59 protein-coding genes, 1 other RNA gene, 6 pseudogenes and 1 other annotated feature (1 of these 67 only partly in view) are annotated in these 56847 nt (G+C 38.9%); of the genes and pseudogenes, 51 read left to right on the top strand and 15 right to left on the bottom strand.

Going from position 1 to position 56847, the window contains the following annotated elements:
* A protein-coding gene (locus ACFORE_RS03770) for an AAA family ATPase (protein WP_294427284.1) crosses the window boundary here: on the bottom strand, nt 1-1237 show its 5' portion. Its footprint begins 872 nt before the window's first position; the window shows 1237 of its 2109 coding nt (coding positions 1-1237); the start codon lies at nt 1235-1237; its stop codon lies beyond the left edge, outside the window.
* Nucleotides 1238-1595: 358 nt separating this feature from the next.
* Nucleotides 1596-1728, top strand: a sequence feature (ribosomal protein L10 leader region).
* Nucleotides 1729-1755: 27 nt separating this feature from the next.
* Here ACFORE_RS03770 and rplJ point away from each other — a divergent pair.
* The 8 genes and pseudogenes from rplJ (at nt 1756) to ACFORE_RS03730 (ending at nt 5886) form a co-directional block, all read left to right on the top strand.
* Nucleotides 1756-2256 carry a 50S ribosomal protein L10 gene (gene rplJ, locus ACFORE_RS03765; protein ID WP_154455229.1) on the top strand — a complete coding sequence of 167 codons (501 nt, stop codon included), beginning with the start codon at nt 1756-1758 and terminating at the stop codon, nt 2254-2256.
* Between the two features lie 68 nt (nt 2257-2324).
* Entirely contained in the window at nt 2325-2693 is a 369-nt protein-coding gene (gene rplL / locus ACFORE_RS03760) for a 50S ribosomal protein L7/L12 (RefSeq protein WP_003065188.1), read from the top strand.
* Between the two features lie 199 nt (nt 2694-2892).
* The gene (locus tag ACFORE_RS03755; RefSeq protein ID WP_032514088.1) at nt 2893-3066 is read left to right on the top strand and encodes a hypothetical protein; all 174 of its coding nucleotides are present in this window, start codon (nt 2893-2895) and stop codon (nt 3064-3066) included.
* A complete protein-coding gene (locus ACFORE_RS03750; RefSeq protein ID WP_044668667.1) occupies nt 3063-3881 on the top strand; it encodes a replication initiator protein A in 819 nt (272 codons plus the stop codon). Before ACFORE_RS03755 ends, ACFORE_RS03750 begins: the two co-directional genes overlap by 4 nt.
* A gap of 23 nt (nt 3882-3904) precedes the next feature.
* Nucleotides 3905-4873, top strand: a pseudogene (locus tag ACFORE_RS03745) (DUF3991 domain-containing protein); the annotation flags it as partial.
* A gap of 53 nt (nt 4874-4926) precedes the next feature.
* The gene (locus ACFORE_RS03740) at nt 4927-5154 is read left to right on the top strand and encodes a DUF5965 family protein (RefSeq protein WP_012775533.1); all 228 of its coding nucleotides are present in this window, start codon (nt 4927-4929) and stop codon (nt 5152-5154) included.
* On the top strand, nt 5151-5540 hold the full coding sequence (locus tag ACFORE_RS03735; protein WP_024408868.1) for a DUF5945 family protein: 390 nt from the start codon (nt 5151-5153) through the stop codon (nt 5538-5540). The genes ACFORE_RS03740 and ACFORE_RS03735 overlap by 4 nt, the downstream gene beginning before the upstream one ends.
* A 49-nt stretch (nt 5541-5589) precedes the next feature.
* Nucleotides 5590-5886 carry a hypothetical protein gene (locus ACFORE_RS03730; protein ID WP_044682494.1) on the top strand — a complete coding sequence of 99 codons (297 nt, stop codon included), beginning with the start codon at nt 5590-5592 and terminating at the stop codon, nt 5884-5886.
* 8 nt (nt 5887-5894) lie between these two features.
* On the opposite strand, the gene ACFORE_RS03725 is transcribed toward ACFORE_RS03730, so the two are convergent.
* Nucleotides 5895-6176 carry a DUF5960 family protein gene (locus ACFORE_RS03725; protein ID WP_374041728.1) on the bottom strand — a complete coding sequence of 94 codons (282 nt, stop codon included), beginning with the start codon at nt 6174-6176 and terminating at the stop codon, nt 5895-5897.
* Between ACFORE_RS03725 and ACFORE_RS03720 the strand changes: the two genes are divergently transcribed.
* The 10 genes and pseudogenes from ACFORE_RS03720 to ACFORE_RS03675 all read left to right on the top strand — a co-directional run bounded on the left by ACFORE_RS03720 (nt 6175) and on the right by ACFORE_RS03675 (nt 14098).
* Nucleotides 6175-6851, top strand: a protein-coding gene (locus ACFORE_RS03720; protein WP_001067797.1) for an IS6-like element IS1216 family transposase whose coding sequence is annotated in 2 segments (ribosomal slippage) — nt 6175-6361 and nt 6361-6851 — 678 coding nt in all. Because the reading frame shifts where the segments join, the coding sequence is not laid out codon by codon here. The two genes, ACFORE_RS03725 and ACFORE_RS03720, sit on opposite strands and share 2 nt — an antisense overlap.
* Nucleotides 6852-7059: 208 nt before the next feature.
* A complete protein-coding gene (locus ACFORE_RS03715) occupies nt 7060-7164 on the top strand; it encodes an ArsR family transcriptional regulator (protein ID WP_017648109.1) in 105 nt (34 codons plus the stop codon).
* A 59-nt stretch (nt 7165-7223) separates the two neighbouring features.
* Nucleotides 7224-7517: an ArsR/SmtB family transcription factor gene (locus ACFORE_RS03710; RefSeq protein WP_000385048.1), complete on the top strand. Its 294-nt coding sequence runs from the start codon at nt 7224-7226 to the stop codon at nt 7515-7517.
* Between the two features lies 1 nt (nt 7518).
* Nucleotides 7519-7890 (top strand): arsenite efflux transporter metallochaperone ArsD, encoded by a 372-nt coding sequence (arsD, locus tag ACFORE_RS03705; RefSeq protein ID WP_000049327.1) that lies wholly within the window; start codon nt 7519-7521, stop codon nt 7888-7890.
* Nucleotides 7891-8023: 133 nt separating this feature from the next.
* Nucleotides 8024-8371 (top strand): As(III)-sensing metalloregulatory transcriptional repressor ArsR, encoded by a 348-nt coding sequence (gene arsR / locus ACFORE_RS03700; protein WP_000384355.1) that lies wholly within the window; start codon nt 8024-8026, stop codon nt 8369-8371.
* Between the two features lie 35 nt (nt 8372-8406).
* Entirely contained in the window at nt 8407-10149 is a 1743-nt protein-coding gene (arsA, locus tag ACFORE_RS03695) for an arsenite efflux transporter ATPase subunit ArsA (RefSeq protein ID WP_380434995.1), read from the top strand.
* 36 nt (nt 10150-10185) lie between these two features.
* Nucleotides 10186-10416 (top strand): annotated as a pseudogene (locus ACFORE_RS03690) (arsenic resistance protein); the annotation flags it as partial.
* Nucleotides 10417-10436: 20 nt separating this feature from the next.
* Nucleotides 10437-12110 (top strand): FAD-dependent oxidoreductase, encoded by a 1674-nt coding sequence (locus tag ACFORE_RS03685; protein WP_000706535.1) that lies wholly within the window; start codon nt 10437-10439, stop codon nt 12108-12110.
* A gap of 289 nt (nt 12111-12399) precedes the next feature.
* On the top strand, nt 12400-13335 hold the full coding sequence (locus ACFORE_RS03680) for an ABC transporter ATP-binding protein (RefSeq protein WP_000119359.1): 936 nt from the start codon (nt 12400-12402) through the stop codon (nt 13333-13335).
* The gene (locus ACFORE_RS03675) at nt 13328-14098 is read left to right on the top strand and encodes an ABC transporter permease (RefSeq protein WP_000490874.1); all 771 of its coding nucleotides are present in this window, start codon (nt 13328-13330) and stop codon (nt 14096-14098) included. Before ACFORE_RS03680 ends, ACFORE_RS03675 begins: the two co-directional genes overlap by 8 nt.
* A gap of 112 nt (nt 14099-14210) precedes the next feature.
* Here the strand turns inward: ACFORE_RS03675 and ACFORE_RS03670 are convergent, their stop codons facing one another.
* Nucleotides 14211-14441: a CHAP domain-containing protein gene (locus tag ACFORE_RS03670; protein WP_001875682.1), complete on the bottom strand. Its 231-nt coding sequence runs from the start codon at nt 14439-14441 to the stop codon at nt 14211-14213.
* A 7-nt stretch (nt 14442-14448) separates the two neighbouring features.
* On the opposite strand from ACFORE_RS03670, the pseudogene ACFORE_RS03665 reads away from it, so the two are divergent.
* Nucleotides 14449-14559, top strand: a pseudogene (locus ACFORE_RS03665) (helix-turn-helix domain-containing protein); the annotation flags it as partial.
* A 584-nt stretch (nt 14560-15143) separates the two neighbouring features.
* Here the strand turns inward: ACFORE_RS03665 and ACFORE_RS03660 are convergent.
* Nucleotides 15144-16820 (bottom strand): annotated as a pseudogene (locus ACFORE_RS03660) (heavy metal translocating P-type ATPase); the annotation flags it as partial.
* Between the two features lie 2 nt (nt 16821-16822).
* On the opposite strand from ACFORE_RS03660, the gene ACFORE_RS03655 reads away from it, so the two are divergent.
* Complete coding sequence (locus ACFORE_RS03655) at nt 16823-18604, top strand: GmrSD restriction endonuclease domain-containing protein (RefSeq protein ID WP_380434994.1); 1782 nt, start codon at nt 16823-16825, stop codon at nt 18602-18604.
* A gap of 210 nt (nt 18605-18814) precedes the next feature.
* On the opposite strand, the gene ACFORE_RS03650 is transcribed toward ACFORE_RS03655, so the two are convergent.
* Complete coding sequence (locus tag ACFORE_RS03650; RefSeq protein WP_235281149.1) at nt 18815-19114, bottom strand: DUF5960 family protein; 300 nt, start codon at nt 19112-19114, stop codon at nt 18815-18817.
* A 374-nt stretch (nt 19115-19488) separates the two neighbouring features.
* Between ACFORE_RS03650 and ACFORE_RS03645 the strand changes: the two genes are divergently transcribed.
* Nucleotides 19489-19812 (top strand): hypothetical protein, encoded by a 324-nt coding sequence (locus tag ACFORE_RS03645; protein WP_366936421.1) that lies wholly within the window; start codon nt 19489-19491, stop codon nt 19810-19812.
* Between the two features lie 521 nt (nt 19813-20333).
* On the opposite strand, the gene ACFORE_RS03640 is transcribed toward ACFORE_RS03645, so the two are convergent.
* From ACFORE_RS03640 to ssrA, 3 genes are all read right to left on the bottom strand, one after another.
* Nucleotides 20334-21029, bottom strand: coding sequence for an LrgB family protein (locus ACFORE_RS03640; RefSeq protein ID WP_168260678.1), 696 nt, complete (start codon nt 21027-21029; stop codon nt 20334-20336).
* Nucleotides 21022-21402, bottom strand: coding sequence for a CidA/LrgA family protein (locus tag ACFORE_RS03635; RefSeq protein ID WP_154455278.1), 381 nt, complete (start codon nt 21400-21402; stop codon nt 21022-21024). The genes ACFORE_RS03640 and ACFORE_RS03635 overlap by 8 nt, the downstream gene beginning before the upstream one ends.
* Nucleotides 21403-21540: 138 nt before the next feature.
* Nucleotides 21541-21891, bottom strand: a transfer-messenger RNA (tmRNA) gene (ssrA, locus tag ACFORE_RS03630).
* A gap of 94 nt (nt 21892-21985) precedes the next feature.
* Here ssrA and ACFORE_RS03625 point away from each other — a divergent pair.
* Nucleotides 21986-22591, top strand: a complete 606-nt coding sequence (locus ACFORE_RS03625; protein WP_235300381.1) for a TVP38/TMEM64 family protein — start codon at nt 21986-21988, stop codon at nt 22589-22591.
* Between the two features lie 41 nt (nt 22592-22632).
* On the opposite strand, the gene ACFORE_RS03620 is transcribed toward ACFORE_RS03625, so the two are convergent.
* From ACFORE_RS03620 to ACFORE_RS03610, 3 genes are read right to left on the bottom strand one after another with little or no spacing between them, the layout of a single operon-like run.
* Nucleotides 22633-23397 (bottom strand): ABC transporter permease, encoded by a 765-nt coding sequence (locus ACFORE_RS03620; protein ID WP_235300386.1) that lies wholly within the window; start codon nt 23395-23397, stop codon nt 22633-22635.
* Between the two features lie 9 nt (nt 23398-23406).
* On the bottom strand, nt 23407-24108 hold the full coding sequence (locus tag ACFORE_RS03615) for an ABC transporter ATP-binding protein (RefSeq protein ID WP_380434993.1): 702 nt from the start codon (nt 24106-24108) through the stop codon (nt 23407-23409).
* Nucleotides 24108-24476 carry a GntR family transcriptional regulator gene (locus tag ACFORE_RS03610; protein WP_154455275.1) on the bottom strand — a complete coding sequence of 123 codons (369 nt, stop codon included), beginning with the start codon at nt 24474-24476 and terminating at the stop codon, nt 24108-24110. Before ACFORE_RS03610 ends, ACFORE_RS03615 begins: the two co-directional genes overlap by 1 nt.
* Before the next feature lie 161 nt (nt 24477-24637).
* Between ACFORE_RS03610 and ACFORE_RS03605 the strand changes: the two genes are divergently transcribed.
* The 3 genes from ACFORE_RS03605 (at nt 24638) to pyk (ending at nt 30434) form a co-directional block, all read left to right on the top strand.
* Nucleotides 24638-27745, top strand: a complete 3108-nt coding sequence (locus ACFORE_RS03605; RefSeq protein ID WP_235281049.1) for a DNA polymerase III subunit alpha — start codon at nt 24638-24640, stop codon at nt 27743-27745.
* A 91-nt stretch (nt 27746-27836) separates the two neighbouring features.
* Nucleotides 27837-28853 carry a 6-phosphofructokinase gene (gene pfkA, locus ACFORE_RS03600; protein ID WP_154455273.1) on the top strand — a complete coding sequence of 339 codons (1017 nt, stop codon included), beginning with the start codon at nt 27837-27839 and terminating at the stop codon, nt 28851-28853.
* 78 nt (nt 28854-28931) lie between these two features.
* Nucleotides 28932-30434 (top strand): pyruvate kinase, encoded by a 1503-nt coding sequence (gene pyk, locus ACFORE_RS03595; protein WP_154455272.1) that lies wholly within the window; start codon nt 28932-28934, stop codon nt 30432-30434.
* Between the two features lie 97 nt (nt 30435-30531).
* Here the strand turns inward: pyk and ACFORE_RS03590 are convergent, their stop codons facing one another.
* The 4 genes from ACFORE_RS03590 to ACFORE_RS03575 all read right to left on the bottom strand — a co-directional run bounded on the left by ACFORE_RS03590 (nt 30532) and on the right by ACFORE_RS03575 (nt 33258).
* Nucleotides 30532-31689, bottom strand: coding sequence for a tyrosine-type recombinase/integrase (locus ACFORE_RS03590; RefSeq protein ID WP_380434992.1), 1158 nt, complete (start codon nt 31687-31689; stop codon nt 30532-30534).
* A gap of 130 nt (nt 31690-31819) precedes the next feature.
* Nucleotides 31820-32443, bottom strand: a complete 624-nt coding sequence (locus tag ACFORE_RS03585) for a CD20-like domain-containing protein (protein ID WP_380434991.1) — start codon at nt 32441-32443, stop codon at nt 31820-31822.
* 53 nt (nt 32444-32496) lie between these two features.
* Nucleotides 32497-32877 carry an ImmA/IrrE family metallo-endopeptidase gene (locus tag ACFORE_RS03580; RefSeq protein WP_033152431.1) on the bottom strand — a complete coding sequence of 127 codons (381 nt, stop codon included), beginning with the start codon at nt 32875-32877 and terminating at the stop codon, nt 32497-32499.
* A 27-nt stretch (nt 32878-32904) separates the two neighbouring features.
* Entirely contained in the window at nt 32905-33258 is a 354-nt protein-coding gene (locus tag ACFORE_RS03575; RefSeq protein ID WP_235281250.1) for a helix-turn-helix domain-containing protein, read from the bottom strand.
* Nucleotides 33259-33544: 286 nt separating this feature from the next.
* Between ACFORE_RS03575 and ACFORE_RS03570 the strand changes: the two genes are divergently transcribed.
* From ACFORE_RS03570 to ACFORE_RS03445, 26 genes and pseudogenes are all read left to right on the top strand, one after another.
* Nucleotides 33545-33736 (top strand): hypothetical protein, encoded by a 192-nt coding sequence (locus ACFORE_RS03570; RefSeq protein ID WP_001112861.1) that lies wholly within the window; start codon nt 33545-33547, stop codon nt 33734-33736.
* Nucleotides 33737-34043: 307 nt separating this feature from the next.
* The gene (locus ACFORE_RS03565; protein ID WP_235281247.1) at nt 34044-34355 is read left to right on the top strand and encodes an excisionase; all 312 of its coding nucleotides are present in this window, start codon (nt 34044-34046) and stop codon (nt 34353-34355) included.
* A 1-nt stretch (nt 34356) separates the two neighbouring features.
* A complete protein-coding gene (locus ACFORE_RS03560) occupies nt 34357-34548 on the top strand; it encodes a hypothetical protein (RefSeq protein WP_235281245.1) in 192 nt (63 codons plus the stop codon).
* Between the two features lie 18 nt (nt 34549-34566).
* A complete protein-coding gene (locus ACFORE_RS03555; RefSeq protein ID WP_380434990.1) occupies nt 34567-34761 on the top strand; it encodes a helix-turn-helix domain-containing protein in 195 nt (64 codons plus the stop codon).
* A 109-nt stretch (nt 34762-34870) separates the two neighbouring features.
* The gene (lepB, locus tag ACFORE_RS03550; RefSeq protein WP_235281243.1) at nt 34871-35428 is read left to right on the top strand and encodes a signal peptidase I; all 558 of its coding nucleotides are present in this window, start codon (nt 34871-34873) and stop codon (nt 35426-35428) included.
* A 218-nt stretch (nt 35429-35646) separates the two neighbouring features.
* A complete protein-coding gene (glmS, locus tag ACFORE_RS03545) occupies nt 35647-37461 on the top strand; it encodes a glutamine--fructose-6-phosphate transaminase (isomerizing) (RefSeq protein WP_235280598.1) in 1815 nt (604 codons plus the stop codon).
* Nucleotides 37462-37602: 141 nt separating this feature from the next.
* Nucleotides 37603-39375: a PTS mannitol transporter subunit IIBC gene (locus ACFORE_RS03540; RefSeq protein ID WP_235300313.1), complete on the top strand. Its 1773-nt coding sequence runs from the start codon at nt 37603-37605 to the stop codon at nt 39373-39375.
* Nucleotides 39376-39394: 19 nt separating this feature from the next.
* The gene (locus tag ACFORE_RS03535; protein ID WP_264879351.1) at nt 39395-41356 is read left to right on the top strand and encodes a BglG family transcription antiterminator; all 1962 of its coding nucleotides are present in this window, start codon (nt 39395-39397) and stop codon (nt 41354-41356) included.
* 2 nt (nt 41357-41358) lie between these two features.
* The gene (locus ACFORE_RS03530) at nt 41359-41796 is read left to right on the top strand and encodes a PTS mannitol transporter subunit IIA (protein ID WP_168260730.1); all 438 of its coding nucleotides are present in this window, start codon (nt 41359-41361) and stop codon (nt 41794-41796) included.
* 16 nt (nt 41797-41812) lie between these two features.
* Entirely contained in the window at nt 41813-42976 is a 1164-nt protein-coding gene (locus ACFORE_RS03525; protein WP_294608129.1) for a mannitol-1-phosphate 5-dehydrogenase, read from the top strand.
* 106 nt (nt 42977-43082) lie between these two features.
* Nucleotides 43083-43418: a zinc ribbon domain-containing protein YjdM gene (locus ACFORE_RS03520; RefSeq protein WP_154455460.1), complete on the top strand. Its 336-nt coding sequence runs from the start codon at nt 43083-43085 to the stop codon at nt 43416-43418.
* A 177-nt stretch (nt 43419-43595) separates the two neighbouring features.
* Nucleotides 43596-44087 carry a thiol peroxidase gene (tpx, locus tag ACFORE_RS03515; protein ID WP_154455461.1) on the top strand — a complete coding sequence of 164 codons (492 nt, stop codon included), beginning with the start codon at nt 43596-43598 and terminating at the stop codon, nt 44085-44087.
* Nucleotides 44088-44363: 276 nt separating this feature from the next.
* Nucleotides 44364-45023, top strand: coding sequence for an ABC transporter ATP-binding protein (locus ACFORE_RS03510; RefSeq protein WP_380434989.1), 660 nt, complete (start codon nt 44364-44366; stop codon nt 45021-45023).
* Between the two features lie 73 nt (nt 45024-45096).
* On the top strand, nt 45097-45693 hold the full coding sequence (locus ACFORE_RS03505) for a restriction endonuclease subunit S domain-containing protein (RefSeq protein WP_380434988.1): 597 nt from the start codon (nt 45097-45099) through the stop codon (nt 45691-45693).
* Nucleotides 45694-45716: 23 nt separating this feature from the next.
* A complete protein-coding gene (locus tag ACFORE_RS03500; RefSeq protein ID WP_380434987.1) occupies nt 45717-47165 on the top strand; it encodes a DUF2130 domain-containing protein in 1449 nt (482 codons plus the stop codon).
* 212 nt (nt 47166-47377) lie between these two features.
* Nucleotides 47378-47647, top strand: coding sequence for a DNA methyltransferase (locus ACFORE_RS03495; protein WP_380434986.1), 270 nt, complete (start codon nt 47378-47380; stop codon nt 47645-47647).
* Nucleotides 47631-48320 (top strand): AP2/ERF family transcription factor, encoded by a 690-nt coding sequence (locus tag ACFORE_RS03490; protein WP_235280619.1) that lies wholly within the window; start codon nt 47631-47633, stop codon nt 48318-48320. The genes ACFORE_RS03495 and ACFORE_RS03490 overlap by 17 nt, the downstream gene beginning before the upstream one ends.
* Nucleotides 48313-48636, top strand: a pseudogene (locus ACFORE_RS03485) (DNA cytosine methyltransferase); the annotation flags it as partial. The gene ACFORE_RS03490 and the pseudogene ACFORE_RS03485, both read left to right, overlap by 8 nt.
* Nucleotides 48636-49628 carry a recombinase family protein gene (locus tag ACFORE_RS03480; RefSeq protein ID WP_380434985.1) on the top strand — a complete coding sequence of 331 codons (993 nt, stop codon included), beginning with the start codon at nt 48636-48638 and terminating at the stop codon, nt 49626-49628. The pseudogene ACFORE_RS03485 and the gene ACFORE_RS03480, both read left to right, overlap by 1 nt.
* 124 nt (nt 49629-49752) lie before the next feature.
* Nucleotides 49753-51795 (top strand): DUF4357 domain-containing protein, encoded by a 2043-nt coding sequence (locus ACFORE_RS03475; protein ID WP_264879345.1) that lies wholly within the window; start codon nt 49753-49755, stop codon nt 51793-51795.
* 20 nt (nt 51796-51815) lie between these two features.
* On the top strand, nt 51816-52100 hold the full coding sequence (locus ACFORE_RS03470) for a YjcQ family protein (protein ID WP_235280628.1): 285 nt from the start codon (nt 51816-51818) through the stop codon (nt 52098-52100).
* 145 nt (nt 52101-52245) lie between these two features.
* A pseudogene (locus ACFORE_RS03465) lies at nt 52246-53163 on the top strand (type I restriction-modification system subunit M); the annotation flags it as partial.
* Between the two features lie 108 nt (nt 53164-53271).
* On the top strand, nt 53272-53511 hold the full coding sequence (locus ACFORE_RS03460) for a DUF1858 domain-containing protein (RefSeq protein ID WP_154454709.1): 240 nt from the start codon (nt 53272-53274) through the stop codon (nt 53509-53511).
* Nucleotides 53504-54859, top strand: coding sequence for a DUF438 domain-containing protein (locus tag ACFORE_RS03455; protein WP_235280630.1), 1356 nt, complete (start codon nt 53504-53506; stop codon nt 54857-54859). Before ACFORE_RS03460 ends, ACFORE_RS03455 begins: the two co-directional genes overlap by 8 nt.
* Before the next feature lie 88 nt (nt 54860-54947).
* Nucleotides 54948-55829 carry a tRNA pseudouridine(55) synthase TruB gene (gene truB, locus ACFORE_RS03450; RefSeq protein WP_168260737.1) on the top strand — a complete coding sequence of 294 codons (882 nt, stop codon included), beginning with the start codon at nt 54948-54950 and terminating at the stop codon, nt 55827-55829.
* Between the two features lie 11 nt (nt 55830-55840).
* Nucleotides 55841-56752, top strand: coding sequence for a bifunctional riboflavin kinase/FAD synthetase (locus ACFORE_RS03445; protein ID WP_154454712.1), 912 nt, complete (start codon nt 55841-55843; stop codon nt 56750-56752).
* Nucleotides 56753-56847: the final 95 nt, after the last annotated feature.

Raw genomic sequence — 56847 nt, 5'->3', positions numbered from 1 at the left:
TAGCCAATTCTTTCAAACGTTCAATATCACTAGCACCCATATTAGATACAGGCACACCAGTCAAACGTTCAACAGATTCAGCCACATCGTTAACCGTAGCAGTTACTTTTTGACCTTCAGTGTGGTTGTCAATTTGTTTTTGAAGGGCTTCAATACGTGTCTTCGTATTAAGTGCTAATTCATAATCTTCATTAGCAACAGCTTGTTCTTGTTTATCTTTTTGTTCTGCAATTTCTTTTTCAAGTGTTTTGACATCTGTGACAGGATGTTGTGCAGCCAAGTGAGCAGCTGTCATATCAATCAAGTCAATAGCTTTATCAGGTAAGCTACGTTGTGGGATGTATTGGATAGAAAAATCAACGGCAGCTTTCAAAACATTGTCAGGAAGGACAACGTTGTGGTGCTTTTCATACAAATCACGAATACCCATCAAGATGTTAAAGCTATCTTCAGCAGAAGGAGCATTTACTTTAACTTCATTGAAACGACGAGCAAGAGCTGCGTTCTTCAAAATAGTGTTACGGTATTCGTCTTGAGTAGTAGCACCTATAACGGTCAATTCACCACGAGAAAGAGCGGGTTTCAAAATATCAGCCAAACCTTTAGAGCCAGAGTCACCGCCAGTAGAACCAGCACCTAAAATTTGATGGATTTCATCAAAGAATAAGATGATGTTTCCAGCGTCTTTGACTTCTTTAACGAGGTTTTGTACGTTTTCTTCAAAAGCACCACGGTATTGTGTACCAGCTTCAAGACCAGAGATATCAATTGAAATGATTTCTTTATTCTTAATAGCAGCAGGGACATCACCATTGACAATAGCTTGTGCTAAACCTTCAACAACGGCTGTCTTACCAACACCAGCATCACCGACTAAAACGGGATTGTTCTTTGTACGACGTGATAAGATTTCAGCTGTTTCTTGAATTTCTTTATTACGACCAATAACAGGGTCCAATTCGTTAGCGCGAGCACGTTCTGTCAAGTTAGTACCAAGTTTTGCAAGGATACCATCTTGTTTAGGAGTGTTAGCAGCAGCTTGTTCTTGGTATTCTTCGTTACCAGGAAGTTTACCTGTCTTACGATAAGCAGCAAATTCTTCAGGTGTTACTTCACGTCCATTGATAAGATAACGTTTATTTTCAGAATTATATCCGCCCATGTTTCCCATGAGTTGATTGAAAATATCGTCCATTCCTCCAAAAGGATCTCTTCCATAAAAATCACGACTTGCCATAATCTATTACCTCTCTTCATATAAATGATATTATAGTACGATTTTAAACAAAAGGTGATATGCGATACAAAATCTCTTTTTCGGACTAGATCAATAGCTTGATAAGGCTTGGTTGATTGTCTTTTCTCAATCACCTTTATAGTATCATCATATAGCATATTCTCTTAAAAGTCAACAAAAAATACTCAAAAAATGTAAAAAAAGTAATACTATAATATGATTAGGAGCTAAAAACCTATATTTTTATAGGAAAGAGACGGTGTTATTAAAAAGAGAAAGTTTCCTAAAATAGCAAAAAAGATAAAAAAGTGGGCGTAATGGGTTGACAAGTCATCAAAAAGACGATATACTGATTAAGGTTTTATGATAAAACTGACCTAAGACAGCAGGGGAGCCGTGCTCATAATATTCCTGCCGAGGCACAAAACGTAATGAGAATAACGTATTTGTACTTTCGTGTCTAGGTTTAGGTGCGTTTTTTTGTGCCTATCCCAAAAATAATAACGGAGGTAAAACTAATGAGTGAAGCAATTATCGCTAAAAAAGCTGAGCAAGTTGAAGCTGTTGCTGAAAAAATGAAAGCTGCTGCATCTATCGTTGTTGTAGATTCACGTGGTCTTACAGTTGAGCAAGATACAGTTCTTCGTCGCAATCTTCGCGAAAGCGGTGTTGAGTTCAAAGTTATCAAAAACTCAATTTTGACTCGTGCAGCTGAAAAAGCTGGTCTTGACGATATGAAAGATCTTTTCGTTGGACCATCAGCAGTAGCCTTCTCTAACGAAGATGTTGTTGCTCCCGCTAAAATTATCAATGATTTTGCGAAAGATGCTGAAGCACTTGAAATCAAAGGTGGTGCAATCGAAGGTTCTGTTTCTTCAAAAGAAGAAATCCTTGCCCTTGCTACATTGCCAAACCGCGAAGGACTTCTTTCTATGCTCCTTTCTGTACTTCAAGCGCCAGTTCGCAATGTTGCTCTTGCAGTCAAAGCAGTTGCAGACAGCAAAGAAGACGCAGCTTAATGCAAAAAGTAGCCTAGTGCTATATTAATTTATTAAAAAACATATACTATTTTTTGGAGGAATCTATAATGGCATTGAACATTGAAAACATTATTGCTGAAATTAAAGAAGCTTCAATCCTTGAATTGAACGACCTTGTAAAAGCTATCGAAGAAGAATTTGGTGTAACTGCAGCTGCTCCTGTTGCTGTAGCTGCTGGTGGTGCTGCTGATGCTGGTGCTGCTAAAGACTCATTTGACGTTGAATTGACTTCAGCTGGTGACAAGAAAGTTGCTGTTATCAAAGCTGTACGTGAAGTTACAGGTCTTGGTCTTAAAGAAGCTAAAGCTCTTGTTGATGGTGCACCTGCTAACGTTAAAGAAGGCGTTGCAACTGCAGAAGCTGAAGAAATCAAAGCTAAACTTGAAGAAGCTGGAGCTTCTATCACTCTTAAATAAGAGTCACATCATAATTAGATTGCGGAATCCCTATTTACCAGTCTTTGAGAGCGATAAGCGATTGATAGAAACTGATAAATTGATTTGGTTTCCTGCCAAAAATCCTGCCAAAATTTCTTTGGCAGGATTTTTGTTTTAATAAATTATCGGGGGGTAGACATTAAATTGTCTACCCCTTTTTTGCGTTTTGGAGGTAATTATGCAAAAGAAGGAACAATCATCACGCCAAATCGTGATGTGTCATCTCGCGTCTATCTTGGGAGTTGATATTGAGAAAGCAACTCAGCTAATTGATGAAATGGAACAAGTAGGTTTAATCCGATTTGATGAATTTGGAAATGTTGGAATATTAGTCTTGGAGGGACAATCATGAAACGTATTACCGCTAATCAGTATCAGACATCAGAGCGATATTATAAACTCCCTAAAGTTTTGTTTGAGAGTGAACGGTATAAGGATATGAAACTGGAGGTTAAGGTAGCCTACGCGGTTTTAAAAGATCGGTTGGAGTTGTCTTTGAGTAAAGGCTGGATTGATGAGGATGGGGCAATTTATTTGATTTATTCCAATTCAAATCTGATGGCACTTTTAGGCTGTTCAAAGTCAAAATTACTCTCTATCAAGAAAACCTTACGTGAATATGGCTTAATTGATGAAGTCCAACAGTCTTCTAGTGAAAAAGGTCGAATGGCAAATAAAATTTACTTGGGGGAATTAGAACATGAACCTACCCCAGTCTCCGATTCAAACGGGGCTAGTGTTAAAAAAACACCAGGGGGGTCTCAAAGAAAGACGGGGCCGGTCTTAAATTCAGCCCCTAGTGAGACTGAAGGAAGTGAGACTAAATATAGTGAAACTGAAGGGAGTGATTTCCTTATTGAGGACGAGGAGGAGATTCAGCTAGTAGATGACAAACAAGAAGAAAACTTTACTCAAAAAGTAGATGCTGTGACCAAGTACGATCGAGACTATATTTGGGGTTTGGTTCATGACCAGTTAAGACAGACAGGTCTATCTCAATCGGCTAGTGACTATGCCATGATTTATTTTAGTGACCGTTATCAGTATGCTTTGGAACATATGCGATTTGCTCGGTCAGCGGAAGTGATAGCTGAATACGTGTTTAATGGAGTGCTGTCAGAGTGGACCAAGCAATTGAGACGACAAGAAGTAAAGGGAGGTGATTAAGATGATTTGGTGGATACTAAGCGGAATCTATTCGGATTTTTGCGGATACCAATACTTTCAAATGGTTTTCAAGAGATATACAAGGGGATGTGATAGACTTTGTACAGTTAGTGGCAGGAGTGTCTTTCAAAAAAGCCTTGTCTTACCTTGAAACTGGAGGCTTTGAACAAGCTAAGGTGATTGAAGAAACTTATCAACCCTTCCAATATCATTTGCGTGAAGAACCCTTTCAGCAAGCACGTACTTACTTGAATGAAGTTCGTGGCCTAAGTGATGAGACTATAAATACCTTTGGTAGACAAGGATTGCTTGCTCAAGCTACTTATCATTCGGAGTCAGCATTAGTGTTTAAAAGCTATGACCATAATGGGACCTTACAGGCCGCAAGCCTTCAAGGTCTCGTTAAGAATGAAGAAAGACACAAACGTGGCTATTTGAAGAAAATCATGAAAGGCTCTCATGGCCATGTCGGTATTAGTTTCGATATTGGGAATCCTAAACGACTCATTTTTTGCGAATCAGTTATCGATATGATGAGTTATTATCAACTTCACCAAAAGCAGATATCAGATGTTCGCCTGGTGTCAATGGAAGGAATAAAACTTTCAGTGATTGCTTATCAGACCTTGCGTCTAGCAGCAGAGGAACAGGGGAAATTGGCATTTCTAGATACAGTAAAACCAAGCAGACTTAGCCATTATCTTCAGGCAATACAAGAGACGACAACCTTTTTTCAAACTCATTCAAACGTGCTAACATTGGCTGTTGATAACGATGAGGCAGGAAGAGAATTTTGTCAGAAACTGTCAGATAAAGGACTTCCAATCACCAAAGATTTACCACCATTGCAGGGACTGGAAACAAAGTCAGATTGGAATGATATTGTGAAGCAACAGAAGGAAATATCCTTAAGCAATCTTATTCAGTCAGCCCAGATACAAGCCATTAAGAATCATCCTCCACCAAAACGAGAGCGTGCTATGGAATTGTGATAACAAAATCAAGTCCGCTATCATAATCTAGAAAGGGACAAGGAGGACACCCTATGAGTGTGATTGAACGTCTGGCTGAAAAAGTAGCTAGGCAAGAAGAAAAGGTCTCACGTGAGACAGAGAAATTGGAACACTATCGTGACCAACTACAAACAGCTATGTACAGTACCTTTATCAAACGGCAACAATCTAGTCAGTTGTCATTTCATGAAGCACTAGAGCAAGCCTTTGGTAAAGAAACCACACTACACTCAAATTACAGAAATGAGGATACAGAATGAGTAAAACATGGAATTTTGATCAGCCACTAGACGATGTGAAACCAACATCGTCCCATGAAGAACGAGCTAAAATCGCAGCACTCTTCCATAAACAGGATGAAAAACCAATTGAAGAAGTAGACTATGTGGCTGCTTTTGAACAACAACAAAAGGAGTCAAAATATAAAGATGACCAAACGCTCGCATCAACCGTTAAACAAAGTCAGCCGAAGAAGGTAAATATCACAAGTGACTATAAACAACACTTGGCTGATACCATTGCACAAAATAACAAGGATATTTCAGCCTGTCAAAAGCAAATTGAAGAACTTCATCAATTGATTGATGAAAAGAAAATCCAAAATAAAAAGTTGCAGGCTATTTCAGTAGCCATTGATGATTTATAAGTCAGGTAGTCCTATGCGGGCTACCTTTTTACAATTGAAGGAGAAGATAATGAAATTTTTTCAAAAGAAAAAACAGAACCAGGATCAATTTAAACGACTGATTCATCGACTATCTGAGATGTCAGATACTGAATTAACCAAAGTAGAACAACTCCTAGATGTGGTTTTTGATACAAATTTTAAGCCTGATAGGAACGTTGAATTATCTCAAAGCGTTATAAACGATGAGGAACAAAGTCTTGATAAGTCGATCCAAGAAGCGAAAAATAAACTTAACATGGAACAATTCGAAAAAAACATTGAGAGATTTAGACAAGGTAGGCGAGAGAGCAATAATAACAAATAACAGACCAATTATTTTGGCCTGTTTTTTGAAATATGTGTCATCGTTGAATCGTAACAGTATAGCCTAACTAGATTATTATCTCGTGAAGGTTCAACATTGAACATAAAATAATGGTCCTGATAATCTTTAGCGTTTTCTTTGTTCAATTTGAAATAGGATTTTTGAGATTTGGCCATGGCAAGCATAATATCATCTGTTAAGAAAGTAAGTGGAGGGTTCTGTTGCAAAGTTTTAAATCTACTACCAAATAAGGTAGAATAATAGAAAAAGATAGCAGGAGGAATGACGATGAATCCTTTTAAAGGAAAGAAATTTCAGCAGGATGTGATTATTGTAGCCGTGGGCTACTATCTTCGTTATAACCTTAGCTATCGTGAAGTTCAAGAAATCTTATATGATCGTGGCATTAACGTTTCTCATACGACGATTTATCGTTGGGTGCAAGAATATGGCAAACTACTCTATCAAATTTGGAAAAAAATAAAAAATCCTTTTATTCATGGAAAATGGATGAAACGTACATCAAAATTAAAGGAAAATGGCATTATTTGTATCGAGCCATCGATGCAGATGGTTTAACCTTGGATATTTGGTTACGTAAAAAACGGGACACACAAGCAGCCTATGCTTTTCTTAAGCGGTTAGTGAAGCAGTTTGATGAACCGAAGGTTGTAGTCACAGATAAAGCCCCCTCTATTACAAGTGCCTTTAAGAAACTAAAAGAATACGGCTTTTATCAAGGGACAGAACATCGTACCATTAAATACCTGAATAATTTGATTGAACAAGACCATCGTCCAGTAAAGAGACGCAATAAATTCTATCGAAGTTTACGCACTGCCTCTACCACGATTAAAGGCATGGAAGCCATTCGAGGATTATATAAGAAAACCCGGAAAGAAGGCACTCTCTTCGAGTTTTCGGTCTGTACTGAAATCAAGGTATTATTGGGAATCCCAGCTTAAATCATAGATACCGTAAGGGATTTTATTCTTTATTTAAAACTTTGCAACTGAACCTTTCAGGAGATGCTTTAAGAGGTATTTTATAATTTACGATAGGATATAACTCATATTTTACTCATTGACAAAATATAGATAAAGTTCTATATTAAATATAGATGAATTTCTATGTGGAGGTGAGAATATAGATTATTTAGGATTATCAAAAATTATGAAGGCAATTGCAGAGCCTAATAGACTTCAAATATTAGATATGATTTCAACTGGTGAAAAGTGTGCATGTGATATTTTGGATAATTTTGATTTTACTCATTGACAAAATATAGATAAAGTTCTATATTAAATATAGATGAATTTCTATGTGGAGGTGAGAATATGGATTATTTAGGATTATCAAAAATTATGAAGGCAATTGCAGAGCCTAATAGACTTCAAATATTAGATATGATTTCAACTGGTGAAAAGTGTGCATGTGATATTTTGGATAATTTTGATTTTACTCAGCCGACACTATCACATCATATGAAGGTTTTAATTGAGGCGGGAGTAGTAACCGCACGTAAAGAAGGCAAATGGCAATATTATTCTCTGGTAACAGAGAACATTGAAGAATTTCAAGAATTAATACATCAGATATTGAATACAAAACAAAAAGAAGGAGTTATGTAAAATGAGTAAAGTATCGTTGTACGAACCAGCAATGTGTTGTGACACAGGAGTTTGTGGTCCCGGAGTAGATACAGAATTGCTTCGAGTTTCCTCTATTATTCAAACATTGGAAAAAGCCGATGGTGTAGAAGTAGAGCGTTTTAATTTAACAGGTAACCCTGCGGCATTCGTTGAAAATGAAAAAATTGGGGAGTTGTTACAGTCTAAAGGAGCCGACATACTACCAGTTGTTTTATTAGATGGTGAAATTGTGAAAATGGCTGGTTATCCGTCAAATGAGGAGTTTAGTGTCTATACTGGTGTTAATTTCTCAGAGGATAAGAAAGAAGAACAATCAAATAGTTGCTGCTCTCCATCATCTGGATGTTGCTAAAACTAAGAAACTAAAGCTTATGAGAAGAGATTCTCATAGGCTTTTTTATTAAGTGAGACAGAATCTATTGACAATAGATGGATGAACATCTATACTATATATAGAAGAACTTCTATGTATGGAGGGATGAAAGATGGATTATGAATTAACAGCAAAAGTTTTTAAAGCATTAGGAGACCCAAAAAGGGTTCAAATTGTGGATATGCTCTCTTGTGGTGAGCGTTGTGCATGTGATTTATTAGAGCATTTTGAATTTACACAACCAACGCTTTCCCATCACATGAAAGTGTTAATGAATGCAGGGATTGTTCAAGCCAGAAAATCAGGGACATGGCACAATTATTCATTGAATGCGGAGAATATGAAAGTATTATCTGGTGTCATTCAAACAATCATTCAAAACACAGATGACTGTATTTGTCATACGATTGATAATGCTGCATGTTCTTGTGAGGTTAAATGGAGAGTAACAACTGCTTAGAATGATGATGTTAAATTTAAAGGAGGAAACCAAACATGAAATTGTACCAACCAGATCAGCTACCATTAACAAAGTATCTATTTTTTACAGGAAAGGGAGGTGTTGGTAAAACAACGACTGCTTGTGGCACTGCTACTTATTTAGCAGATAGTGGGAAAAAAGTTATGTTAGTCAGTACCGATCCAGCAAGTAATTTACAAGATGTTTTTCAAACAGAATTAACAAATAAAGGGAAAGAAATTCCAGAAGTTCCGGGATTAACTGTAGCAAATTTTGATCCTGTAACAGCAGCTGATGACTATAAAGAAAGTGTTGTAGGACCATTTAGAGGGAAACTACCTGATTCTGCTTTAGCGAATATGGAGGAACAATTATCTGGTTCTTGTACAGTAGAGATTGCTGCCTTCAATGAATTTTCTGGTTTTTTAACTGATCCAGAAGCAGAGAAAAAGTATGATTATATTATTTTTGATACCGCACCAACAGGTCACACGTTAAGGATGTTACAGTTACCGTCTGCATGGAGTAATTTTATGGATGAAAATACAACAGGAGCTTCATGCTTAGGTCAATTATCTGGTTTAGGTGATAAAAAGGAAATTTATGAGCATGCTGTAGCTACATTAGCTGATGGAGCAAAAACAACTTTAATGCTTGTAACTAGAGCACAAAAGGCACCACTTTTAGAAGCAGATCGAGCTTCTAAAGAATTACAAGAGATAGGCATTGAAAATCAAGTTTTATTAGTGAATGGCGTCTTAGAGGAAGCAACAGATAGAGTATCTCAATTGATTTATGATGGACAACAAGAAGCGTTGGCACAAATGCCAGATAGTTTGAAAGCTTTTCCTGAGTACAGTATTCCTTTACGTTCTTACAATGTGACTGGTGTTGAAAATCTACGCCAATTGTTGAAATCCAATCAAGGTGAATTTTTAACTGAAATAGTCACACCAAGAGCATTTCCTAGATTGAAAGACATCGTGAATGAGTTGCATCAATCTGATAAAAAAGTGATTTTTACAATGGGTAAAGGTGGCGTTGGGAAAACGACTATTGCTGCGGCAATTGCCACTGGTTTAGCAGATAAAGGCAAGAAAGTTCATTTGGCTACAACCGATCCAGCTGCTCATTTACAATTTGTGATTTCTGAATCCGATCAAATCAAGGTGAGTCATATCGATGAGGACAAGGAATTAGCAGATTATACAGAAGAAGTATTAAGCAAGGCTCGTGAAACGATGTCACCAGATGATGTTGCTTATGTAGAAGAAGATTTACGTTCGCCTTGTACACAAGAAATCGCTGTATTCAGAGCTTTTGCAGAGATTGTGGATGATGCCGATTGTGATGTGGTAGTTATTGATACCGCACCAACAGGACATACATTACTATTACTTGATTCTACCCAAAGCTACCATAAAGAAGTAGAGCGGACATCTGGTGAAGTACCAGAATCAGTGAAACGTCTCTTACCTCGTTTGCAAGATGGAAAAGAAACCGAAGTGGTCATGGTCACTTTACCTGAAACAACACCTGTTTATGAATCTATGCGACTACAGGAAGACTTGGATCGAGCAGGCATTGCTCATACATGGTGGGTCGTGAATAACAGTATGTTAACAAGTGGTACAACAAATCCAATGTTACTAGTCCGAGCACAAAATGAAAATACATGGATTGATAAAGTAGCAGAATTATCTAATAATCATTATGGGGTTGTAGAATGGCATGCAGAAGAAATCTCTGGAGAAGCACTACACAATATATTGAATTAGAAGCATTTTATTTTTTTTATTGATAGATAGAAATTTTTCTATATTTCTAAACGTATGGGAACCAGTTATCCAATTGCAGCTTCATTATCGTTTACCGCAGCGAGCAATAATTTTGAATTAGCAATTGCGGTAGCAGTTGGCGTATTTGGTATTAATTCAGGGGAAGCCTTTGCAGCAGTAATTGGTCCACTAGTGGAAGTTCCGGTTTTGATTGGTTTAGTAAATGTAGCATTGAAATTTAAGCAAAAATATTTTAAGCAAACTTAAAAAAGGAATGAGGCATCTTTATGAAAATTGTGATTATTGGTTCAGTAGCAGCTGGGACAAGTGTGGCTGCAAAGGCTAGACGAAATACAGAGGAAGCAGAGATTGTTGTCTACGACCAAGACAAGGATATTTCCTATTCAATTTGCGGGATTCCTTATTATATAGGAGATGAAGTTGAAGAGTTAGATAAGTTGACCCCTAGAAATGCTGCATGGTTTAAAAAGCGTTATAATGTAGATATTTTTACAGAGCATCGAGTGACAGCTATTCATCCTGAAACTCAAACGCTTGAGGTTGAGAATCTTCAAACAAAGGAGAAGAAAACCGAATCCTATGATGAATTGGTTTTAGCAACAGGAGCCAAACCGATTGTGCCAGAGATTTTTAAAGCACAGCAAGCTAATAGAAATCTTTTTCATGTTCGTACTATTCAAGATGCTGCTGCCATTCACTCATTTATTGAAAAAGAAAAGCCACAACAAGCTACTATTATTGGTGCAGGCTTTATTGGATTAGAAATGGCAGAGCAATTGGTCCATAAAGGAATAGAGGTAACTATTATTCAACGTGGCAATCAAGTCATGAAACAAATGGATGCTGATATGGCTTATCGTGTCCAAAAGGAGCTTGAAAAGAATCATGTTAAGCTCCAACTGAATACAACAATCACAAAAGTAATAGAGAAGGATGGCTATATTACTGAATTAGCAACCAATCAAGAGCAAACAATCAAATCGGATTTAGTCATTCTTGCAGCTGGTGTTACTCCGAATACTTCACTTATTCAATCGACAACTATTCAATTGGGAAAATCTGGTGCGATTAAAGTGAATAAGAAAATGCAGACAACGGTACCACATATTTATGCGGTAGGAGATGTTTCTGAGAGCTATTCTGTCATTACAGATAAACCAATATATCGTCCACTTGGATCAACTGCTAATAAGATGGGTAGAATTGCTGGTGATATCATCACAGGAGGAACACTGGAACATCGTGGTATTTTAGGAACTGGTATTGTTCGAGTTTTTGATTTAGCGGTTGCATATACTGGTTTAACAGAAAAAGAAGCTAAATTAGAAGGATTAGAGACAGCTATTCTTTATAATATTAAGCCAGATCATGCGGACTACTTAGGTGGAAAAGAGCTGACAATCAAAGCTTTAGCAGATAAAAGTAGCGGGAGAATTCTTGGAGCTCAGATTATTGGAGAGCAAGGTGTAGATAAACGAATTGACGTAATTGCCACTGCAATTTCATTTGGTGCAGTAGCAGAAGATTTGTTCCATTTAGACCTTGCTTATGCACCACCATTTGCGACAACGAAAGACCCCGTTCTTTATACTGGAATGGCGTTAGATAATGCAATAAGCAATGGAACACCTTTAATGACCCCAACTGAATTGATTGAGCGACAAGCAAGTGGAGAACAACTGCAAATTATTGATACTCGTTCCAAAAAACAATATGAAATTTCTTGTGTTAAAGGGGCTATCCATATTCCATTAGCAGAAATACGTGATAGAGTGGCGGAGCTAGATAAAAATGTAACAACAATCACGTATTGTAATAAGGGCGTAACTGGAAATGCTGCTCAAAATATCCTGTTAAACGAAGGATTTAAAGAAGTCTATAATTTATCTGGAGGAAATAAAAATTACCAGATAATTGCCCAAATGCTCGCCTCTAACTGATTTAATGATGAAGGGATTAAATAGATGACAGAAGAAAAAAGAGCGTTGGCAAGACTTGCTGGTATCTTGGGAGCTTTCCTCGCTGCCAAACTATTAAACTATCAAATAAATGTTGGTATATTTGTATATTTGTAAATTTTGTTATAATTGTTGTGGTTCTATATGTTTTAGCTAAAAAAAGAGAATCTAAAGCTAAAGAAGACAAAAAATAGTTTGTCGCAAATGCAGTTGCACCTTGACTGCATTTGTTTTTTGACAAAAGAAATATAAGTAAGGAGGTAATGAGTAAATGAGCTATGCACTAGTTTTAAAAGGCTTAAAAAAAGTATATGCGACCGGTGTTGAGGCGCTGCGTGGTATTGATTTAACTGTAGAAGAAGGAGATTTTTACGCACTGCTAGGTCCAAACGGTGCTGGAAAATCAACAACAATTGGAATTATTACCTCACTTGTTAATAAGACTGCTGGTCAAGTGAAGGTTTTTGATTATGATATTGATAATGATTTAGAGCGAGCAAAGCAACAGATTGGTCTTGTGCCGCAGGAATTTAATTTTAATCCGTTTGAAACGGTACAACAAATTGTAGTAAATCAAGCAGGATATTATGGTGTCTCAAGAAAAGAGGCACTAAAACGTAGTGAAAAGTATTTGAAGCAGTCCAATTTATGGGATAAAAGAAACGTTCGTGCCCGTATGTTATCTGGAGGGATGAAACGAAGACTTATGATAGCTCGAGCATTAATGCACGAGCCACGTCTGCTAATTCTTGATGAACCAACTGCTGGAGTGGACATTGAGCTTAGAAGAGAAATGTGGGCATTTTTAAAAGAGTTAAATGAAAGTGGCACAACAATCATTCTTACAACTCATTATTTAGAAGAAGCAGAGATGCTTTGTCGTAACATTGGAATTATTCAATCAGGTGAGCTAATTGAGAATACAAGTATGAAAGCACTTCTATCAAAACTACAATATGAGACTTTCATTTTTGATTTAGATAGCTACGACAAAAAGCCTGTGATAAAAGGTTATAAGCACTTTTTTGAAGATGATCTAACACTTGCTATAGAAGTTGAACGAAATCAGGGAGTTAATAATATTTTTGAGCAGCTCAATCAGCAAAATATCAAGGTTCTTTCTATGCGCAATAAATCAAATAGATTGGAAGAGTTGTTCTTAAAAATTACCGAAGACAAACATCAAAAGGAGGAGAAAAATGTTTAGTTTCTACTTTACAGCACTTAAAAGCTTAGCAGTTAAGGAAACCAACCGTTACCTACGGATATGGGTACAAACTTTAGTGCCTCCTGTTATTACGACCTCATTATATTTTGTTATTTTTGGAAAAATGATTGGTGGTCGTATTGGTGATATGGGCGGCTTCTCCTATATGGAATTTATTGTACCAGGTTTAATTATGATGTCTGCAATCACAAGTTCTTACGCAAATGTTTCTTCATCTTTCTTTTCTCAAAAATTCCAAAAGAATATTGAAGAGCTATTAGTTGCACCTGTACCCACACATGTTATTATTTGGGGATTTGTTATTGGTGGACTGGGTAGGAGTATCTTAGTTGGGACATTGGTTACAGTCATTTCTCTATTTTTTGTTCCACTTCATGTTTATTCATGGTTTATTGTGGTGATTACATTATTGATGACTGCAATTTTATTTTCATTAGCAGGCTTAATTAATGGTGTTTTTGCACAATCTTATGATGATGTTTCAATTGTACCAACATTTGTTTTACAGCCATTAACTTATTTAGGTGGTGTATTTTACGCCATTTCAATGTTGCCGCCATTCTGGCAGTCAGTATCGAAAATTAATCCAATTGTTTATATGATTTCAGGATTTCGTTATGGATTTCTTGGAACGACAGATGTACCAATTATGGTTTCAATTACAATATTAATCCTTTTTATCATCGTTCTTTATGCAATTTGTTATTATTTAGTAGATAAAGGAAAGGGATTAAGAAGTTAATAATTAAAAGACAGTTATTAGAATTAGCTCTTACCTCTAACATATTTGTGGAGATAAGAGCTTTTTTATTTTATTTCATGAAGATTGTACTTTAATGTATCAAAGAATTTGATTATGGTGTCCCATATCCCATGATATAAGGACTGTTTTTTTCATAACTTAGTTTAGCAATTTTGTCTCCTGAATTACCTTCAATTGTGTAAACAATGTTATTTTCTACTTTCTCAACAATTCCTACATGGTCGCTAACAGAATCACCATCCCAGTCAAAAAAGATGATATTACCACTTTTAGGCAAATTACCTTTTCCCAACCACTGATTTTTAGCTTTAAAACTTTGCAACAGAACCGTTCAGGATCTTGAGAATAGGGTCGCTATCTCAAAGATTGCAACAGACTACAATGTGACTAGGCAAACAATTTACCGAATAAAAAAAGAAATCGACCAACTAATTGTATGATTTCTTTTTTGAATCACGTAAACCTGTTTTTAGGATGATATTTATTGTTTTAGTAGTCACATTTACCACTCTAATTATAAATATCATCCAAGGAGATCCTATACTTCAAAATATAGATTTTACTTTACTTTTAATAGGCATGTATGGATATATTTTTCTCCTCCAAAAATATATCCACCAGATATGGCTTCAATTTTTAATTAGCTTTATTGCAGCATTTTTACTCTTCAAATGTTTAGTGATGGTAGCTATGCTGATTATACTTCTTTTATTGTCGTTGGTGTAGTAGCTTTGTTTTTAGCTTTTATAATGGTGGTGCTCATAAAAGCTCTCTTTAAAAATTCAAAATAATAATTTTTAAAGAGATGAAATTTATAATTTGAAGATCTTATTTTATTTCTCTGGAGCTTTTTATTATCTAAGGAAATCAAAGTATTAATGGGAACACCTACTTAATAAGGTTAGACTGTCATTTTAATATTTAAATGACGCATAGTTTGCTTCATAACTAGCGTTCAAAAAAACTAAAAATGTATCATAAAAAGAAGGCACGCTTATAAACATGCCTTCTTTTATTTGTTGTGTTATTTAACTTTCATCAATCGTAATCCGTTTAATGTTACTAAAAGCGTTGCTCCCATATCTGCTACAATAGCAATCCATAGTGTTAGCCAACCTGGTATGACTAGTAGTAGAGCTAATAGTTTTATACATAATGAGAAGGTGATATTTTGCTTAATTACTTTTAGAGTTTGACGGCTAAGTCTAACAATGAATGGTAATTTTTGTAAATCGTCGCCCATTAGAGCAACATCAGCAGTTTCGAGAGCCGTATCTGTTCCTGCACCGCCCATTGCAATACCAACCGTCGATGCAGCTAATGCTGGTGCATCATTAATGCCGTCGCCCACCATTGCTACTTTATTATAAGTTGTCCGCAACGCTTTAATCGAATCTAATTTTTCTTGAGGCATTAGATCTCCTTTTATTTCAGTCACACCTAATTGCTTACCAATAGATTCAGCGGTTTTAGTATTATCACCAGTAAGCATAATAGTGTGTTCAATTGACAACTTGTGGAGTTCAGAAATAACGGCAGCACTTGAATCTCTTACTTCATCCGCGACAGCAATTACTCCTAAAATTTGTTCGTCAGTACCGAAATACATGGCGGTTTTCCCTTGTTCTTGAAATTGTCTGTATTGTACTTTGACCGCTGTTTCTTCGATTACTGATGCAGAAAACAGTTTAGGGCTTCCAATATAGTAACGTATGTTTTGATGTATACCTGTAAGTCCTTTACCTGTGATAGATTGGAAATCCTCGATTTGTATTGACTTGTAATCCACATTAGTTTTATCCGCTTCGTTTAAAATAGCAGAAGCTAATGGGTGTTGAGAAAGAGATTCCAACGATGAAATAATCGATAGATAATTTATATCAGTTTCAGAACTGGTTGCAATGAAATCCGTTACGACAGGCTTTCCTTTTGTTAAGGTTCCAGTCTTATCGAAAGCAATTGCTCTCAAATGACCAATTTCTTCCAGATAGACTCCGCCTTTTACTAAAACACCATTTTTTGCTGCATTACCAATAGCCGAAACAATTGAAACAGGTGTTGAGATCACTAATGAACAAGGACATCCGACAACTAAAATGGATAACCCTTGGTAAAGCCATTTATTCCAGTCACCACCAAAGAATAGCGGAGGAACAACCACTATCAAAAGGGCCATAATAATTATGAATGGCGTATAGTATTTTGCAAATTTATCTACAAAGGCTTGTGCAGGAGCTCGTTCTCCTTGCGCTTCTTCAACTAAGTGAATGATTTTGGCAATCGTTGTATCCGTTACTTTTTTTGTTACTTTGACTTCAAGAACACCTTCTTCATTTAGTGTTCCTGCAAACACTTCATCATCTAACTGTTTTTCAACAGGAACCGATTCTCCTGTTATTGCTGCTTGATTTACTGAAGAATGACCGTTGATAACAAGCCCATCCATGGCTATTTTTTGTCCGGGTTTAATGATCATAATATCGTCGATATCGATTTTATCGACACTGACTAATTGCTCTACATTGTTTCTCCTGATAAGAGCTTCTTTGGGAGCTATATCCATAAGAGAACGAATCGACTGTCTTGCTTTATCCATTGAAAATCGTTCCAAAGCTTCGCTAATAGCAAATAGTATTACTACAATAGAACCTTCGGCCCATTCTCCAATAAATGCGGCCCCAATAATTGCAATGGGTGGTAATCATGGACAATCATTTAATAATGATTCCAGTTTCAAGAATATTTTCTAATGTTCATTATGTGGTTCCGATTTATCAACGAAATTACGCATGGGGTTCTGACCAAATTGAACAGTTAATCGAAGATATTATGAGCACTGACAATGATTATTTTTTGGGCAATCTAATCGTTAATCAAAAGGATAATAATGTTTATGAAGTTATTGATGGACAACAGCGCTTGACAACATTATTTTTACTTGAAAGATATTTGGGTATTGCGATAGCTAATGATGCATTACGGTTTGAAGCAAGAGATAAGTCGAATCGAACACTAGCAGCAGTGCCCAATTCAAACCAATTAACTGATGAGTTGCTGTCTTCTGAAATTAAAGAGGGCTATAAAATTATTGAGAATTATTTTGAGAAGACAGATCTAAGCTCAGAAAAAGAAAAGTTCATCAAACGTTTGGATAAGGTGAATCTTATCCGTGTTCAAGTACCTGCAAAAATCGACTTGAACCATTATTTTGAAATTATGAATACTCGTGGTGAGCAACTCGAATTACATGAAATTGCTAAAGCAAATATTTTAGCAAAAATTTCATCGCCAGAAGCTAAGAAAATCGCAAGTGACATTTGGGAATATTGCTCCAACATGGACTCCTATATTCAAATGAATTATCCTAATGACAAACGTAATCAGATTTTCAGTAAAGATTGGAGTAGCTTGTCTGATAGGATTGTTGATTTTGATTCATTATCCTGTTGCTATCAAAATGAGACAGTAAACGAAGAAATTTTTACACTTGAAGAAATACTACAAGGTAAGGGAGAACTAAGTGGTGAATCAACATCAAGTGAAGAGTTAGAGAATGAACGTTTTGAGTCAATTATTTCTTTCCCGAACTTCTTATTACAAGTCAATGAAGCAATTACGAGATCAAATACGGACGACGACTCAAGTTTAGATGATAAGAATTTTTTAACAAATCTTCTGAATAATTGGGCAGATGAATCCTCGGCTAAGCACTTTTTATTTATGCTGCTAAAAGCACGCGTTATATTCGATAAATTTGTGTTAAAGCGTGAATTTGCGCGTGACTATAAAGAAACAGGAAAGTGGTCGCTACAAAGGCTTGAAAAATATCGTGATGCTAGAACAGATAAACCAAAATATATCGGAACGTTTGGTGGAGATGAAGATAATAAAAATAGACAGATTCGAACTTTACAATCTGCCTTACGTATAACATACACATCTCCAAAAACCATGCATTGGATTTCATTAGTTTTGTCAAGCTATTTGAACGATGAAAATGCTGATATTTTGAAGATTCTTGAAAGTTATGCACAGTCAAAAGTTGATGCAGCTGGGTATGAAATGGCTTCTGGATTTGGATTTGAACGGATCGTGTTTACTTATTTAGATTATTTGATTTACCGAGATGGCTATTCATTCAATGGTCATGAAATAATTCGTCCACTATCAAGTGACTGGCAATTTCAATTCAGAAGCTCAATTGAACATTTCTATCCGCAAAATCCAACAGAGTTGCTCCCTTGGGAAAATGAAGATCTGAATTGCTTTGGTAATTTAGCCTTGATTACGGTCTCCGGTAATTCAACGTTTAATAATGCAACGCCTGTTGGCAAAGCTAGTTCAAACCCAGGAATAATTGCGCAGAGTTTGAAGTTGAAAATCATGGCTGAAATGATGAGACAAAATAACAATATTTGGGATCAAAAATTGGCACACATTCATCAGGACGAGATGTTTAAAATTCTCGTCTCCCCAAAAGGGTAAATGAGAGTAGAGATACTCTTGCAAACCAATCTATTTTGATAAGCCAACAAAACCTAAACAATTCATTTAAAAGGAAGAAGTACCAGTACATTCGGCGCAATTAGATATCATAGAAAAAATAATTGGTAAGAATCTAGTTGCTTCAATAAAATGGTGATTTTAATTATATAATGAGATGATAGAAAATAGGAGTGGTCTTTTGCATCACTCCTATTTTTGTGTTAAGTAGGTCGTAGTTTTCTTGTAAGAATAGCGATAGATTAGTGGATTCTCATCTACGGTGCTTACGTCGAAAATGAAGAAGTGATCACGGTTATCTCTAGTCTTTTCCTTATTGAGGACAAAGTAATTCTTACGAGAAGTTGCCATTGTTTTGAGGATATCATCGGTCAGGAAGGTCAATGGAATATTCATGTTGGAGTATCGGTAGAAGTCACGTTCAAAATCTTGGTAACTCTCGCTGTAATAGTCCATTTGCAGGTGATTACGCTGAAACTCAAGCTGATTCATAAAGCACCTCCTCAACAAGTTCAATACTAATAATAAGTTCATTATAAAGTATTAAAGAGAGCATTTAGTTCTCTTTTTATTATGCTTTATTGAGTGATGTGATAACTTTTCCAAATCATCCTTGTTATCCTAATATCATTCCTAAGAAAATCAAGTCTTGATTTTTTGTTGGGGGGTTTGGGGGCGAAGCCACCAGGTTATCTTATCGTTGGCTGTCAAAACTGGAAGTTTTTTGTCGGCTGGCGATATGATTTTTTGGGTATTGTGACCACAATGCCTGAGCTCGCAAAGGCCCAACAAGGTCTTTAGAAAATTTCCCGTATGACATACGGGGCCGGGTTTCACCCGAGAGTAGATAAAAAGGAGAAATTAATATGACTGAACAATATAGAGATATTCGAAAAGAAATAAATTTATCAGCCAATGAGTTAAAACAAATTGAACAATTAATGAGGGATAATCATTATCAACACTTTTCACCATTTGTTAGAGATCAATTATTGAGACATAGTCATGATTCATTTATGATCAATGTTCTAGGAAAAGATGTTTTAGCAGTCTCTCAACGTTCAGGTAGAATTGATAAAGCTACAACTCTAAATACTTATTCTCATTTTTACAATGCTAGAAAGCAGACAGTAGGTAATGAGATAACAGAATTATTGAAAAAGAAGGGTGTTTCATCAACACCCCGATAAGGACCACTATCAATAATATTTGACTAAAAAAATGCATAATACTAAGGTTTAAAAGCGATTTGCTTATGTTACTCTTAAATAATAGAGTAACTACTCAAGTAGCCTAATAAAACGATAAAACCGCTATTCTTAGGATTGGCGGTTTTTTGTATATTCAACATTTAGAAAGATTGTTTAATGCGTCTATCTGTTTCTAAACGGTTATGTTAATGTGTTAGGACATGTATCTTTTGGTAGTTGCGTATTACTCCTCACATTACTGTTTGTCGTTTACTATGTGATTTTGTATCTTGTCTCTTGTCTCTTTATATTTGTATAATAGACTTGAGTATTAGCAAGTTGAGGTACTATTTTAGAGGTAAAAGAGTTCTTCAATACTATTTAAAAAATGTAAAAACGTTCCCCACCAAGATCATTCTTGGTGGGATTTTAACTATCACTCGTTGATTTTACTTGCCATAGAATTATAGAAATAAAAAAGCAGGACGACCGCGTGTCGTTCTGCTTTGGTGTTTGGTGCTTTATTTTAAAATGATTTGAGCGATGATTGGGCTGACGATAACATAGGCGATTCCTGTGACACCGATGGCTAGGCCCGCCATGGCCCCTTCGACATAACCGTATTTTAGAGCGGTACCAGTACCAATGGCGTGTCCTGTCCCGCCAAGACTTAGCCCGACTGCTACGGGATCGGTGATGTGCAGGTATTTCAATAAAACAGGACCAAGAACGCTAGTCAAAATCCCTGTGATAACGACTACAACAAGGGTTACAGTTGTGATACCTGCCATTTTATTAGTGATTCCGACAGCCATCGCAGTAGTGACAGATTTTGGAAAGAGGGAAATAGCGAGTAAATATTTGATACCAAAGGTTTTGGCGATAATAGCAGTAAAAGTGGTATTGACCACGCAGGCAATGGATATTCCTGCTAAAATACTGCGAATGTGGTGTTTCATGAGATGAAAAGAGCGGTAAAGGGGAATGCCCAAGGCAACCGTTGATGGCACGATGAGCATATTGAGGTAACTACCGCCAACATAATAATCATCATAAGAAATGTGGGTTAGCTTTAAAAAGAGAATGATGATAAAGGTAGCTAAAAGAAGTGGTGTGGTTATAGGATGTGGAAAGCGTCTAAAAATCAGCATACCAATCAGATAAGCCAAGATAGAAAGCATGATGCCAAAAATAGGATTTGATAAAACGTCAGTCATTAGAAGCTCCTTTTTCAACGTAATCGCCTTCATAGCGTGTCTTGACAAACTGGACGACTAGACCAATGACAGCCACATTTAGTAAAATAGCCCCTAAAATGATGATGGTAATAGGAAGCAAATAATCTTTGATATCGTTGAATTTTTCCATAATACCAACCGCTGCGGGTAAAAATAAAATTGTCATGTTGCCAAGCAAAAAATTACCAACGGTGTCAATATGTCTTAAACGAATGATTTTAAATTCAAGGGCGAGAAAAAGCAGAACCAAACCGATAATACTACCGGGGACAGGCAGATGAAAAAGCGTTGAAATGGCTTCTCCGATGAGTGAGAAAATCAAGATAATCATAAATTGAACGTATAGTTTCATCAGTAAAATCCTCCAGTATAAGTCTACTACTCTAAAGAAGAATTGCAAGACCTGGAAAACGCTTTTATGTAAGTTTTCAGAAAAGATAATAAAAAGAAAAAAGCGTTGATAACGCAACGCTTTAAACGGTATCTACAAGAATGGAGCCGGTGGGAGTCGAACCCACGTCCAAACACCTGCCAATATATTCGTCTACAACCATAGGTTATGTCTTTCATTTAACTTAAGCGCGATACATAACTCAAACCTCACTCAAGCGAGTCTAAAAAATCTCTTTTTGACTAGTTAGACAATAGCCAAACGTATCTTGATAACAATAAAACCTCTAGCAAAACTCAAGCAATCTTGTAGAGATCACGCGAGCTGGTTTTTAGGCAGCTACAGCGTAAGAATTTGTATTTTTTGCAGTTATATTTAACTGGCATTTTTACATCTGCCGATGAGTCGCAGAATATACCTCATAATGCCTGTCGAATCCGTAACGACCCCAGACAAAATGCTGATTTCATAACCAACATTACTAGTATAACAGATATGTTTAAAAATAGCAAAAAAACAGGAGTTATGATATGATAACAACATGATGAAAAAGACAAACCTTTACGCGTTTTTCCAGCGTTTGATTCAGTTATTAGGTATTTTAGCGATTATTGGAACAGTATTTTTAGTGATATGGTTCTACCGACTCGGCATTTTGAATGATAGCAATGTCTTAAAAGATTTTATCCATGCTCGTCCCTTGATTGGTCCCCTCATTTTTATCCTTGTGCAAATTTTCCAAGTGGTTTTCCCTGTGATTCCAGGTGGGGTGACAACGGTTGCGGGGTTCTTGATTTTTGACCCGCTAGCCGCCTTTATCTACAATTACATTGGGATTGTGATTGGAAGCGTGATTCTCTTTTTATTGGTTCGTGTTTTTGGGCAGCGCTTTATTCTCTTGTTTGTAAATGAAAAGACCTACGATAAATACACGGCTAGGTTGGAAACGCATGGCTATGAACTCTTTTTCATTTTATCAATGCTAGCGCCTATTTCGCCTGCTGATGTCATCGTGATGGTGACAGGTTTGTCACACATTTCTGTGAAACGATTTACTTGGATTATCTTACTCACCAAGCCTGTGTCAATTCTATCATATAGTTATTTGTGGATTTTCGGCGGTGATTTTATTAGACAATTTTTGAGTTAATAAAAGAATAGCCGTCCCTTCAAGGGACGGCTATTCTTTTATTACTGAATATCAACTTTATTTTCCAACAAATAGTATGTTATGAAGTAGAAAATGAGAATGTCAATGATTTCTCCGATAGTGGCATAACCAAAATAGGATATATCAACAATGTTTTTCAATAAATGGGAATCGATTATACTTGACAAGACTGTGCCGATAATGGCAATGGCAAAGTAAGCAACAAAGCTCATGAGAATACGGCGATTCGTAAAGAGTTGTCCAATAGTGATAGCGAGATAGAACATGAGAATCTCTGAAATAGTAGCTGCTATTAGGTAAACAAGCAGGATTTCCCATTTGCTTATGGTCAGCAAAGATACGATGTGAGGCAGAGCGATAAGAAATTGCCCAACGCCTGACATAGGCAAAATCAAGAGTCCTACGCCAATGATGAGGACAAGGGTATTGCACAAGGTCCAGATAAAAGCGGCTAGTAAGCGTGATAGAATTATTTGATGAGTGGTGACTGGCAAGGTGAGGGTCAAATAACCTTCCTTACCAAAAATACTTTGGTAGAAACGGCGAACGATAATAATTACCGTAGCCACCCAAGACCCTGCTACCAAGATGCCAAAAATCATTGCTAAAATCAGCGGAATGAGCTGCATCACATGATTTGGTGAGCTGCTTGTCGTTTGGGCAAAAGATTCAAAGGATCTAAGGCTAAGCCCTAAGGCAAAAGAACTGATTAAAATGCCTGCATTTAGGGCGATGTACCAGCGTCCAATTGATTTTAAGTCGTATTTTAATAATGTAGTGAACATAAATCCCCCTTAATGACGGTAAGTGTCGCGAAAGAGTGCGTCAATTGATTTGCCATGCTCAGCTCGTAAATCATCAGTAAAACCTTGCAAAATCACTTTTCCTTTATCAAGAAAAACAACCTCGTCTAAGATGGGCTCTACCTCTGAAATGAGATGGGTTGAGATAATCACAGAAGCGTCTTCGCAGTAGTTATTGATAATGGTGCGTAAAATCGTTTCTCTGGTTGATGGATCCACACCACCAATTGGTTCATCAAGTAAGTAAAGTTTGGCTTTACGGCTCATTACCAAGATAAGTTGCACTTTTTCCTTATTTCCCTTAGATAGATTTTTAAGGTATTCCTTAGGATCCAGCTGCAAATCAGCCAAGAGTTTTTTCGCCTTTTGTCGTGAGAAGTCTTCGTAAAAATCGTCAAAGAAGGTGATGGCTTCTTCAATTCTGATGTTATCTCTCAAGTAAGAAGTATCAGGCAGGTAGGAAATGATTTTTTTAGTGTCTTTGGACGGACGGTAACCGTCAATGACAATCTCCCCAGAATTAGGGTGCAACAAACCGTTGATCAGTTTCATCAAGGTGGTCTTACCGCTTCCGTTTGGTCCTAGTAAACCGATTATTTTACCAGAAGAAAACCGGATTGTGATGTCATCAATAGCCGGCTGCTTTTTGTATTGTTTGCTAACATGATGTAATTGAAGTAATGGTGTTGTCATCAGTGATTCTCCTTAACATAAGATTCTAGGACAGCAATGATGTCGCTTGTATCAAAGCCGATGTGATGCATATTTTGTACAAAAGACTGGAGTTCCTCGGTTGCTAATTCGTGGCGTTTTTGTTTGATGAGTTTTTCATCTTCTGTCACAAAACGCCCTGAGGTTCTTTTGGAAAAAACCATGCCCTCATGCTCTAATTCTGAAAAGGCACGTTGCATCGTGTTAGGATTGACCCCAGCTTCTTCGGCTAATTCACGAACGGTGGGGAGTTGGTCGCCACTTTTAATTTCTTGACTGATGATTTTCATTTTAATGTGTTTCGCAATTTGAATATAAATAGGTGATTTTTCATCAAAATTCCAGGACATACGATGCCCCTTTCTATTTTATGTCAGTAATATTTTGTACTAAAAGAATGGTACAAAAATAAGCCTAAAAAGTCAAGAAAACATAACTTAAGTTAGGTATTTTATCCTGCTCGCTGAATAGTGTATAATAGACATATTAAGGAAACAAGGGAGTTTTTGGCATGTTTGCACAGATAGATACAAAAACAGTCTATACTTTTATGGACAGTTTGATTGATTTGAAAACCTATATTCAAAAAGCGAAAGATTTGGGCTATCAAACGATCGGCATCATGGATAGGGATAATTTGTACGCGGCTTTTCATTTTATTCAAGAAGCTAAAAAGGAAGGGTTGCAGCCTGTTTTGGGATTGGAGTGTGCTTTTTCGATAAAAGAGTGGCAGACAGTGACGGTGCAATTGATTGCCTTAAACACCTTGGGTTATCAGAACCTCATGAAACTGTCCAGCAAACAGCTTTCTTCAGGACTTGAGCTAGAGGATCTGCCTTCTTATTTGCCTGGGATTGCTGTGATTATTCCTTATGTGGAAGGGATAGAAGAGGTAGCGTTTCCTTTTGACTATTATATCGGTGTTCATTTGCAGTCTCCTCAAAAAGAGTACCCTAAGCCTTTAGTACCCTTGCAAACGGTTCGTTATTTTGAAGCCAGCGAAAGACAGACGCTTCATGTTTTGCATGCTATTCGGGACAATCTTTCCTTAAAAGAAGCCGCTCCAGCTCCTGAAAGGCAAGCCTTTTATTCCTGCCAGCAAGTCACACAAACCTTTCAAGAACGTTTCCCCCAAGCCCTTGAGACCTTAGAAAAACTCGTTTCTACTATTGATTATACTTTTGATACCAATTTAAAATTACCACGGTTTAACCGTCACAAACCCGCTCAGGAAGAATTGGTCGAGCGTACGGTAGAAGGCTTGAAATCCAAGCAATTGTGGTTACCCGCATATCAAGAACGCTTGGAAAAGGAATTAGCTGTTATTCATCAGATGGGATTTGATGATTATTTCTTGATTGTTTGGGATTTGTTGCGTTTTGGTCGTAGTCGTGGTTATTATATGGGAATGGGGCGTGGTTCTGCGGCAGGGAGCTTGGTTGCTTTTGCCCTTGACATCACAGGAATAGATCCTGTTAAAAATAACCTACTATTCGAACGGTTTTTAAATGCGGAACGTTACAGTATGCCAGATATTGATATTGATTTGCCTGACGTTTACCGTAGCGAGTTTCTTCATTATGTGCGTGACCGTTACGGTAGTCAACATTCTGCCCAAATTGTGACTTTCTCGACCTTTGGAGCCAAGCAAGCCATTCGCGATGTCTTTAAACGCTTCGGTGTGCCTGAATACGAACTGAGCCGCCTCACCAAAAAAATCAGTTTTCGAGATACGTTGACCTCGGTTTATGAGAAAAATATTGGCTTTCGCCAGTTAATTCACGAAAAACCAGAGTATCAGAAGGCTTTTGCTATTGCTAAACGCATTGAAGGGAACCCACGTCAGACTTCTATCCATGCGGCTGGTGTAGTGATGAGTGACGATGATTTGACCAATCATATTCCACTAAAAGCTGGGGAAGACTTGATGGTTACTCAGTATGATGCCTCTGCTGTTGAAGCCAATGGGCTTTTGAAAATGGATTTCCTTGGCCTTCGCAATCTGACCTTTGTGCAACGTATGCAAGAAAAAGTGGCTAAGGATTATCATGTCGCTATTGATATTAAGGCCATTGATTTGGAGGACAAGGAAACTCTGGCTTTGTTTGCGGCAGGTCGAACAAAAGGCATTTTCCAATTTGAACAAGCTGGAGCTATCAATCTGCTTAAACGCATCCAGCCACGACAATTTGAAGACATCGTTGCCACAACCAGTTTGAACCGTCCTGGTGCCAGCGATTATACGGAGAATTTCATCAAACGTCGATTTGGAAAAGAAGCAGTAGATGTCATTGATCCTATATTAGCGCCTATTTTACAGCCAACATACGGTATTATGTTGTATCAAGAACAGGTGATGCAGATTGCCCAAGTGTATGCTGGTTTTACGCTTGGTAAAGCGGATTTGTTGCGACGTGCCATGTCAAAAAAAGATCTTACAGCCATGCAACAAATGGAAGCAGACTTCTTAGCAGGCGCTGAACGCCTAGGTCATCCGATTGAAACCGCTAAGAAATTGTTTAGCCGCATGGCCAAATTTGCAGGTTATGGCTTTAACCGCAGTCATGCCTTTGCCTATTCAGCCTTAGCATTTCAACTGGCTTACTTTAAAGCACATTATCCTGATGTTTTCTACGATGTCATGCTAAATAACGCCAGCGTAGATTATGTTAAAGATGCCTTAGAAGCCCATTTCACCTTGCAGCCGATTAACATCAACACCGTACCTTATCAAAATAAGATTTCTGGCCGTCAGATTTTCTTGGGATTAAAAGATTTAAAAGGGGTTCCGCGTGATTTGTGCTACTGGATTATTGAGAATCGTCCTTTTAAAACGATAGAAGATTTCCTGATTCGCCTACCTGAAAATTACCGCAAGAAGGACTTGTTGCTTCCTTTGGTGGAGGTTGGAGCCTTTGATGTCTTTGATAAAAATCGCCATAAAATTAGTGCTAACTTGGATTCGCTTTTCCTTTTTGTGACGGAGTTGGGGAGTTTATTTGCCGATAGTGCTTATAGTTGGACAGAAGTAGATGATTATTCAGATGCTGAAAAATACCGCCTGGAACAAGCAATATTAGGCGTAGGCATTAGCCCGCATCCACTTTTGAAAATTGCCAAGCAGTCCACCGTGCCATTTACCCCTTTAGAGGATTTGCGGGAAAATGGCGAAGCGACCATCTTGGTTGAATTAAAACAGATGCGCGTGATTAGGACTAAGACTAAGGGAGAACAAATGGCTTTTCTAACGGTCACAGACATGCATCGTTTATTTGATGTGACGGCTTTTCCTGAAAGATATGCCCAATTTAAAACAGATTTGCAAGAAGGCCGATTCTACTATCTTACAGGCAAGGTGCAAAAACGCAACGACCGTTTGCAAATGATTTTGAATCGCGTACAAGAAGCTAGTTCAGAACGCCTCTGGCTTTTGTTGCCAAATCACCTATATGACCAAGAAGTCTCAGACATTTTGTCGCAATACCCAGGCAATATTCCAGTGATGCTGCACTACCAAGATAGCAAGCAAACGCTAAAAAGCCAAAGACATCTTGTCCAAAAAAGCCCACAACTTCTAAAAGCCCTATCTCTTTACGCAGTGAAAACGATTTATCAATAAAAATTGGGTAAAAAAACAATAAAGTGAGACTTTTTACAAGATTATGTGCTATAATAATAACCGTTAGATTAATAAAAGGAGTATACGCAAAATGAAACGTATTGCTGTTTTAACTAGTGGCGGCGACGCCCCTGGTATGAATGCTGCCGTTCGTGCAGTTGTTCGTAAAGCAATTAAAGAAGGCATGGAAGTCTTCGGAATCAACCGCGGCTATGCTGGTATGGTTGAGGGAGACATCTTCCCACTTGATGATCAAAGTGTATCAAACATTTTGACAAACGGTGGTACTTTCCTTCAATCTGCTCGTTACCCTGAATTTGCCACTCTTGAAGGTCAATTGGCAGGAATTGAGCAACTTAAGAAAAAAGGTATCGAAGGTGTTGTTGTTATCGGTGGTGACGGATCTTACCACGGAGCTATGCGTTTGACAGAACATGGATTCCCAGCTATTGGTATTCCAGGTACAATCGATAACGATATTGCTGGTACAGACTACACTATCGGTTTTGATACAGCTGTCAATACAGCAACAGATGCCCTTGATAAAATTCGTGACACTTCTTACAGTCACCGTCGTACTTTCGTTGTTGAAGTAATGGGACGTAACGCTGGGGATATCGCTCTTTGGTCTGGTATCGCTGCAGGTGCTGATCAAATCATCATTCCTGAAGAACCATACGACATTAACGATGTTGTTGCAAAAGTAAAAGATGGTTACGAAAACAAAGGTAAAGAACGTCACTTGATCGTTCTTGCTGAAGGTGTGATGCATGCTGATAAATTTGCACAATTAATGAAGGAAGCTGGTGACACTAGCGACCTTCGTTCAACTAACCTTGGACACATCCTTCGTGGTGGTGCACCATCTCCACGTGACCGTGTTCTTGCTTCTTGGATGGGTGCTCATGCCGTTGACCTTCTTCTTGAAGGACGTGGTGGTCTTGCTGTTGGTATCCACAATGAAGAACTTGTTGAAAGCCCAATTCTTGGTACAAAAGAAGAAGGTGCCTTGTTCTCATTGGCAGAAGATGGCAGCATCATTGTTAATATGCCACACAAAGCACGTCTTGATTTCGCAGAATTGAATCGAGATATCGCTCATATTTAAGACTATTTACTTAATGTAAAGTTATTATTGTTACTAACGTCGTATATCGACGAAATATAAAGGGAGTTTTAGATTATTATGAATAAACGCGTGAAAATCGTTGCTACACTTGGTCCTGCGGTAGAACTCCGCGGTGGTAAAAAATTTGGTGAAGATGGTTATTGGGGTGAAAGCCTTGATGTTGAAGCATCAGCACAAAAAATTGCAGAATTGATCAAAGAAGGTGCAAACGTATTCCGTTTCAACTTCTCACATGGTGACCACGCAGAACAAGGTGAACGCATGAAAACTGTTCGCCGTGCCGAAGAAATTGCAGGTCAAAAAGTTGGTTTCCTTCTTGATACTAAAGGTCCAGAAATCCGTACTGAACTTTTTGAAGGCGATGCTAAAGAATATTCATATAAAACTGGTGAAAAAATCCGCGTTGCAACTAAACAAGGTATCAAATCAACTCGTGAAGTCATTGCTTTGAACGTAGCTGGTGCTCTTGATATCTTTGATGACGTTGAAGTTGGTAAACAAGTCCTTGTTGACGATGGTAAACTTGGTCTTCGTGTTATCGCTAAAGACGAAGCAACTCGCGAATTTGAAGTTGAAGTTGAAAACGACGGTATCATCGCTAAACAAAAAGGTGTAAACATTCCTTACACTAAAATCCCATTCCCAGCTCTTGCTGAACGTGACAACGCTGATATTCGATTTGGTCTTGAACAAGGTCTTAACTTTATCGCTATCTCATTCGTACGTACTGCAAAAGATGTTAACGAAGTTCGCGCTATCTGTGAAGAAACTGGTAACGGACATGTGAAATTGTTGGCTAAAATCGAAAACCAACAAGGTATCGACAACATCGATGAAATCATCGAAGCTGCTGATGGTATTATGATCGCTCGTGGTGACATGGGTATCGAAGTTCCATTTGAAATGGTTCCAGTATATCAAAAAATGATCATCACTAAAGTTAACGCTGCAGGTAAAATCGTTGTTACAGCAACAAATATGCTTGAATCAATGACTGAAAAACCTCGTGCAACTCGTTCAGAAGTATCTGACGTATTTAATGCTGTTATCGATGGTACTGATGCTACAATGCTTTCAGGTGAATCAGCAAACGGTAAATACCCTGTTGAAGCTGTTCGTGCAATGGCAACTATCGATAAAAACGCTCAAACACTTCTTAATGAATACGGACGTCTTGATTCATCAGCATTTGATCGTACATCTAAGACAGAAGTTGTTGCATCTGCTGTTAAAGACGCAACTCGTTCAATGGACATCAAGTTGGTTGTTGCTCTTACTGAATCAGGTGACACAGCTCGTTTGATTTCAAAATACCGTCCAGATGCAGATATCTTGGCTGTTACATTTGATGAACTCACTCAAAAATCACTTATGCTTAACTGGGGTGTATTCCCAATCGTAACTGAAAAACCAGCTTCAACAGACGACATGTTTGAAGTGGCTGAAAAAGTTGCTCTTGAATCAGGATTGGTTCAATCAGGTGACAATATCGTTATCGTCGCTGGTGTTCCAGTTGGTTCAGGTGGTACAAACACCATGCGTATCCGCACTGTAAAATAATTAATTAATAAAAAAGCCTATCATATCAAGCTTTCTAGCCTGTGTGATAGGGCTTTTTTTATACCAAAATGGTAGCGAGGGGCACAGAAGGGGCAAACTAAAGTGGTAATTCGTTAATCATGTCAACAACTTTGTCTTTCATCTTGTTTGTGACATGTGTATAAATTTTCATTGTGGTCTCACTGTCCTCGTGGCCGACTCTATCCATAATTGCTTTTAAAGGAACACCTTTTTCAGCCAAATAACTAACAAGCGTGTGCCTAAAGATATGTGAGCTGATAGGTTTATTAATTGGATGTTCTAGTCGCTGATTAGCGGCCTTGATAGATTCATTAAATGAATTACGTTGGATAGGTACTCCACGATTAGTTACAAATATGTAACTGCGGTCCATAGTAATCCAATTAGGATTTAAACTTTTGTTTAAATCTCGAATCTTAATAGCTTCATCTAATATTTCTGATTCCCGTTTTGATAACTTATTGCTACGATAGCCAGCAGGTGTTTTGGGTGGTTCTTTTTTTGCTTTCTTGTATCCTTGGACACTGTCTAAAGTGCCAAAAATATCTACAAAATTATCGTCTTTACGGTAATTAATATCTTCTAAAGCAACGACTTCACCAATACGTGCACCATCTAAAAATAGAAATTCGGCAATCAGTGAATTCAAGTAAGTTCGTTTCGTGCGTCGTAATTCTTGAATCAATGGTATTAACTCTGTTTCAATTTCCAGATATTTGTTCTTGATTTTTTCGTAATCTTCAAGGGTTAGAACTTTTTTAGGAAGTTTTGCTTGTCTAGCAGGGTTCATCTTGAGATGCCCAATAGTTACAGCGTAATCAAAAGATAGGTTTAATATTGATTTAACGCGCTCTAATTTTGGGCGTGAAATATCAAGTTTGTTTATATAGTCTTGAACATAAAGAGTATCAATCTTCGTAATTTTTGTTTTTAAACCAAAAGTTTCACGTACTAGTCTAACATTACTTGTGAGAGCACTAATAGAAGTACGCCTGATTTCTTTTTTGTGAAATTCCCACCATGAATCTAAAACGTCAGTGAAGTAAGCATCAGAAGTTTTTAAGTTTCTTAAAGCTGTTTTGATTTTTTCTTCAAGAATTTTTTGAGCTTCCTTTTTCGCTCGATTAGAACCACTTTCAAGCGTTACAGATACTTTTCGCCATTTTTCGGTATATGGGTCTTTGTAGCGCTCGAAATACTTATATTTGCCGTTGGATAATTCTTCAATCCACATTTGTTTTTACCTCACTTTTTTGATAAAATGGGTATAGTAAAGAGCCCCACGCATGCAGGTTCTTACTATACTACCAATTATCCCTTACACTCAAATTTTGGCGAAGGAGAGTGTGAGGGATTTTTTTATTTTATTTAAGACCAGTTCCAGTTTTGCCATCAACTACATAAGTTCCGTTTTTTTGAACAAAGTGAATTGAAACACTAGCATAGTATGAACCATCTTCTAAGTCCCAATCGCAATCCATAGATGGAACTTCTGAATCGCTATCAAAATCATAATCTGTATCAGTGCTAGTAGTAGTTGGTTCACCGACAGTTGCTACAATTTCATCATAAGTAGTAGTGCCATCTACAATGCTATCAAAATAAGCGTCAGTCCACTTGAATGCGTCATCAGCTGCTTTTTCAGCAGCGATAGACGAGCTTTCCTCTGCTATAGATGATTCGCTATATTCTTTATCGATTGATTTTGAAGTCTCATCATAAGCCTTGCTCGCTTCGTCGAGAGCATTGCTATATATTGATTGCGTAGCCAAAACAATTACTAATGAAGCCAATGCTAATAAAGTTCCAATCAAAGCAAACACCTTCTTGTTTTTGCGATTGACAATCAAAGCTATTACACCTAAAACCAGCGCGAACAGCCCGACTACAAAAGAGCCATTATTTAGAAACGGCACCCAAGAACCAACTAGAGCAATCGCTCCAAATACAATTGACAAAATACCCAAGACTTTCTTTTCGTCTTTCATAATATGAATCCCCCTATTCAGCTTTTAACGTGGTTCAGTTTTTGCACGTAGTTTTAAACAATATCCATTAAATTATAATATTCATCAATAACCATACATTCGTCAGCTACGGTGTTCAATTGGTGCCTTTGCATGAAATTGACATAGTTGAATTCATAATCTGATTCTCTTAATTCCTCTTCAAGTAAAAGACGAATCATATTGCGATTGGCTTGTAGCTCGAATTGCTCATGCCGTCTTTTGTATTGGTTAGAGTCATGTTCAAGATGTCCTAACTCGTGGTAAACAACTTTTTTCATAGCATCTTCAGAAAGAGATTTATTAACGAAGATAATTTTAATGTCATCAATGTAAATTCCAGGACGTGGCCATAACTCGTTATCAAAGTAAGCTAATGTCACGCCATACGATTCAACAAGTTCTTCAATAGTCATAGACTATCTTCCTTTGCTCAATTATTTTTAGCTTCTACCTTTTAGATAGATTTCAATGATATTCGTAATTGCTTCAACATCTTCATCGGTAAGTGGTTTACCGTCGAAGGTCTTGGCATTTCTTGCCATTTTACGTAAATCTTCAGTAGTATAACCTGCAACTTCATCAGATGCAATTTTTGGATTGTCAGTGCGTCCCAATAGATAATCTGTAGACACATTAAAGTAGTCAGCTATTTCTTGTAACCTTTCAGCAGATGGTTGGTTTCTTTTAAGAGCATAGATAGAATTTTTGCCCAATCCTAGAGTTTCCTCTAATTTACTTAGGGAAATTCCTCGCTTTTGGGATAATTCCTTAACTCTATCAAAAGTCGTATACATTGATTTTATCAACCTTTCTAGGGTATGACAAAAAATATTTAGAGAATTTTGTAGAAAACTGCTGACAAACAGTAGAGAATACTCTAAAATAGTTTTTGTAAATAAGATTTAACTAGAAAAACAACTAAACAAATAAATCAAAAAAGTGTTTTGGCGAACGGTATACATTGATTTGTTAGCGTTTTTTTCTACGCTTTCATTTTAGAATATTCTCTAAAATATGTCAATAAAAAGCGCAAAAAAATAGTTATTTCTTATTTACAATTTTTGAAAAGGAGGAAGAAAGATGCCTGATATTGCAAACGGACGCAAAAAAATTTGTGACTTCTTAAAAGAAAACAATATCAAAAAAGCAGCTTTAGCAGCTGCATATGGCATGAGTCGACAAGAAGTTACTAATATTTTAAGTGGCTCAACTCGTGGCTTGAAAGCTAATCAATTTATCTTACGAGTTATTGAAGATTACAAAATTGATTAAAATTTAAAACTATCTCTCAGCTAGTAGTTATAGCTCTAGCAAGTTAATATCCTTATTATATTATTTTTACGCAGTTTAATTTATTCATGGCCTCCTATAATATCTATCAAATATGTATTTCCTCCAAAAAATACATGACATTATCACAGAGACTTGCTAGGGCTATAACTGCTAGTTGAGGGCAGTAGACAATAGAAAGGAGTAGAAGATGAAACCATTTTTTTGACACAAAAAAAGCAACTGACGGCAATCAGTCGCTAACAAAATTAACTTATCTAAATTATATCACATTTAAGAGGAACACGCTATGCCAAAAGTTGAAATAACTTACAGAGCTGTTGGTAATGACGAAAAAGCGGAATGGGGCGATTATGACCACTTAATGCAACGTTGGGAAGGTCTTAGCAAATCCGTCGCTAAGCAATGGGCAGCTGAAATGCGTGAACATCCAGATTTCAACAGGTACATTGACAATCCAACACATAAAATTGTTTTCATCAATTACGAAGGTTTTGCACTGTTCGTAAAGTGGAAATCACGTAACAGATATTTATCAAAAAAAGAAACGTTAGCTGAAATGCTGAAAAACATCAAACTAGAAGAGAGAGTAGGAATATAACATGACATATTTAATTATCGCAGTCGCAGTTTTAGCGTTCGTTGAAGTAATTACATTGCCATTTATCGGCAAGCGAGGTAAACGAGCACACACAGAAGAAGTGCCAACACGCACGTATTCGAAACATTTTCCATGGGAAGAGGATCGCATCGCGTACAATCGCATGCACGGTTTACCAGATGATGCAATTTAAGAAGGGGATTTTTTTAAAATGGGTGTACGTTTAAAAGAACTTAGACAAGAAAAAGGGATATCCCTAAGTAAGCTTAGTGAAATATTGAAAGAGAAATATGATATTTCAGTCTCAACCAGTCAATTAATGTATTATGAAAAAGGGGAAAGCGAACCACGAAACAAGCAAGTATGGGAAAAGTTAGCTGATTATTTTGGAGTATCCGAGGCGTAAGTGACATTTTGTTAGATGATTACGATATAAAAACATACTTTTTTAGTCTCATGCCTACTTTTTTTATACCTTTAAACATGGTATAATAATTAGAAGAATAGGAGTAGGTATGGTAAAGCGTGATTTTATTCGAAATATTATTATAGCGCTCATTGCTATTTTTGTCCTTGTTTTATTAAGGATTTTTGTTTTTTCAACATTTAGAGTTCATGACGATGCGGTCAATTCCTATTTGTCAAATGGGGATGTCGTAGTGGTTAATCGCAATAGGCAGCCGCAGTACAAGGATTTTGTGGTATATGAAGAAGATGGCACTTTCTACATCAGCCGTGTGATTGCGACACCTGGTCAGACTGCGACGGTGATGGATGATATTTTGTATATCGATAATGTCGCCAAGGAAGAACCTTATATCAGCCAGATGAAATCAAAATACACGGCCTCATCTGATAGCCAAATGCCTTTTACGTCAGATTTTTCGATTGAAACATTGACAGATAACAAAGAAACTAAAATTCCAAAGGGTAGTTATTTGGTGCTAAACGATGACCGTCAAAACACTAATGACAGCCGTAAATTTGGCTTGATTAAGGCAAAACAAATTCGAGGAGTTGTGACCTTCAAATTATGGCCGCTAAGTCAATTTGGTTTTCTGACAACAGAGTAGTTTAGCTACTCTGTTTTTTTGTATTTTCAAAAGGAATAATCATAGGAAAAATAAAGCGTTTGCTATTGGTCTAAATAAACTATACCAATTTTATTGTTGACATTAATAATATAAAGTTATATACTGATTTTGTTAGTTTTTATTGATGACTATAGGATTATACCAATTAAAAAATAAGAAAGAAATAGCAAGGGTGTCTTGCTAATAGGTGACATGTTATGTGTGGTATTGTTGGTGTTGTTGGAAACAAAAATGCAACAGATATTTTGATGCAAGGTCTTGAAAAGTTGGAATATCGTGGTTACGATTCTGCTGGGATTTTTGTGACAAACGGTGTAAATCAAGGACGCTTAATCAAATCAGTTGGTCGTATTGCAGACCTTCGTGCTAAAATCGGGATGGATGTGGCTGGCTACACTGGTATCGGTCATACGCGCTGGGCAACACACGGTCATGCGACTGAAGAAAATGCTCACCCTCACACATCAGAAACAGGGCGTTTTGTTTTGGTTCACAATGGTGTGATTGAAAATTACTTGCAAATCAAAGAAGAATACCTTTCCGGACATCATTTGAAAGGTGAAACCGATACAGAAATTGCTGTTCATTTGATTGGACAATTTGTTACAGATGGTTTGTCTGTTTTAGAAGCCTTTAAAAAAGCATTGCACATCATCGAAGGGTCATACGCTTTTGCTTTGATTGATGCTGAAGATCCAGATACTATCTACGTTGCTAAAAACAAATCACCACTTTTGATTGGTTTGGGTGATGGTTACAACATGGTCTGCTCAGATGCGATGGCAATGATTCGTGAAACTAGTGAATTCATGGAAATTCACGATAAAGAATTGGTTGTTTTGACAAAAGATTCTGTAACTGTAACAGATTATGACGGCAACCTTATCGAACGCGAATCTTACACAGCTGAGTTGGACTTGTCTGACATTGGTAAAGGAACTTACCCTTACTACATGCTTAAAGAAATCGATGAACAACCAACTGTTATGCGTAAATTAATCAATACCTATGCCGACAGCGAAGGCAATATGTTGGTTGGCCCTGAGATTGTTAAAACCGTGCAAGAATGTGACCGTATTTATATCTTGGCAGCAGGAACATCTTACAACGCTGGTTTTGCTTCAAAAGCTATGCTTGAAAAATTGACGGATACACCAGTTGAATTGGGAATTGCGTCAGAATGGGGCTATAATATGCCATTGTTGAGCAAAAAACCAATGTTTATCCTACTTAGCCAATCTGGTGAAACAGCAGATAGCCGTCAGGTTTTAGTGAAAGCAAACCAAATGGGTATCCCAAGTTTGACCGTGACAAACGTTCCTGGTTCAACCTTGTCACGTGAAGCCACTTATACCATGTTGTTGCATGCTGGTCCTGAAATTGCAGTTGCTTCTACAAAAGCATACACTGCACAAATTGCGGCACTTGCCTTCCTTGCTAAAGCAGTCGGAGAAGCAAATGGTAAGAAAGAAGCCCTTGAATTTGACTTGGTACATGAATTGTCTATCGTGGCACAATCAATCGAGGCAACTCTTTCAGAAAAAGACAGCATTTCAGAAAAAGTAGAAGCTTTGTTAAAAGATACTCGCAACGCCTTTTACATTGGCCGTGGCAATGATTACTACGTTGCTATGGAAGCTAGCTTGAAATTGAAAGAAATCTCATACATTCAATGTGAAGGATTTGCGGCTGGTGAATTGAAACACGGTACCATTTCTCTGATTGAAGATGGCACACCTGTTCTTGGTTTGATTTCATCAAGTGAAGCAGTAGCAAGCCATACGCGTGGTAATATCCAAGAAGTGTCTGCCCGCGGTGCTAATGTCTTGACTATCGTTGAAGAAGGGTTGTCAAAACCAGGAGATGATATAGTGGTTAACCGCGTCCACCCTTACTTGACGAGCATTTCAATGGTTATCCCAACTCAATTGATTGCCTACTTTGCGTCATTACAACGTGGTCTTGACGTTGATAAACCACGTAACTTGGCTAAAGCGGTAACGGTTGAATAATAGTTTTTAAATAATAGAACCCTAAAAAGTCTGGATTTGTCGTCCAGGCTTTTTTTGTCACAAAAATTTTGCCAAAACTTTAGTTTAAAACGCTAACAAAACATATTATAATATAGTTAAGAAAAAAGGAGGAAACGGCTAATGGAAAACAAAAGTGCATTAAAAGTAAGAGTCCAAAAATTAGGGACAACCTTATCCAACATGGTTATGCCTAATATTGGCGCTTTTATCGCATGGGGGATATTGGCAACGCTATTCATCGAAACAGGCTGGTTCCCAAATCCCACGCTAAGTGTAATGGTATCACCAATCTTGACCTATCTCTTGCCTTTGTTAATTGGTTATACGGCAGGGTTTAATGTTTATGGACAACGTGGTGCAGTTGTAGGTGCTATGGCAACCTTCGGTGCTATTGTTGGGTCATCAGTAACCATGTTTATCGGTGCCATGATTATGGGACCTTTGGGAGCATGGTGTATCAAGAAATTTGACGAGAAATTCCAAGAAAAAATTCGTCCTGGATTTGAAATGTTATTAAATAACTTCTCAGCTGGGATTATCGGATTTATTTTGATTATTCTTGCTTTTCTAGCAGTTGGTCCAGTTGTTTCTAGTTTGACAGCTGCTATCGGTGTCGGGGTTCAAGCTATTATCAACGCGAAAATGTTACCACTGGCAAATATCTTGATTGAGCCAGCCAAGGTTCTCTTCTTAAATAACGCGCTTAACCACGGTATCTTTACACCGCTTGGAACAGAACAAGTCGCAGAAGCAGGGAAATCAATTCTCTTCTTGCTAGAATCTAACCCTGGTCCTGGTCTTGGTATCTTGCTTGCTTACTCATTCTTTGGTAAAGGCTCAGCTAAATCATCAGCACCAGGAGCAGTTATTATTGAATTCTTGGGTGGGATTCATGAAATCTATTTCCCATACGTTATGATGAAACCGCTTTTATTCCTAGCGGCCATTGCTGGGGGTGTTGTGGGAACCTTTACTTTCCAACTTCTAGGAGCTGGTCTATCAGCAGCAGCTTCACCTGGTTCTATTATCGCTATCTTAGCCATGACACCAAGAGGCGGTTACTTACCTGTTATTGCTGGTGTGGCAGCGGCAGCTGTGGCATCTTTCCTAGTGGCATCTGTGATTTTGAAAGCAGACAGATCAGAAAGCGATTCGCTTGAGTCAGCTCAGGCAGCTAGCCAAGCAGCTAAAGCAGCTTCAAAAGGTCAAGAAGTTGCACCATCACAAGAAGAACTCATGATTAGCACTGACGCTGTGCAACAAATCATCTTTGCCTGTGATGCAGGTATGGGAAGTTCAGCTATGGGTGCTTCAATCTTGAGAGAAAAAGTGAAAAAAGCTGGTTTGGATATTCCTGTAACAAATAAAGCGATTTCAAACCTAACTGATACGCCAAATACTTTGATTGTAACCCAAGAAGAATTGGCAGAACGTGCGGCTCAGAAAACACCAAGCGCGATTCACGTCAGCGTTGACAATTTCCTTGCAACACCAAAATACGATGAGATTGTGACTCGTTTGAGTGGAGCAAGCGAAGCACCAGCTGAAGAAACAGTCCCTGTTAATCAACAAGTGAGTGAAAAAGCTCCCGTACAGATTGACTTGAATCAAATTGATGAAGTAGTCTTTGCTTACGGAAAAGCAAGAGGGTCTGTCACTATGGGTGAAGCAACCTTGAAAGCTATCTTCAAGAACAAGGGCATTGCTATCCCTGTTTCAAAAGTGGCCAATGAAGACCTACCAGCCTTTAACGCGAATAATATTCTCATTGTTTCTAATATTGCAAATCAAACAGATGTGCAAAAATACGCTCGTGATGCGCAACTCTTGGTTGTTGATAGTTTAGTCACAACACCTGAGTACGACAAAATGATTGCTCGTATCTCTCATTAAAACGGAAAGTAGTCCTAGGATGCTATTAACAAAACGAGAAGAACAACTATTGAAAGCTTTCTTAAAGTTTGGAAAGCTTTCAATGGATAATATGTCTGAAATGCTAGGCGTGTCTAAACGAACGGTTTATCGAACCTTGTCGGATTTGACCAATAGCCTAGCCACGTTGGGCATTGCTATTATCAAAGAAAACAATAAATATTATTTATCAGGTGATTTTGAAAACATTTCTGAATTGAGCGCACAAGCGACTTACACGCGCAATGAACGCCTCAATCTCATCACCTACAACTTGCTTATCAGCCGTGAGAATATCACCAATGAAAGCTTACAAGACCAGTTTGGTGTCAGCAACGTTACTGTCATTCAAGATATTGCTGATATTGAAAAACGTTTGAAAGATTTTAACTTGGTCTTAAAAAGGCGTAAAGGCTATGGTTTAGCCGTTGGTCATAGCCAAATGAAACGCCGTCTGTTAGCCATTTTGCTAACGCAGAATATTCCTTTACCTCAATTTTGGCAGCAAGACTGTGGTATCTTTGATTGCATTTCTGCTGAGCGTCTGCAACAAGCTACGCAAGCTTTCCAGAAATACCAAGAGGAATTACCAGAATTTGATGCTAAATTAAATCAATTTTTCATTATTTTATTATCCTTGTCTAATTGGGATACTTTTGAAGTGAATCCCACTCCTGTTAGCAAAGTATCATTGGAATTTTCACAGAAGGTCTTTGCTCACTTGTCGCACTTAAGTCAAGAATTTTACAGCTTAAAAGAGATTTTATACTATGCTTCCTTGATGGATGAATTGGTCATCAAGCGTCAAAATACCCCCTTGTTTAATGAAAATTTCGATAGTGAGTTTTTCTATAACGTATCTAATCTGATTGATAAGGTGGGGCGCTACACTAAAATCAATTTTGCCAAGGACCAGCTACTCTTTAAGTTTTTGTTCAATCATATTCGCTTAAACTTAGCCATTCCAGTGATTTTTGAGGATTCGGCGACCAATACTATTGCTCATCATGTTATCAAAAGCAATGATTACCTGTATCGCGTGGTGAGTTTGTTGGTCAAAGAAATCTTTCCAGCTTATTTTCAAAATGACCGTGAGTATGAGTTGATTACCTTGCATTTTGCCTCAAGTTTGCGGCGTAGTCCTGACATTTACCCTGTTCATCTGCTGTTGTTGACTGATGAACGCCCGCTGGCAACGGAGTTGCTGGTCACACGGATTAAGACCATTGCCCCATTTGTTGGGACAATCGCGGTGAAAACCTTGTCACAATACACGGTGGATGACAAACGTTCTTATGACTGTTTGTTGTCAACCAGTGTTTTACAAGACCAAGACATTAAGCTGGTGTCGGTCTATCCAGACACCAAGGAATTGCTAGCGCTGCAAGAATTTCTGCAAGACGTGCAGGCCCACCGCGAAGTGAAGGTTCGTGAGGAGGTTGAGCTGATTGAAAAGCCTGTCTATGATTTTCAACAGTATTTGCAGGCAAGCGAAACCTTGCTCCAACACTTCAAACATGTGTCTATCAACAATGCGCCTTCTTTTGATGAAACGGTGCCTCAGTTGGTTGCCCACATCGAAGGCATCACGGACAGTGATTATTTGTCAGAAAAACTCTTGAAACGTTTTCAAATAAGCCCTATGGCCATTCCAGACACGCACCTTGCTTTGTTGCACACGCATTCAAGTAAGGTAGAACAAACGTGTTTTGTGGTCTTTGACTTGGCAACACCCGTCACGGCCTTGTCGATGAACCATCAAGAAGAAAGCATTTCACGGATTTTGGTCATGCTGACGAGGTTGGACGAATGCGAAGAGGTACGCCACCTCATGACCGCCATTAGCCAGTCTATCATTGAAAACCACCTCTACACCGAAATCTATAAGACAGGTAACAAAGACATTATTTACCAACTCTTGAAACAAATTTTCACAGAAAAAATCAAAAAATTGGAGGATTAGAAATGGACTTTCAAAAAGATTTAATTCAATTAGATCAGTCTTTTCAAACGAAAGAAGAAGCCATTCGTTTTTGCGGCAATTTGCTAGCAGACGGTGGTTACGTTGAAAACGATTACGTTGAGGCCATGATTCAGCGTAACAAAGAACTCTCAGTTTATATGGGAAATTTCATTGCTATTCCTCACGGCACTGACGAAGCTAAGGAAAAAGTGCTGAAATCAGGCATTACCGTGGTGCAAGTGCCAGATGGTGTGAATTTTGGCAGTGATGAAAATCCGCAAATCGCCACTGTTTTGTTTGGCATTGCAGGTATCGGCAATGAGCATTTGGAAATCATTCAGAAAATTTCAATTTTCTGTGCGGATGTCGATAATGTTGTGAAATTGGCAGATACCCAATCAAAAGATGAAATCATTCGTTTATTGAATAATGTAGAATAGAAGGGAAATAAGAATCATGAAACAAGCCGTACATTTTGGAGCAGGAAATATTGGACGTGGGTTTATCGGGGAAATTTTATCTAAAAATCATGTCGCGATTACCTTTGTAGATGTCAATGACCGTGTCATTGATGCCTTGAACCAACGCCATTTATATGAGATTGAGATTGCCCAAGAAGGTCAGCCTCATATCACTGTGGACCATGTCAGAGGAATTAACAATCAAAAATACCCTCAAGCAGTTGTCGATGCTATTGCAAACGCTGATATTATCACAACAGCGATCGGGCCAAACATTTTGCCTTTGATTGCAGAATTGATTGCCAAAGGTATCGCAGCTCGCATGACAGCAGGTAATACGCAAGCCATCGACGTCCTAGCCTGTGAAAACATGATTGGCGGTTCACAATTCCTTCTTGAAGAAGTTAAAAAATACCTCTCAGAAGAAGGCCTTGCTTATCTAGATACTTACGTTGGTTTCCCAAATGCTGCTGTGGATCGCATCGTACCAGCGCAAAGCCACGAAGATCCCTTGTTTGTTGTCGTGGAACCTTTTAACGAGTGGGTGGTGGAAACAAGCCGCATGAAAAATCCAGATTTCAAACTAGAAGGCGTGCATTACGAAGAGAATTTGGAACCTTTCATCGAACGCAAACTCTTCTCAGTTAACTCAGGCCATGCAACGTCAGCTTACACAGGGGCTTTTTATGGGGCAGAAACTATTTTGGAAGCACTCAAAGACGAGCGTGTGAAAGAACAAGTTGAAGGCGTTTTGGCAGAGATTCGTCAGTTGTTAATTGCTAAATGGGGCTTTGATGAAGCAACTTTGGAAGATTACCACAAGGTCATTATTTCACGTTTTGAAAATCCGTTTATCGTGGATGACGTGAGCCGTGTGGCCCGCACACCAATCCGTAAACTTGGTTACGATGAACGTTTCATCAGACCTATCCGCGAATTGAAAGAACGTGATTTGCCATATGACCATTTGCTGAAAACAGCTGCTTTTGTTTTCTATTACCAAGATGAAAACGATGACCAAAGCGTGCAATTGCAAGAATTATTGACAAGTAAGCCTTTGCCTGAAGTGGTGACTGAAATCACTCAACTAACAGACGCTGAGTTGATTGCTGATGCTGTGAACATGATTGAAAACGTCAACAAACAGCCACAACTTTAAGGCCTAACCGCTCTACCTTGCCAAAACAGGATTTTTCCGCTACAATAAAGAGAGTCGGTTGACATCAACCGCACATGGTTATTGTAATTTTTGATAAGGAGAAAAGATGTCTTTACCAAATTGTCCAAAATGTCATTCTGAGTATGTTTACGAAGATGGTTTATTATTAGTTTGCCCAGAGTGTGCTTACGAATGGAATCCAAAAGACACTGCCGAAGCAGAAGATGGTCTGGTTGTTTTAGATAGCAACGGAACACGCTTGGCAGATGGTGATAGCGTAACAATCGTTAAAAACCTGAAAGTTAAAGGAGCGCCAAAAGACCTTAAACAAGGAACACGAGTGAAAAACATTCGTCTTGTTGAAGGGGATCACAATATCGATTGCAAAATCGATGGTTTTGGTGCCATGAAATTAAAATCAGAATTTGTTAAAAAATTGTAAGGCAAGTGTTTCCCCACTTGTCTTTTTTTGCGGTTTTTAGATTTGCAATCAAATTGTTCGTGAAAACGCTCGAAATTCGTTACAATAGGAGTGTGAGTAAGGGTTCTCAAAAACCTATTTGAATGGAAAGCATTTCTGAAAGCATCTATTTCAGAATAAGCATAAAGGAGGTATCTCATGACAACATTTCGTGGCGAAAAGGTAACATTAGTCGGTAAAAGAGTACAAGTTGGGGAGGTTGTGCCAGATTTTTCTTTGATGACGCGTGAATTGACGCATCAAGGCTTGGCGGATTTTGCAGGCAAGAAAAAAGTGATTAGTGTGGTGCCGTCTATTGATACGGGTATTTGTTCGGTGCAAACGCGGACCTTTAACAAGGCCTTGTCTGACCGTGATGACACGGTGGTGATTACCATTTCTGAGGACTTGCCTTTTGCACAAGCACGTTGGTGCGGGGTAGAGGGCTTGGAACATGCGGTCATGTTGTCTGATTATTACGACCATTCTTTTGGTAAGGCTTATGGGCTTTTAATGGAAGAGTGGCACCTGTTGGCGCGCGCGGTTTTGGTCCTAGACAGCGATAACCGCTTGACTTATGCTGAGTATTTGGAGAATGTCAATTCTGAACCCAATTACCAAGCGGCACTTGATGCCCTTAATCAATTATAAAAAAGAGGCCTAACAAGATAAGCTGACGTATGTTGGCTTAGCTTGCAGGGCTTTTTTTCTGCCTTTTATCAAGTGCCACGAGGGATTTCTTTAGTGTAAAATGAAAATAATTGACAACGGTTACAAAGCAGATACGATAAAATTGTAAGGGATTTCATTTTATAAAAAAACCTTGTCCCAAAAAACTTAAAGGTCAAAGGTAACATCAAGTGCTGTGAAAGGTATAAGATGCACTTGGTCAATTATATCAATCAGAAATAAAACGAGGTGAGGCAGATGGCTTATATTGAAATCAAACATTTGTACAAGCGCTACCAAACGGGCGATACCGAAATCATTGCCAATAATGACATCAATTTTACGATTGAAAAGGGCGAATTGGTCATTATTTTGGGGGCGTCTGGTGCGGGCAAGTCCACTATTTTGAATATTTTAGGAGGTATGGATAGTGGCAATGAAGGTCAGGTCTTGATTGATGGGACTGATATCGCTAAGTACAGTCCAAAAGAATTGACAACCTACCGTCGCAATGATGTGGGCTTTGTTTTTCAATTTTACAACCTAGTGCCAAATCTCACTGCCAAGGAAAATGTGGAATTGGCTTCTGAAATTGTCGCAGATGCCCAAGACGCTGAGCAGGCCTTGATTGACGTGGGTTTGGAAAAGTGGCTCAATAATTTTCCTGCTCAGTTATCAGGAGGCGAGCAGCAACGGGTGTCCATCGCGCGTGCGGTTGCTAAAAATCCTAAATTATTGCTGTGTGATGAGCCGACCAGTGGCCTAGACTACGCCCACATGGTTGAGGTGTCAAAACTGTTTAAAGCACTCAAAAAGGCTGGCAAGACTGTCTTGGTGATTAGCCATGACCAAGCCTTCAATGCCCTAACCTGTGATTACAAAATGGATTTCGCCAAATACTTACATAGAGTGGAATAGGATGTGCCTATTCCACTTTTAACTTGCCAAAAATCAGTTTTGGTATTACAATACTAAGAAGAAGGAGAATAATATGACTGAAACGATTGCAGACTATATGACTAGTTCGACAGCCAAGGTGGCTATCAAGGATGTGACCGAGCATTTCAAGGGCAAGGCCGTGTCTAGACTCGGTGATGAGGGAAATGTCGCCGTTATCAATCTCAGTGATATGACCAGCATGGGCATTGATTACGCGGCTTTGAAACGCATTGAGATGGATAAACGTGCGGTTTTGCGTTACCTTTTACAAGATGGCGACGTCTTGATTGCCTCAAAAGGGACGGTTAAAAAGATTGCTGTTTTTAGCGAGCAAAACCAGCCTGTCATCGCGTCAGCCAATATCACTGTCTTGCGTCCCACTGGCGGCGTCTTGGGTGGCTATATCAAATTATTTTTGGAATCACCGCTAGGGCAAGCCTTGCTAGATGAAGCCAATACAAGTAAGGCCGTGATGAATGTCAGCACGCAAAAACTGATTAGTATTGAAATACCAAAAATTCCGCTTGTCAAACAAACCTATTTGGTGCAACGTTATGAGCAGGGGTTGAATGATTACAAGCGAAAAATTGTCAGAGCCCAGCAAGAGTGGCAACGGGTGCGTGACGATGTTGAAAAGAATTTATTTTAAGAAATGAGTGGGGAGAAATAGAGATGAACAGTATCAAATGCCCACATTGTGGCACGGTTTTTACCATCAATGAAACAGAGTACAGCCAACTGTTGGCGCAGGTTCGCAGTCAGGAATTTGACAAGGAAATCCATGACCGTCTGGAAAAAGAAAAAGCCTTGTTGGAGGAAAAATCCAAAAATGATTTGCAGACGCAGGTGAGCGCTAAGGATAAGGAAATCGCAGAACTCAATACGCAGTTGGAGCAAGCCAAGCAAGCCCTAGCCTTGGAAAACCAACGCCAACTCAGTGAAAAAGAGCAAGAAATCGCAGCCTTAAAAGCCCAATTGGACAATGTCGCCTCAGTCAAAGACCTCGAGTTGAAACAATCTTTGAGCGAGAAAGACAAGGAAGTTGCAGATCTGAAGGCACAATTAGAAAATGTTACTTCGGTCAAGGATTTGGAATTAACCCAAGCCCTAAATGAAAAAGACAAAGAAGTGCTGGACTTGAAAAACCAGTTGGAACGTTTGGCTTTGGAAAACAAGACCAGTTTGGTGGAGGCGGTGGCGTCTGTCGAAAAAGAACGTGACGAAGCCCAGTCCCAATTAGCCTTACAAGAAAAAGAAGCGGAGTTGTCGCTTGCCTCAGTCAAAAGTGACTACGAAGCCCAACTCAAGGCAGCCAATGAGCAGGTCGAATCTTACAAGAATTTCAAAGCGCAACAATCCACCAAGGCTATCGGAGAAAGCTTGGAAGTCTATGCCGAAACAGAATTCAACAAGGTGCGCGCTATTGCCTTTCCAAATGCTACCTTTGGCAAGGACAATGAGGTATCATCAGACAGCCGTTCCAAAGGGGATTTCATTTACCGCGAAACAGACGAGAATGGTATTGAAATACTATCTATCATGTTCGAGATGAAAAACGAAGCGGATGAAACCAAGACCAAGCACAAGAACAAGGATTTCTACAAGGAATTGGACAAGGACCGCAGAGAGAAAAAATGCGAGTATGCCGTTTTGGTCAGCATGCTGGAAGTGGACAATGATTATTTCAACACGGGGATTGTGGATGTCAGCCACGAGTACGAAAAAATGTATGTCGTTCGTCCGCAATTCTTTATTCAGTTGATTGGGATTTTGCGTAATGCGGCGCTTAATTCGCTCAAGTACAAGCAAGAGTTGGCCTTGGTTCGTGAGCAACACATCGACATCACGCATTTTGAAGATGACCTTGAAACTTTCAAGCAAGCCTTTGCCAAAAATTACAATTCCGCCAGCACCAATTTCCAAAAGGCTATTGACGAAATCGACAAGTCTATTCGCCGTATGGAGGAGGTCAAACGCTTCTTGACGACCAGTGAAAATCAGCTCCGCCTTGCCAATAACAAACTAGATGATGTTTCCGTCAAAAAATTAACCCGCAAGAATCCTACCATGCGTGCTAAATTTGAGTCTCTAAAAGAGCAAAAGCCCGTTGAAGAGGACTAGTGATGTGATTTGAAAATGGTTGAAAATATGATAAAATAAAATCATTACACTAGGTTCAAGGAGAATATGAAAAATGGCTCAAAATCCCAGCCAATTAGTAAATAAAGAACTTGTCAGAAATGGCAGGTTTTTTGGTTTCATGCAAGAAGGAGGGCTCTATGTTTAGCAAAAGCGATCCTCGTTTGGTCCTGATACAAGAATACGCCCCACACATGCTAGGGACTTATCAAGACATCAAAAACTCTACTCAAGCAAATGCGATTGTATATGAACCTTTTTCAGGTAGCTTCTCGACCGGGATTGCTTGCGAGCAGCTGGGTCGTATTTGTTATGCCATGGAGCTAGATGAGAAGTTTGCCAGTGCCTCCATTCGCAGGTATGCAAAAGACTACGGTGCTGAAAATATTACGGTGGAACGTGAGGGCAAAGTTTATAAATACTCGGAAATAGTGAACGAGGTGAGTGATGATGGGGATGATTGATATTACAAATCAACAGTTCGGACGGCTTACTGCAATTGAGGTAGTGGGGCGTGGAATTGACGGCAGTGCCTTATGGCGTTGTGAATGTACTTGTGGTAAAGAAACCGTAGTTGCCGGGTATCGACTACGCAATGGACATACGAGTTCGTGTGGGAGTTGCTTAAATTATGAGCTGAAAGATGACATTGTTGTCGCAACGGATTCTTGTGGACGTCAGTTCATTTTTGACGTGGGTGACTATGAACGTGTATCTAGCTATTATTGGCATGTTGCACCTCAAGATTACGTGATGACTAATTCTAAGACCCCGTATGGTAACAGTCTGCATCGTTTTATTGCAAAGGCAAGAAAAGGTCAGTACGTGGATCACATCAATGGCAGTCCATTAGATAATCGGAAGTGTAACCTTCGAATTTGTACCAATGCTCAAAATGCATATAATCAAAAAGTCCGGAGTAACAATACGATAGGATTCAAGGGCGTAAACAAAACGCACTCTGGCAGATTTCGAAGTTACATCAATCAAAATTACCGCCAGATTAATCTTGGCGTATACGATACTGCTGAAGAAGCCGCTCTCGCATATGATGAGGCGGCTATTTTGTTGCACGGAAAATTTGCGAGAACCAATGCCATGCTAGGTTTGTTTGGTGAGGTGGCTGCCCATGAGTAATTTAACTTTAGGCAGTCTTTTTGATGGTTCGGGAGGTTTTCCACTTGGAGGATTACTTTCAGGTATCGAATCAAGGTGGGCGAGTGAAATTGAAATTTTTCCGATACGAGTTACCACGAAACGATTGCCGGGGGTAAAACACTTAGGGGACATCTCTAAAATCAATGGAGCTGAAATCAAACCTGTGGACATTATCACCTTTGGTAGCCCGTGTACTGACTTATCTATTGCAGGAAAGCGTGCGGGACTTGATGGCAGTAAGTCCTCGCTATTTTATGAGGCAATACGAATTGTTAGAGAAATGAGGATCGAAACTTGGTAGTCAACCCTGAGCAAGCCAAACTCGTCAAACGTATTTACGGGATGTTCCTTCAAGGTAAAGCTCCTCATACGATAGCGAGGATTTTGACGGAGGAGGCAGAAACCTTGACACCCGTAGGCAAGCAGAAGTGGAATCCATCCACGATTAAATCCATTCTTACCAACGAGAAATACAAGGGTGATGCCTTACTGCAAAAGTCCTACACCGTTGATTTCCTGACTAAAGAAAAGAAAGCAAACGAAGGTGAAATTCCGCAGTATTACGTCAAGGGCAACCACGAGGCCATTATCCAACCTGAGATATTTGACATGGTGCAAAAACAGATGGCTTTACGCACCAAGGGAAATAACCGTAGGCGTTCAACCAGTATCTTCTCAAGCAAACTTATCTGCGGAGACTGTGGCAACTTTTACGGATCTAAGGTTTGGCATAGCAATACCAAATATCGCAGAACCGTTTGGCGTTGTAACCACAAATATGGAAATGATGAAAAGTGTCAAACGCCACATCTGACTGAGAACGAAATCAAGGAAATCTTCATCAAGGCAACTAATCAGTTGGTTGATATTAAAGATGAGGTCATCAGCAACTATGAAGAAATGAAGGAGATGCTGTTCGGAACAGTTGAGCTTGAAAGCGAGCAAAGGCAACTTGAAGATGAGTTGAATGAAGTAGCCGGCTTAATTGAGGACTGCATCAAAGAGAATGCCCGAGTCGCACTGGACCAAGCGGAATATGAAAAACGATATAACGGCTTGGTTGAAAGGTTCGACAAAGCTAACGAACGGCTAGAGGAAATCAAGGCGCAAATCGCTGAACGCCAGGCACGAGGGCAACAAATCGAGATGTTCTTGAAAGACCTAGAGAAGGTTGGTGTAGTCAAGGAGTTTGATGATGACTTATTCCTTTCCTTGGTTGAAAGAATTGAGGTTGGAAGGGAGAAAGTGGTGGTGCGGTTCAAGGATGGTACTAAGGTGGAAGGATAAGTTAAATTTGGTTGAGGCACTTTTGTTTGAAGGCGGGAGTGCTGTTTTTGTGTTATTCAAGAAAGCGTTTATGTGATATAATATATCGGATAAGGTACTAGAGAAGGGTTAAGGAGTAGAAGAAATGGAATCAAATCCACGAAAACTATTAGATGAGTTTATTCCTGAAGCAATGGGAAAACAATTTGTTATCCCGGTATATCAAAGAAAATATACCTGGACGGTAAAAAAGCAGCTGGTTCAACTGATGAAGGATTTGGTTGGGCTTATTGAAGATGAGACGAATCAAAAACAGCATTTTTTAGGTACAATTGTTTACCTTGAAAATGTTGTGGATTATAAAACTGAGCGATCCATTGTTGATGGACAACAGCGGTTAGTGACTATGTTTTTGATTGCTCATGCGATGAAATCAATCTCTGAAAACGAGTACCGTGCAAGGGAAATCGATGAAACATATCTTCAAAATTATGCTGAGCAAGTTGGAAGTAGATACCGACAACGGCTATATCCTTCTGTGGCAGATGGGAACGATTATCTGATTATTGCAGAGGGCAGATATGATGAGATAAATAAAGACAGCGCCAGTAATATCGTTCAGAATTTTCTGTACTTGCGAACAGAGTTAAAGGATCTGGTCGAAGAATATACGTTTGATAGAGTACTATATGCACTGAAACGATTTTCTATTGTTTATATTAAATTAGATGACCGTGATAATGCACAGCAAATTTTTGAAAGTATCAATTCTACCGGTGAAAGATTGACTGCCTCGGATTTGATTCGAAACTTCATCATGATGGATAAATCTAATGAAGAGCAGACTACGCTTTATACTAAATATTGGCGTAGGTTGGAAGAAGTCTTTGATAATTCTAAAGGAATGGAAGACTTTTTCAGATACTACCTTGCTGCAATAACTGGGGAGTATTCAGCAAAGCATATTCTTTATCAAGCATTCAAAGACTATTGGCATAAAGAGCGCGAGGTATCAAGTGATGCCGAATTGCTCCAAAAATTAGTGCGATATGCTGGTTATTTTGCGAGACTTTACTATAACAAACCTGAAGGAAAATACTCAGAAGTATTGAGCGATTTCCAAAGTATGGAAAGTATGATGCCAGCACCTTTTGTTTTGGGATTATCTGAATGGTACTATCATGACCAATTTATCACTGAAGACCAATATATTGATGCGATTAAGGTAGTGAATGATTATCAGATTAGGAGATATTTTAATGGGGATGATACAAGCAGAGTGTCAAAAGCATTTCCTTCATATTTGAAAAATGTTAGGAAGTACGCTAAAGCTAATGGATATGAAAATATCGTTGATATTGTAATTTATGTTCTTGTTACTAGAAATCAATCAAATAATATGGCACTTCCATCTGACAAGGCATTGAAATCTAATCTATTGAATACCAATGCTTATGCGATGAGATTGGCCCGTTGGTTACTTGAAAAAATAGAGAATCGAGAAAATTCAGCAACACTTGATATGAGTAACTTGTCCATTGAACACATCATGCCACAGACTAGTACTTCATATTGGGAAGAGAAGGCTGGTACATCGGGGGAAGAATACACAGGATTAGTAAATACCATTGGTAATTTAACACTCGTTACAAAGCCTGATAATTCGGCCGCGGGAAATAAAGACTTTGAGACCAAAAAGAAAATCTTTGAAGATACCCTTCATATTCGTATGAATAAAGATTTGTACGAATTGACTGAGTGGACATCATCGGATATTTCTGCCAGAAGTGAAGCTCTAATCAATGAACTGATTACTATGTATCCCTATTTGAGATCGTCGGGCGACTATGAACACGATGGGAATAGGGAAATTTTCTTAGAGGCGCAAGGAATAAAGGCAACTGGGTATTTGAACGAAGACGAGACCGTGATTATACATTCAGGTTCAGAAATTTATTCTAAGATTAAAGATATTGCATCTGATTCGCTAGGTGAAACTCGCCAAGAGCTGTTGGATAATGGAATCATTGAAGAAACAATTGGGGGACTACAATTTGTTCAAGATTACACTGCCTCATCTGTTTCGAATGCAGCAGCTCTGCTATTAGGGGGTAGCCGGAATGGTTGGGACTACTGGAAAGATGATAACGGAATAAGTATTAATGATTCGCTAAGAAATAAGAAATAGAGCATAGAGGTGGTGTTAGGTTGGATAAGAACAAACTAAGATATGCAATTCTTAAATTGCGTGATGAAAAAAAGAATCCTTTTATTGAGCTTAAAGGGAAAGTTCCAGAAGAAGATATTTTAGAACAAACTAAATTTCTTTCGCGCATTGGCTTACTAGAATCCATGGTTTGGTCGGATAACACTGTTCATATCTGGGGGAGTGTTTCTCTGGAAGGGGAAAAATATTTAGTTGAAAACTCAGGTCTTGCTAAGGCGTATGCATTGGCAAAAGAAGTTAAAAATTGGATTCCATTTTGGGGCTAAGATAAGTTTTTAAACGGAGAAGGTAGCAAATCATAATTGGTTTGTTGCCTTTTTTGATTGTCCAAAAAGAAAAATGACAAAGTATAGAGATAAATGACATAGTACACGGGAAAAATGACATTGTATCACCGACAACGTCTAAATAGACCCAACTATGGGATCAGACTCACTCTTACTAAATGCTAAACGTTACAGTAAGGAAGCCTCAACCGTTCGTTACTTTGGGCAAGAGATTAACGCCTCAACCTTCAACCTCGCTCGCATGAATATGATGCTGCACGGTGTTCCAATTGAAAACCAAAAACTCCACATCGGTGACACCTTGGATAAAGATTGACCAAGCGATGAGCCGACAGACTTTGATGGTGTCTTGATGAACCCACCTTATTCTCAAAAATGGTCCGGGGACGCTGGTTTCCTCCAAGATCCCCGCTTTTCAAGCTACGGAGTTCTAGCACCAAAATCAAAAGCAGACTTTGCCTTCCTCCTACACGGTTTTTACCACCTAAAACACACAGGTATCATGGCCATCGTCTTGCCACACGGGGTGCTCTTTAGAGGAAATGCTGAGCAAAAAATCCGCAAACACCTCCTCGAAGAAGGAGCTATTGATACCATCATCGGACTACCAGCCAATATCTTCTACAACACGTCTATTCCAACGACAGTTATCATTCTCAAGAAAAACCGCACCACAAAAGATGTCTTCTTCATCGACGCTTCAAAAGAATTTGACAAGGGTAAAAACCAAAACGTCATGACTGACGAGCACATCGCCAAAATCTTGGCTGCCTATCAAGACCGCCAAGACATCGATAAATTTGCGCATTTGGCAAACTTTGATGAAATTGTTGAAAATGACTATAACCTAAACATCCCACGTTACGTGGATACCTTTGAAGAAGAGCCTGTGATCCCACTACCTGATTTGGCAGACCAATTGGCAGATACCGACAAACAAATCGCTGAAACCACAGCAAAATTAGAAAGCATGCTCACGCAATTAGTAGGGACAAACTCTGATGCCCAAAACGAATTGGCTGACTTTTTAGCAAAATGGTAACAAATAAATACTAGGTTTTTGACCTAGTATTTTTTGGCTTTCGGGATTTGGGGTTTCCTTTGGCCTATCTTGTGCTATAATAGGATGTTATAAAGGAGAGGATTTTTTATGACAAATACCATTGATTTGGCGAAACCTGTCGCCGAAATCATACAAGAACACCCTGAAGTCAAGGAGATTTTGGTGGGTTTGGGGCTCAAACCCTTGGCCAATCCAGCCATGCTGCACACGGTAGGCAAGGTTACATCCTTGAAAGCAGGAGCAAAACTAACAGGCATTTCCCTAGAAGATATTGAGCGAACGCTCATATTTCACGGCTATGATGTAATCGGAGGTGACCATGACTGACAAGCGAATCGACGTGTTAAAAGACATTCTCTTGCGTTTGCATGACGGTGCGGATGCGACTTCGGTGCAAGAGGACTTCAACCAGCATTTTACAGGCGTTTCGGCCCTTGAAATTTCCATGATGGAGCATGAGCTCATGGGGTCTGATACAGGCATTACTTTTGAGGATGTCATGGGGCTTTGCAATGTCCATGCCAATCTCTTTAAGGGAGCTATTTCAGATGTGGAGGCGCCTGACGCTGAGCAAGAAGGCCACCCTGTTTATCTCTTTAAGCAGGAAAACCTCGCCTTGCGAGCTGCCATGTTGCGCATTCGCCGCATCATTGAAAACTATGAAAAGCCTGAAAATGAGCCTTACCGTTTGGATTTGTTGAACGGTTTGCGCCATCAGATGAGCCTTCTTGGGCAATTTGATCGCCATTATACTCGCAAGGAAAAACTCTTCTTTCCAGTTATGGAGCGCTATGGGCATGACGCCCCACCAAAAGTCATGTGGGGTGTTGACGATGACATTCGTGATTTGTTCAAAACCACCCAAGCCAAACTCGACCAATTACCAAACATCAGCATTGACCAAGTTTCTGCAGCTTTTGAAGCCTTCGCCAAAGAATTTGAGGAAATGATTTTCAAAGAAGAGGCGATTTTACTGATGATTTTGTTGGAAACCTTGACGCAGGATGACTGGCTGGCCATTGCTAAGGAAAGTGATGCTTATGGCTATGCCATCATCAAGCCAACTGCAGTGTGGCAACCATACCGTGAAGCCTTTGACACACCAAAAGATCTTCAAGAAGAAACTGACAACAAAGAATCTCTTGTGGCAGAGGACCTTTCAGACACTGAACAAGTGACGCGTGTGATTGATACGCCTGAGGGACAATTGACCATTCAATTCACTCCTAAAAAGGACAAGGCAGCTGTGGACCGCACCACGACACAAGCCTTTGGCAATGGTTATTTGTCTGTTGAACAAGCCGATTTGATTCTCAATCATTTGCCGATGGAGATTACTTTTGTCAATAAGGACGATATTTTCCAGTATTACAATGACAACACTGAGCCTGAAAACATGATTTTCAAGCGCACGCCAAGCCAAATTGGTCGTCATGTGGAACTGTGTCACCCACCTCGTGTGCTGGAAAAGGTCAAAAAGATTTTCAGTCTCTTGCGCTCAGGTGAGCGTAACAAGGTGACTATGTGGTACAAGTCTGAGCGTTCAGGAAAATTTATCTATGTGACCTATGCTGCTGTCCGTGATCGAAAAGGCGATTTTCAAGGGGTGCTAGAATATGTCCAAGACATTCAAGTCTTTCGTGACCTAGATGGTGATGCTAGTCGTAACATTTAGTTTATAACACCCAAAAGGCAAGATCGACAGCTGTCCTGCTGAGTCGCGGACTTGTCTTTTCTATGTAAAAAACGGTATAATAGAAGTTATGGTTAATGGAATTATCAATTTGAAGAAAGAGGCTGGCATGACCAGTCACGATGCCGTTTTTAAGTTACGGAAATTATTACACGAGAAAAAAATTGGGCATGGTGGCACGCTTGACCCTGATGTGGTCGGTGTTTTGCCTATTGCCGTTGGCAAGGCCACGCGTGTTATTGAATACATGACCGAGGCTGGTAAGGTCTATCGTGGGCAAATTTGTCTTGGTTTTTCGACCACGACAGAGGACGCCAGTGGCGAGGTGGTGGAGAGAACACCTGTGTCGGCTGATTTAAGTCCTGAGCAGGTGGATGAGGCTATGGCAGGCATGGTGGGGGATATCAATCAGACACCGCCCATGTATTCTGCCGTTAAGGTCAACGGACGTCGTTTGTACGAATACGCGCGTGCGGGCGAAGAAGTGGAGCGCCCACACCGTCAGGTCAGCATTTACGATTTCAGGCGCACCAGCTCCTTGACCTTCAAGGATGATTGTTGTTATTTTGATTTTGAAGTGGCATGTAGCAAAGGTACCTATATCCGCACTTTGTCCGTGGATTTAGGGAAATCGCTGGGCTACGCCAGTCACATGTCCTTCTTGGAACGTCAAGCTTCAGCAGGATTGCAGTTGGATGACGCCTTGACTTTAGCAGAAATTGCGGAGAAATGTCAGGTAGACGATTGGTCTTTCTTGTTGCCGATTGAGTATGGTGTCATGGATTTGCCACGTGTGGATTTGACAGACGAGGAGGCCAAAGAGCTATCATTTGGCCGTAAAATTCCGCTAGAGCGCACGGATTCTCGATTGGCAGGCTTTTACCAAGACAAGCTAATTGCGATTCTTGAGCCTCGTGAGGACCTATACAAACCACGCAAAGTGTTTATGTGAGATAAAGACAAATGAACATCTATGAATTAAACGATTATAAAGACATCACAACAAGCCAAGATGCGGTGTTGGTTTTGGGCTATTTTGATGGGCTTCATCTTGGTCACAAAGCCCTTTTTGACCGTGCTAAAATCATTGCTAAGGAAGATAATCTAGACGTCACAGTCTTGACCTTCAATGCGTCGCCACGATTGGCCTTGAGCCGATACAGTCCGGATTTACTCTGTCAATTGACCTCTCCTGAGCTTCGTTATGACAAATTTGCGGCTTACGGTGTGGATAATTTGTACTTGACAGACTTCACGTCCTCATTTGCCAAATTGTCGTCGGATGCTTTTTTGAACTTGTTTGTCAAACCCTTGCGAGCAAAGGCCATTGTCGTTGGTTTTGATTACCGTTTTGGACATGACCGCAAAAGTGCCAGCGATTTAGCGCAGCAGTTTGACGGAGAAGTGGTGATTGTGCCAGAAGTGACGGACAAGGGCGAAAAAATCAGTTCCACTCGTATTCGTCATTTGCTGGAAACTGGGCAAGTCAAGGAAGCTAATCGTTTGTTAGGGTATGACTTTCAAACTAGCGGTTTAGTTGTTCATGGCGATGCGCGTGGGCGTACCATCGGTTTCCCAACGGCAAATCTGATTCCTCAAGACAGGGTTCTGTTGCCTCAATATGGGGTTTACGTCACAGACGCCATTGTACGTGGCAAACGCTATCGTTCCATGACCAGCATTGGTAAAAATATCACTTTTGGCGGCACAGAATTACGTCTTGAAGTCAACATTTTTGATTTCAATAGTGATATCTACGGTGAGCACATCGACGTCATTTGGTTGGAGAAGATTAGGGATATGGTCAATTTCTCAAGCATGAAAGCCCTAACAACTCAGTTGCATCAAGATAAATCCTTTTCGTTAAAATTGTGAAAAAATGGGTTTATTTTTAGAAAAACCCAAATTTCAAGTTGAAATTAGCCACCCGTAAGAAATTCACTCGGCGACTTGTAGTCCAAGCATTTTTT

Origin of the sequence: Streptococcus alactolyticus, assembly GCF_042649785.1 — a bacterium.
In the GTDB taxonomy this organism is placed as follows: domain Bacteria; phylum Bacillota; class Bacilli; order Lactobacillales; family Streptococcaceae; genus Streptococcus; species Streptococcus alactolyticus.
This window is presented reverse-complemented; position numbering and strand designations above follow the sequence as displayed.

Excerpts from the sequence above, each read along its gene's own strand:
- rplJ (WP_154455229.1), top strand. The coding sequence starts at position 1,756 with ATGAGTGAAGCAATTATCGCTAAAAAAGCTGAGCAAGTTGAAGCTGTT.
- rplL (WP_003065188.1), top strand. The coding sequence starts at position 2,325 with ATGGCATTGAACATTGAAAACATTATTGCTGAAATTAAAGAAGCTTCA.
- ACFORE_RS03755 (WP_032514088.1), top strand. The coding sequence starts at position 2,893 with ATGCAAAAGAAGGAACAATCATCACGCCAAATCGTGATGTGTCATCTC.
- ACFORE_RS03750 (WP_044668667.1), top strand. The coding sequence starts at position 3,063 with ATGAAACGTATTACCGCTAATCAGTATCAGACATCAGAGCGATATTAT.
- ACFORE_RS03740 (WP_012775533.1), top strand. The coding sequence starts at position 4,927 with ATGAGTGTGATTGAACGTCTGGCTGAAAAAGTAGCTAGGCAAGAAGAA.
- ACFORE_RS03735 (WP_024408868.1), top strand. The coding sequence starts at position 5,151 with ATGAGTAAAACATGGAATTTTGATCAGCCACTAGACGATGTGAAACCA.
- ACFORE_RS03730 (WP_044682494.1), top strand. The coding sequence starts at position 5,590 with ATGAAATTTTTTCAAAAGAAAAAACAGAACCAGGATCAATTTAAACGA.
- ACFORE_RS03715 (WP_017648109.1), top strand. The coding sequence starts at position 7,060 with ATGAAGGCAATTGCAGAGCCTAATAGACTTCAAATATTAGATATGATT.
- ACFORE_RS03710 (WP_000385048.1), top strand. The coding sequence starts at position 7,224 with ATGGATTATTTAGGATTATCAAAAATTATGAAGGCAATTGCAGAGCCT.
- arsD (WP_000049327.1), top strand. The coding sequence starts at position 7,519 with ATGAGTAAAGTATCGTTGTACGAACCAGCAATGTGTTGTGACACAGGA.
- arsR (WP_000384355.1), top strand. The coding sequence starts at position 8,024 with ATGGATTATGAATTAACAGCAAAAGTTTTTAAAGCATTAGGAGACCCA.
- arsA (WP_380434995.1), top strand. The coding sequence starts at position 8,407 with ATGAAATTGTACCAACCAGATCAGCTACCATTAACAAAGTATCTATTT.
- ACFORE_RS03685 (WP_000706535.1), top strand. The coding sequence starts at position 10,437 with ATGAAAATTGTGATTATTGGTTCAGTAGCAGCTGGGACAAGTGTGGCT.
- ACFORE_RS03680 (WP_000119359.1), top strand. The coding sequence starts at position 12,400 with ATGAGCTATGCACTAGTTTTAAAAGGCTTAAAAAAAGTATATGCGACC.
- ACFORE_RS03675 (WP_000490874.1), top strand. The coding sequence starts at position 13,328 with ATGTTTAGTTTCTACTTTACAGCACTTAAAAGCTTAGCAGTTAAGGAA.
- ACFORE_RS03655 (WP_380434994.1), top strand. The coding sequence starts at position 16,823 with ATGGACAATCATTTAATAATGATTCCAGTTTCAAGAATATTTTCTAAT.
- ACFORE_RS03650 (WP_235281149.1), bottom strand. The coding sequence starts at position 19,114 with ATGAATCAGCTTGAGTTTCAGCGTAATCACCTGCAAATGGACTATTAC.
- ACFORE_RS03645 (WP_366936421.1), top strand. The coding sequence starts at position 19,489 with ATGACTGAACAATATAGAGATATTCGAAAAGAAATAAATTTATCAGCC.
- ACFORE_RS03640 (WP_168260678.1), bottom strand. The coding sequence starts at position 21,029 with ATGACTGACGTTTTATCAAATCCTATTTTTGGCATCATGCTTTCTATC.
- ACFORE_RS03635 (WP_154455278.1), bottom strand. The coding sequence starts at position 21,402 with ATGAAACTATACGTTCAATTTATGATTATCTTGATTTTCTCACTCATC.
- ACFORE_RS03625 (WP_235300381.1), top strand. The coding sequence starts at position 21,986 with ATGAAAAAGACAAACCTTTACGCGTTTTTCCAGCGTTTGATTCAGTTA.
- ACFORE_RS03620 (WP_235300386.1), bottom strand. The coding sequence starts at position 23,397 with ATGTTCACTACATTATTAAAATACGACTTAAAATCAATTGGACGCTGG.
- ACFORE_RS03615 (WP_380434993.1), bottom strand. The coding sequence starts at position 24,108 with ATGACAACACCATTACTTCAATTACATCATGTTAGCAAACAATACAAA.
- ACFORE_RS03610 (WP_154455275.1), bottom strand. The coding sequence starts at position 24,476 with ATGTCCTGGAATTTTGATGAAAAATCACCTATTTATATTCAAATTGCG.
- ACFORE_RS03605 (WP_235281049.1), top strand. The coding sequence starts at position 24,638 with ATGTTTGCACAGATAGATACAAAAACAGTCTATACTTTTATGGACAGT.
- pfkA (WP_154455273.1), top strand. The coding sequence starts at position 27,837 with ATGAAACGTATTGCTGTTTTAACTAGTGGCGGCGACGCCCCTGGTATG.
- pyk (WP_154455272.1), top strand. The coding sequence starts at position 28,932 with ATGAATAAACGCGTGAAAATCGTTGCTACACTTGGTCCTGCGGTAGAA.
- ACFORE_RS03590 (WP_380434992.1), bottom strand. The coding sequence starts at position 31,689 with ATGTGGATTGAAGAATTATCCAACGGCAAATATAAGTATTTCGAGCGC.
- ACFORE_RS03585 (WP_380434991.1), bottom strand. The coding sequence starts at position 32,443 with ATGAAAGACGAAAAGAAAGTCTTGGGTATTTTGTCAATTGTATTTGGA.
- ACFORE_RS03580 (WP_033152431.1), bottom strand. The coding sequence starts at position 32,877 with ATGACTATTGAAGAACTTGTTGAATCGTATGGCGTGACATTAGCTTAC.
- ACFORE_RS03575 (WP_235281250.1), bottom strand. The coding sequence starts at position 33,258 with ATGTATACGACTTTTGATAGAGTTAAGGAATTATCCCAAAAGCGAGGA.
- ACFORE_RS03570 (WP_001112861.1), top strand. The coding sequence starts at position 33,545 with ATGCCTGATATTGCAAACGGACGCAAAAAAATTTGTGACTTCTTAAAA.
- ACFORE_RS03565 (WP_235281247.1), top strand. The coding sequence starts at position 34,044 with ATGCCAAAAGTTGAAATAACTTACAGAGCTGTTGGTAATGACGAAAAA.
- ACFORE_RS03560 (WP_235281245.1), top strand. The coding sequence starts at position 34,357 with ATGACATATTTAATTATCGCAGTCGCAGTTTTAGCGTTCGTTGAAGTA.
- ACFORE_RS03555 (WP_380434990.1), top strand. The coding sequence starts at position 34,567 with ATGGGTGTACGTTTAAAAGAACTTAGACAAGAAAAAGGGATATCCCTA.
- lepB (WP_235281243.1), top strand. The coding sequence starts at position 34,871 with ATGGTAAAGCGTGATTTTATTCGAAATATTATTATAGCGCTCATTGCT.
- glmS (WP_235280598.1), top strand. The coding sequence starts at position 35,647 with ATGTGTGGTATTGTTGGTGTTGTTGGAAACAAAAATGCAACAGATATT.
- ACFORE_RS03540 (WP_235300313.1), top strand. The coding sequence starts at position 37,603 with ATGGAAAACAAAAGTGCATTAAAAGTAAGAGTCCAAAAATTAGGGACA.
- ACFORE_RS03535 (WP_264879351.1), top strand. The coding sequence starts at position 39,395 with ATGCTATTAACAAAACGAGAAGAACAACTATTGAAAGCTTTCTTAAAG.
- ACFORE_RS03530 (WP_168260730.1), top strand. The coding sequence starts at position 41,359 with ATGGACTTTCAAAAAGATTTAATTCAATTAGATCAGTCTTTTCAAACG.
- ACFORE_RS03525 (WP_294608129.1), top strand. The coding sequence starts at position 41,813 with ATGAAACAAGCCGTACATTTTGGAGCAGGAAATATTGGACGTGGGTTT.
- ACFORE_RS03520 (WP_154455460.1), top strand. The coding sequence starts at position 43,083 with ATGTCTTTACCAAATTGTCCAAAATGTCATTCTGAGTATGTTTACGAA.
- tpx (WP_154455461.1), top strand. The coding sequence starts at position 43,596 with ATGACAACATTTCGTGGCGAAAAGGTAACATTAGTCGGTAAAAGAGTA.
- ACFORE_RS03510 (WP_380434989.1), top strand. The coding sequence starts at position 44,364 with ATGGCTTATATTGAAATCAAACATTTGTACAAGCGCTACCAAACGGGC.
- ACFORE_RS03505 (WP_380434988.1), top strand. The coding sequence starts at position 45,097 with ATGACTGAAACGATTGCAGACTATATGACTAGTTCGACAGCCAAGGTG.
- ACFORE_RS03500 (WP_380434987.1), top strand. The coding sequence starts at position 45,717 with ATGAACAGTATCAAATGCCCACATTGTGGCACGGTTTTTACCATCAAT.
- ACFORE_RS03495 (WP_380434986.1), top strand. The coding sequence starts at position 47,378 with ATGCTAGGGACTTATCAAGACATCAAAAACTCTACTCAAGCAAATGCG.
- ACFORE_RS03490 (WP_235280619.1), top strand. The coding sequence starts at position 47,631 with ATGATGGGGATGATTGATATTACAAATCAACAGTTCGGACGGCTTACT.
- ACFORE_RS03475 (WP_264879345.1), top strand. The coding sequence starts at position 49,753 with ATGGAATCAAATCCACGAAAACTATTAGATGAGTTTATTCCTGAAGCA.
- ACFORE_RS03460 (WP_154454709.1), top strand. The coding sequence starts at position 53,272 with ATGACAAATACCATTGATTTGGCGAAACCTGTCGCCGAAATCATACAA.
- ACFORE_RS03455 (WP_235280630.1), top strand. The coding sequence starts at position 53,504 with ATGACTGACAAGCGAATCGACGTGTTAAAAGACATTCTCTTGCGTTTG.
- truB (WP_168260737.1), top strand. The coding sequence starts at position 54,948 with ATGGTTAATGGAATTATCAATTTGAAGAAAGAGGCTGGCATGACCAGT.
- ACFORE_RS03445 (WP_154454712.1), top strand. The coding sequence starts at position 55,841 with ATGAACATCTATGAATTAAACGATTATAAAGACATCACAACAAGCCAA.